45 protein-coding genes and 1 pseudogene (2 of these 46 only partly in view) are annotated in these 57671 nt (G+C 42.6%); 9 read left to right on the top strand and 37 right to left on the bottom strand.

Annotation, left to right across the window (positions count from 1 at the left end):
* The 5 genes from FHG64_RS12445 to murI form a co-directional block, all read left to right on the top strand.
* Positions 1-325, top strand: the final stretch of a protein-coding gene (locus FHG64_RS12445) for an isoprenyl transferase (protein WP_139066709.1). It extends 413 nt beyond the left edge of the window; 325 of the gene's 738 nt are visible here — the last part of the coding sequence; the start codon falls outside the window, past its left edge; its stop codon occupies positions 323-325.
* Positions 326-335: 10 nt separating this feature from the next.
* On the top strand, positions 336-2975 hold the full coding sequence (gene bamA, locus FHG64_RS12440) for an outer membrane protein assembly factor BamA (RefSeq protein ID WP_139066708.1): 2640 nt from the start codon (positions 336-338) through the stop codon (positions 2973-2975).
* Between the two features lie 30 nt (positions 2976-3005).
* Positions 3006-3818, top strand: a complete 813-nt coding sequence (locus FHG64_RS12435; RefSeq protein WP_139066707.1) for an OmpH family outer membrane protein — start codon at positions 3006-3008, stop codon at positions 3816-3818.
* A gap of 35 nt (positions 3819-3853) precedes the next feature.
* A complete protein-coding gene (locus tag FHG64_RS12430; protein WP_139066706.1) occupies positions 3854-4363 on the top strand; it encodes an OmpH family outer membrane protein in 510 nt (169 codons plus the stop codon).
* Between the two features lie 69 nt (positions 4364-4432).
* Positions 4433-5224 carry a glutamate racemase gene (murI, locus tag FHG64_RS12425; RefSeq protein ID WP_139066705.1) on the top strand — a complete coding sequence of 264 codons (792 nt, stop codon included), beginning with the start codon at positions 4433-4435 and terminating at the stop codon, positions 5222-5224.
* On the opposite strand, the gene FHG64_RS12420 is transcribed toward murI, so the two are convergent.
* Complete coding sequence (locus tag FHG64_RS12420) at positions 5209-6222, bottom strand: PorP/SprF family type IX secretion system membrane protein (RefSeq protein WP_139066704.1); 1014 nt, start codon at positions 6220-6222, stop codon at positions 5209-5211. The genes murI and FHG64_RS12420 overlap by 16 nt on opposite strands.
* Before the next feature lie 145 nt (positions 6223-6367).
* Here FHG64_RS12420 and FHG64_RS12415 point away from each other — a divergent pair, with 145 nt between their 5' ends.
* Positions 6368-7276, top strand: a complete 909-nt coding sequence (locus FHG64_RS12415) for a NifU family protein (protein ID WP_139066703.1) — start codon at positions 6368-6370, stop codon at positions 7274-7276.
* A 138-nt stretch (positions 7277-7414) separates the two neighbouring features.
* On the opposite strand, the gene FHG64_RS12410 is transcribed toward FHG64_RS12415, so the two are convergent.
* Positions 7415-9685 (bottom strand): inorganic phosphate transporter, encoded by a 2271-nt coding sequence (locus FHG64_RS12410; protein ID WP_139066702.1) that lies wholly within the window; start codon positions 9683-9685, stop codon positions 7415-7417.
* Between the two features lie 169 nt (positions 9686-9854).
* Here FHG64_RS12410 and FHG64_RS12405 point away from each other — a divergent pair, with 169 nt between their 5' ends.
* Both FHG64_RS12405 and FHG64_RS12400 read left to right on the top strand, forming a co-directional pair.
* Positions 9855-10058, top strand: coding sequence for a dodecin family protein (locus tag FHG64_RS12405; protein WP_139066701.1), 204 nt, complete (start codon positions 9855-9857; stop codon positions 10056-10058).
* A 167-nt stretch (positions 10059-10225) separates the two neighbouring features.
* The gene (locus FHG64_RS12400) at positions 10226-11089 is read left to right on the top strand and encodes a mechanosensitive ion channel family protein (RefSeq protein ID WP_139066700.1); all 864 of its coding nucleotides are present in this window, start codon (positions 10226-10228) and stop codon (positions 11087-11089) included.
* On the opposite strand, the gene tsaB is transcribed toward FHG64_RS12400, so the two are convergent.
* The 34 genes and pseudogenes from tsaB to FHG64_RS12230 form a co-directional block, all read right to left on the bottom strand.
* The gene (tsaB, locus tag FHG64_RS12395) at positions 11086-11757 is read right to left on the bottom strand and encodes a tRNA (adenosine(37)-N6)-threonylcarbamoyltransferase complex dimerization subunit type 1 TsaB (RefSeq protein ID WP_139066699.1); all 672 of its coding nucleotides are present in this window, start codon (positions 11755-11757) and stop codon (positions 11086-11088) included. The genes FHG64_RS12400 and tsaB overlap by 4 nt on opposite strands.
* A gap of 12 nt (positions 11758-11769) precedes the next feature.
* A complete protein-coding gene (locus FHG64_RS12390) occupies positions 11770-13038 on the bottom strand; it encodes an efflux RND transporter periplasmic adaptor subunit (protein ID WP_139066698.1) in 1269 nt (422 codons plus the stop codon).
* A gap of 3 nt (positions 13039-13041) precedes the next feature.
* Positions 13042-14373 (bottom strand): TolC family protein, encoded by a 1332-nt coding sequence (locus FHG64_RS12385; RefSeq protein ID WP_139066697.1) that lies wholly within the window; start codon positions 14371-14373, stop codon positions 13042-13044.
* A gap of 68 nt (positions 14374-14441) precedes the next feature.
* Positions 14442-15554, bottom strand: coding sequence for an efflux RND transporter periplasmic adaptor subunit (locus FHG64_RS12380; RefSeq protein ID WP_139066696.1), 1113 nt, complete (start codon positions 15552-15554; stop codon positions 14442-14444).
* A 32-nt stretch (positions 15555-15586) separates the two neighbouring features.
* On the bottom strand, positions 15587-16849 hold the full coding sequence (locus tag FHG64_RS12375) for an ABC transporter permease (protein ID WP_139066695.1): 1263 nt from the start codon (positions 16847-16849) through the stop codon (positions 15587-15589).
* Position 16850: 1 nt separating this feature from the next.
* On the bottom strand, positions 16851-18095 hold the full coding sequence (locus FHG64_RS12370) for an ABC transporter permease (RefSeq protein WP_139066694.1): 1245 nt from the start codon (positions 18093-18095) through the stop codon (positions 16851-16853).
* Entirely contained in the window at positions 18088-18789 is a 702-nt protein-coding gene (locus FHG64_RS12365) for an ABC transporter ATP-binding protein (protein ID WP_139066693.1), read from the bottom strand. Before FHG64_RS12365 ends, FHG64_RS12370 begins: the two co-directional genes overlap by 8 nt.
* Before the next feature lie 115 nt (positions 18790-18904).
* Positions 18905-19132, bottom strand: coding sequence for a hypothetical protein (locus tag FHG64_RS12360; RefSeq protein WP_139066692.1), 228 nt, complete (start codon positions 19130-19132; stop codon positions 18905-18907).
* Positions 19133-19192: 60 nt separating this feature from the next.
* The gene (locus FHG64_RS12355; RefSeq protein ID WP_139066691.1) at positions 19193-19726 is read right to left on the bottom strand and encodes a DUF420 domain-containing protein; all 534 of its coding nucleotides are present in this window, start codon (positions 19724-19726) and stop codon (positions 19193-19195) included.
* A gap of 1 nt (position 19727) precedes the next feature.
* A complete protein-coding gene (locus FHG64_RS12350; protein WP_139066690.1) occupies positions 19728-20453 on the bottom strand; it encodes an SCO family protein in 726 nt (241 codons plus the stop codon).
* Positions 20453-21100 (bottom strand): hypothetical protein, encoded by a 648-nt coding sequence (locus FHG64_RS12345; protein ID WP_139066689.1) that lies wholly within the window; start codon positions 21098-21100, stop codon positions 20453-20455. The genes FHG64_RS12350 and FHG64_RS12345 overlap by 1 nt, the downstream gene beginning before the upstream one ends.
* Positions 21101-21182: 82 nt before the next feature.
* The gene (locus FHG64_RS12340) at positions 21183-21542 is read right to left on the bottom strand and encodes a cytochrome C oxidase subunit IV family protein (protein ID WP_139066688.1); all 360 of its coding nucleotides are present in this window, start codon (positions 21540-21542) and stop codon (positions 21183-21185) included.
* A gap of 17 nt (positions 21543-21559) precedes the next feature.
* Positions 21560-22540: a cytochrome c oxidase subunit 3 gene (locus tag FHG64_RS12335; RefSeq protein ID WP_139066687.1), complete on the bottom strand. Its 981-nt coding sequence runs from the start codon at positions 22538-22540 to the stop codon at positions 21560-21562.
* A gap of 46 nt (positions 22541-22586) precedes the next feature.
* Positions 22587-23168, bottom strand: coding sequence for a cytochrome c oxidase subunit 3 (locus FHG64_RS12330; protein ID WP_139066686.1), 582 nt, complete (start codon positions 23166-23168; stop codon positions 22587-22589).
* Complete coding sequence (gene cyoE / locus FHG64_RS12325) at positions 23159-24070, bottom strand: heme o synthase (RefSeq protein ID WP_168191355.1); 912 nt, start codon at positions 24068-24070, stop codon at positions 23159-23161. Before cyoE ends, FHG64_RS12330 begins: the two co-directional genes overlap by 10 nt.
* Positions 24071-24251: 181 nt before the next feature.
* Positions 24252-26369: a gliding motility protein RemB gene (locus tag FHG64_RS12320; RefSeq protein WP_139066684.1), complete on the bottom strand. Its 2118-nt coding sequence runs from the start codon at positions 26367-26369 to the stop codon at positions 24252-24254.
* A gap of 136 nt (positions 26370-26505) precedes the next feature.
* Positions 26506-27228 carry an energy transducer TonB gene (locus FHG64_RS12315; protein ID WP_139066683.1) on the bottom strand — a complete coding sequence of 241 codons (723 nt, stop codon included), beginning with the start codon at positions 27226-27228 and terminating at the stop codon, positions 26506-26508.
* A gap of 44 nt (positions 27229-27272) precedes the next feature.
* A complete protein-coding gene (locus FHG64_RS12310; protein ID WP_246054089.1) occupies positions 27273-27674 on the bottom strand; it encodes a VanZ family protein in 402 nt (133 codons plus the stop codon).
* Positions 27664-28044, bottom strand: a complete 381-nt coding sequence (gcvH, locus tag FHG64_RS12305; RefSeq protein WP_139066682.1) for a glycine cleavage system protein GcvH — start codon at positions 28042-28044, stop codon at positions 27664-27666. Before gcvH ends, FHG64_RS12310 begins: the two co-directional genes overlap by 11 nt.
* A gap of 63 nt (positions 28045-28107) precedes the next feature.
* Positions 28108-35231 (bottom strand): annotated as a pseudogene (gene sov / locus FHG64_RS12300) (T9SS outer membrane translocon Sov/SprA).
* A 38-nt stretch (positions 35232-35269) separates the two neighbouring features.
* Positions 35270-35854: a Holliday junction branch migration protein RuvA gene (ruvA, locus tag FHG64_RS12295; RefSeq protein WP_139066681.1), complete on the bottom strand. Its 585-nt coding sequence runs from the start codon at positions 35852-35854 to the stop codon at positions 35270-35272.
* 82 nt (positions 35855-35936) lie between these two features.
* Complete coding sequence (locus FHG64_RS12290) at positions 35937-38222, bottom strand: NADP-dependent malic enzyme (protein ID WP_139066680.1); 2286 nt, start codon at positions 38220-38222, stop codon at positions 35937-35939.
* 144 nt (positions 38223-38366) lie between these two features.
* Positions 38367-39263 carry a tRNA epoxyqueuosine(34) reductase QueG gene (queG, locus tag FHG64_RS12285; RefSeq protein ID WP_139067964.1) on the bottom strand — a complete coding sequence of 299 codons (897 nt, stop codon included), beginning with the start codon at positions 39261-39263 and terminating at the stop codon, positions 38367-38369.
* A gap of 191 nt (positions 39264-39454) precedes the next feature.
* Positions 39455-39829: a nickel-binding protein gene (locus FHG64_RS12280; protein WP_139066679.1), complete on the bottom strand. Its 375-nt coding sequence runs from the start codon at positions 39827-39829 to the stop codon at positions 39455-39457.
* 175 nt (positions 39830-40004) lie between these two features.
* Positions 40005-41348 (bottom strand): cytochrome P450, encoded by a 1344-nt coding sequence (locus tag FHG64_RS12275; RefSeq protein ID WP_139066678.1) that lies wholly within the window; start codon positions 41346-41348, stop codon positions 40005-40007.
* Positions 41349-41405: 57 nt separating this feature from the next.
* Entirely contained in the window at positions 41406-42428 is a 1023-nt protein-coding gene (gene ruvB / locus FHG64_RS12270) for a Holliday junction branch migration DNA helicase RuvB (RefSeq protein ID WP_139066677.1), read from the bottom strand.
* A 270-nt stretch (positions 42429-42698) separates the two neighbouring features.
* Positions 42699-44525 (bottom strand): cytochrome c oxidase subunit I, encoded by a 1827-nt coding sequence (locus FHG64_RS12265; protein ID WP_139066676.1) that lies wholly within the window; start codon positions 44523-44525, stop codon positions 42699-42701.
* A 23-nt stretch (positions 44526-44548) separates the two neighbouring features.
* Entirely contained in the window at positions 44549-45673 is a 1125-nt protein-coding gene (locus tag FHG64_RS12260; RefSeq protein WP_139066675.1) for a cytochrome c oxidase subunit II, read from the bottom strand.
* 30 nt (positions 45674-45703) lie between these two features.
* Entirely contained in the window at positions 45704-47110 is a 1407-nt protein-coding gene (locus tag FHG64_RS12255) for a quinol:cytochrome C oxidoreductase (RefSeq protein ID WP_139066674.1), read from the bottom strand.
* A gap of 21 nt (positions 47111-47131) precedes the next feature.
* Positions 47132-47848, bottom strand: coding sequence for a c-type cytochrome (locus FHG64_RS12250; RefSeq protein ID WP_139066673.1), 717 nt, complete (start codon positions 47846-47848; stop codon positions 47132-47134).
* A 5-nt stretch (positions 47849-47853) separates the two neighbouring features.
* Positions 47854-48381: a DUF3341 domain-containing protein gene (locus FHG64_RS12245; RefSeq protein WP_139066672.1), complete on the bottom strand. Its 528-nt coding sequence runs from the start codon at positions 48379-48381 to the stop codon at positions 47854-47856.
* A complete protein-coding gene (gene nrfD / locus FHG64_RS12240; RefSeq protein WP_139066671.1) occupies positions 48381-50171 on the bottom strand; it encodes an NrfD/PsrC family molybdoenzyme membrane anchor subunit in 1791 nt (596 codons plus the stop codon). Before nrfD ends, FHG64_RS12245 begins: the two co-directional genes overlap by 1 nt.
* Before the next feature lie 32 nt (positions 50172-50203).
* A complete protein-coding gene (locus FHG64_RS12235) occupies positions 50204-53284 on the bottom strand; it encodes a TAT-variant-translocated molybdopterin oxidoreductase (RefSeq protein ID WP_139066670.1) in 3081 nt (1026 codons plus the stop codon).
* Between the two features lie 26 nt (positions 53285-53310).
* Positions 53311-54672, bottom strand: a complete 1362-nt coding sequence (locus FHG64_RS12230) for a c-type cytochrome (RefSeq protein WP_139066669.1) — start codon at positions 54670-54672, stop codon at positions 53311-53313.
* A gap of 208 nt (positions 54673-54880) precedes the next feature.
* Here FHG64_RS12230 and FHG64_RS12225 point away from each other — a divergent pair, with 208 nt between their 5' ends.
* Positions 54881-55273 carry an SPOR domain-containing protein gene (locus tag FHG64_RS12225; protein ID WP_139066668.1) on the top strand — a complete coding sequence of 131 codons (393 nt, stop codon included), beginning with the start codon at positions 54881-54883 and terminating at the stop codon, positions 55271-55273.
* Positions 55274-55341: 68 nt separating this feature from the next.
* Here FHG64_RS12225 and infB read toward each other — a convergent pair whose 3' ends face one another.
* On the bottom strand, positions 55342-57671 hold the 3' portion of the coding sequence (infB, locus tag FHG64_RS12220) for a translation initiation factor IF-2 (RefSeq protein ID WP_139066667.1). It continues 475 nt past the right edge of the window; only the last 2330 of its 2805 coding nucleotides appear in the window; the start codon falls outside the window, past its right edge — the gene reads right to left on this strand; it ends in the stop codon at positions 55342-55344.

The raw sequence follows: 57671 nt of genomic DNA, 5'->3' as shown, positions 1-57671 counted from the left end.
CTACGGCTCCCGTGAGGAAATCATGCACATGGTGAGAGATGTGAGTGAATTGGTGAAAAATGATGAATTAAAGCCTGAGGCTATTGATGAATCAATTATTAATAAGCATCTTTACACCAAAAATCTACCCGATGTAGATCTTTTGATACGCACCAGTGGTGAGCAGCGTATCAGTAATTTTCTATTGTGGCAAATAGCTTACGCTGAATTATATTTTACCAATATTTTATGGCCAGATTTTCGAAGGGAAGATCTTTACGAAGCCATTTTTAATTATCAAACCAGAGAACGAAGATTTGGAAAAACCAGTGAACAGATTAGTTAGTGCACAAATAATGACAAAAAGAATAATCTTCCTTTTGGCTTTTTGCTTAATATCCAACATATCTACCCAGGCACAGGACCTGCCTTTAGGACAGGGGAAAAAATATACAATTGGCAGTATTACCGTTACGGGAGCTGAAAGTTATAACGAACAAACTATCATCGCTTACTCCGGGCTATCTAAAGGAGAAGAGATCTTTATACCGGGTGACAGGCTTAGTAAGGTGCTTAAAAAACTTTGGGACTCCAACCTGTTTAGCGATATTAATTTTTACATCACCAATGTAGAAGGCGACGTGGCACATCTTGAGTTGGAGATCACAGAAGTTCCTGAACTTGCCGAGGTAAGGATACAGGGAATTTCCAAAAAGAGACAAACAGAAGAACTTATAAAGGAAAATAATCTAACGCCCGGGGTTAAGGTCACAGAGAACCTTACCACCACTACCAAGAATTATATCGAGAACAAATACAAAAAAGATGGCTACCTCAATGCAAAGGTAGTTGTAAGCACCAGCCCTGCAGTGGACACTACCGGCGCCAACAAAGTTAATATGGTGGTGAATGTAGACAGGGGAGATAAGGTTAAGATATCTAACATAGAATTCAATGGGAACGAACAACTTAGTAATGCCCGCCTGAGACGTGCATTAAAAAATACAAAACAAAAGAATTTCTTTAGGTTCTGGAAACGTTCCAAGTTCATTGCTTCAGATTATGAGGAAGATAAAACCAACCTTATAAATAAATATAAAGAAAAGGGCTTCAGGGACGCCCGTATTCTTAGTGATACTCTCATAAGGAAGGATAATGACAATATAGCAATAAGGATCAACCTTGAAGAAGGGAACAGGTATTACATAGGTGACATTGAATTCATTGGTAATACTGTTTATACAGATGAGCAATTAGGGCGTGCCCTTGGGATCTCCAAAGGAGATATTTATAACGGGGTGTTACTAAAAGAAAGGATTGCAGATCCCAGTGATCCCGATGCTGCCGATCTTGCTAACCTCTACAAGAACAATGGGTACCTTTTCTCCCAGATCAACCCGGTAGAAACCCGTGTTTACAACGATACCATAGATTTTGAAATAAGGATCATGGAAGGCAAGGAAGCCTATTTCAATAACATAAGCGTGGTAGGTAATGATAAGACCAAGGACCACGTTATTTACAGGGAGCTTAGAACAAAACCCGGGCAAAAATACAGCCAGCAAAACGTTATTAGAACTCTAAGGGAGGTTGGACAACTTGGATTCTTTGATGCTGAACAAATTTCTCCCGATTTCCAGAACGTTGATCCAAACAGCGGTACCCTGGATATGCAATATTCTGTTGTGGAAGCCGGTGCCAGCCAAATAGAGCTGCAGGGTGGATACGGTGGAGGTGGTTTCATTGGTACCCTTGGACTGTCGTTCAACAACTTCTCACTTTCAGGAATATTTGATAAGGAAGCATATAAACCATTACCTATGGGTGACGGCCAAACCTTATCCCTAAGAGCACAGGCAAGTATTTTCTACCAGACCTACAGCTTGAATTTTGTAGAGCCGTGGTTTGGAGGACAACGCCCGGTGAGTCTTTCCACTTCATTTTCTTATACAAGACAATTCTTCTTTGACCAACGAAGAAGGAGAGCCGATAAATCAAGGAGTTTTGATATTCTTGGTGTGAATGTGGGCCTTGCAAAAAGACTAAGATGGCCAGATGATTACTTCACCCTTTCACAGGCAGTAGGATTCCAGCGATATGACCTTAATAACTACAACACGGGACTTTTCACCTTTGGGGACGGTTTTTCCAATAACCTTACATACACCCTTGGGATCACAAGAAACAGTGAAGGGATCAACCCTATCTTCCCAACTACCGGTTCCAATTTTAGCCTTACTGCGAAATTCACCCCTCCTTATTCCCTTTGGAATGGGGTAGATTATGCAAACCTGGATCAACAAAGGGAATTCCAGCTGGAAGATGCCGACGGGAATCTTCTTAACGCAGATGGTTTGCGTCTAAGACCAGGCGATGAACCTGTAGGGGATAGGGGAAAAATAGACCAGGAAAAATTCAAATGGCTGGAATTTTATAAGATAAAATTCAAAGGATCGTGGTTTAATACCCTATACAACTTTGGAGGCAACAGCAACCTGGTTCTAAGAACCCATGCAGAATTTGGATTCCTTGGAGCATACAACAATGACAGGGGGATCCCTCCATTTGAAAGATTCTTCCTTGGGGGTGACGGCCTTGGGGCCTTCAGCCTTGATGGTAGGGAAGTGATCGCTTTAAGGGGTTATCCAAACCAGCAGGTTGTTCCTATGGACAGGAGTACTATAAGCCAGGCCAGTAACAATGACGGGGCCACTCTTTATAACAAATATTCACTGGAGTTAAGATTTCCTATTACATTGAAACCTATGGCATCCATATATGCACTTACATTTTTGGAGGCAGGTGCGACGTATGACAATTTCAGGGATTATAACCCGTTCCTTTTGAACAGGTCGGCCGGTGCGGGGATAAGGATCTTTATGCCTCAGTTTGGATTACTTGGTATTGACTTTGGATATGGGTTTGATCCAATTCCGGGATCAAATGCAGGACCAAATGGATGGGAGACACACTTTATAATTGGACAACAATTTTAATTTGGCACGATTATTTCTAACAACACATATATGAGACGCCACATTCTTATTCTTATATTGATTATGGCAGGTTCGGGACAACAGCTTTTGGCTCAAAAACCCAACAGGATCGCATATATAGATATGGAATATATTTTGGCCAATGTTCCTGAATACACCCAGGCTTCAGCCCAGCTTGAAGAAAGGGTGCAGCAATGGAAGCAGGAACTGGAGAAGGATCAACGCAAGGTGGAGGAAATGAAGATCGCCCTGGAACAGGAGAGGCCTTTACTCACCAAAGAATTGATCGAAGAAAGGGAAGCCAATATACGTTATGAAGAAAACAGGATTGCAGAGTACCAGCAAAAAAGGTTTGGTAGTAACGGGGACTTTATCCTTCAGAAAAAAAGATTGATACAGCCGGTACAGGATCAGGTGTTCAACGCGATCCAGGAATTAGGCGAGCAAAGGAACTATGATATTATATTTGACAGGACTTCAAATGTTGGCATAGTTTTTATAGCTGAAAGACATAATATAAGTGACCAGATATTAAGAACCATTACCCGCGCCTCCGGGAGGGAGCAGTTGAGCTCCAGGAAAGAGATCGCAGCGATGGAAAAAGAAGAAGGTCGAACCGTTGAGGAAGATGCAGAGATTGCAGAAAAAAAGCAGGCAGTCACCAATGCTAAGAATGAAAGGGAAACCCTTATCGAACAACGTAAACAGGAAAGGGATTCTATAAGAGCGGTAAGACAGCGTGAATTTGAAGAAAGACGCGCAAAGGTTCTGGAAGAACGCCAGGCAAGAAAGGATTCAATAGATAATGCCAGGAAACAAAGGCAGGAAAACAATAATAATTAAGCAACTTTAACACTAAACACTAAATACACTTTACAATGAAACAAATGAGGACTTTTCTTATAGCAGTAGCTTTTACAATTGGAGCAACAGCTTTCACACAGGCACAATCCAAAATTGCTCACGTAGCTTCACAGGAACTGGTAGAATCTATGCCGGCCTTTAAGGATGCAATGGCGCAATTGGAGAAGTTGCAAAAGACTTATGATACAGAGATTAGGGATATGATGACTGAAGCTCAAAAAACTATGCAGCGTTACGAATCTGAAGCCCCAACAAAGACTGAAGAGGAAAACCAGAAAAGAGCTGCAGAGCTACAGAGCACACAGCAAAGAATTCGTGAGCACGGGCAAAATGCACAACAAGACCTTCAAAAGAAAGAGCTTGACCTTTTAAAGCCTATTTACGAAAAAGCAAGAGTAGCTATCCAGAAGGTAGCAAGAGCTCAGGGATTTGATTATGTACTTGATTCTACAAATGGATCTGGAGTTATTATGGCAGATGGTACAGACCTTATGCCTGCAGTAAAGAAGGAATTGGGAATTTAATTTTCCATACAAATAAATAAATGCATAAACTGCGCTCTTCTTAGGGCGCAGTTTTTATTTTTGTAAGGTATGGAGAATAACGGGCCACTTGGTTTTTTTGATTCGGGAGTTGGAGGAACTTCCATTTGGAAAGAAGTGATACAATTGCTTCCCTATGAAAATAGTATCTACCTGGCCGATAGCAGGAATGCTCCATATGGTGAAAAACCGGTTAAGGAGATCATAGCCCTTTGTAAGAAGAATACAGACAGATTGTTGGAAATGGGTTGTAAGATAATTGTGGTTGCCTGCAATACTGCTACCACCAATGCCATTGACTACCTGCGATCAAATTACCACGTTCCTTTTATAGGGATCGAGCCCGCCATTAAACCCGCAGCCTTGAGCTCCAAAACAAAATTCATAGGTATTCTTGCCACCAAAGGCACACTTTCAAGTGCCCTATTCTCAAAGACATCTGAACTTTATAAAGAGAATATCACTATTGTAGAAGTAGTGGGACAGGGTTTGGTAGACCTTATTGAGCAGGGGGCTCACGAATCTCCAGAAATGGAACTACATTTACGAACGCTTCTTAAGCCTATGCTCATTGCCCAGATAGACTATCTAGTCCTTGGATGTAGTCATTATCCTTACCTTTTGCCGGTGCTTAGAAAGATCTTCCCTCCAGGTGTTACCATAATAGATTCAGGAGAAGCAGTTGCCCGGCAAACAAGGAAAGTTTTGGCTGAGAACAACCTCCTGCATGAGGCTGGTGCTATTGGAAAACATACATTATTCAGCAACAGTGACCCTGCGATATTGAGTCATCTCGTAAATGCAAAGCAGAATGGTTACACAGTATCCTATCTTGAATTTTGATTTACTGCAGGGCACACACAGTCATATCTGGCCCTGTTCTCTCCAAAATTATATCCAAGGGTGATCTGGTGGAATCCCTGCGTGCTTAGCACTACTGAATTTACTTGGTGGGAATAGGTATATGCGAAAAGAAACCTTTTATATTCCATTCCAAGAAATGGAGTGAAATATTGTAACTGCTGGCTCCTTACCTCCTGCCCCGATGTGGTATACTCTGCCCCCTCAAAACTACGCCTGTAGGACAATCCACCAAATAAAAGCCCATTTTCAAGGTCTCTGTAGGCTTTGAAATTTACATCTATAGCCCTTTCTGCAGTTTGCTCCCTCCATTGAAAGAGCAGGGATGGCTCATAGCTCCAACGCTTGCCACGGGGATTAAAAACATAACCGGCAGAAACGAGATATTTTCGCTGATTATTAGGAACGGCATCTGAATAAAAAAGCTCCCTTTTCACCCCCAGAATATTCTTAGCAGTTAGGTGAGCGAAGAAATCAAAATAGTAATAAGAGACTCCTACATCCATATTGCCATAAAAATCAGATAAATTCCCGCTACCCAGGGCAGGATCAAAAACGGTAAAATTACTTTGATCCAGGCTATGCTGGATGATACCACCACTAATCCCGAAGGATAATTGGTTTAAATCCAGCTCGCTTCTTGAAAACAGTAAATGATAGGCAAAGGTGGCGTATACCCCCCGCCGGGAATAATTCCCATTCTGGTCATTAAAGGCGATCCCTCCCACTCCTACACGTTCTCCCATGCGGCCATGAATGCTTAAAGTTTGTAAAGAAGGGGCATTTTTCACGTCAAACCATTGTTGCCTTGCAGTGAGCCTTATTTTATTGAAATTGGAAGCTCCTGCCATAGAAGGGTGCAGGAGGTAAAGATTGTCTGTTAGGTAATCTGAATAGGTAGGAATTACCTCCTGGGCTTTTATCTTGACCGGTGCCAGTAGCAATACCAACATAAGGGAAATAAAATACCAGTTTTTCATTCAATGTATATAAAAAAGAGAGAAAATCTTCCCTGCGAGTGTTCTACTGCAGAAATAAAAAAACCTTATGAAGATTGCCCCAATATCAATTGTAAATATATAGATTACCAGCTTTCTTTTAGTAATTTTGCCTAAAATATTAAATATGAGTACATACACGATCAATATACAACCCACCAATAATGCTGCTATCGTAAAATTTGAAACAAATCAATTCCTTACGAGGCATGAAAGTTTTGAATTTGGCAATATTGAGGAGGCCTCTAAATCGCCACTTGCCCAGCAGTTATTCCATCTTCCTTTTGTGAAAACGGTTTTTATAGCTCAAAATTTCATAGCTATTGAGAAATATAATATAGTGGAATGGGCAGATGTACAGGAAGAGGTAGCAGACCAGCTAAGAGAGTACATGAACAACGGCGGCGAGATCCTGAAGCAGGAAAATCAAACTACGACCAAGAAAGTTCCGGTAACTGTATATGCAGAAAGCACTCCTAACCCTGTAGTGATGAAGTTTGTCGCGAACAAAAAACTTGTTATATCCGGGGTGGAATTCAAGAATATTGATGCGGCCAGGAATGCCCCTCTTGCAAAGCAACTATTCCACTTCCCTTTCGTAAAGGAAGTTTTTATGGATGAGAACTATATCTCCATACACAAATATGATATTGCAGAGTGGGATGAAATTACTCTTGAGCTTCGGGAATTCATAAGAAACTACCTGCAGGAAGGAAATGAAGTACTCTTAAAGGAGCATCCAAAAAAGACGGAGCAAAAACAGGAAGCAGCTCCCGCCCCTGTTAGAGAGCTGGATGATATCTCGAAAGAAGTGGTTAATATTCTTGATGAATATATTAAACCTGCTGTTGCCAGTGATGGAGGTAATATTGTTTTTGATTCTTATAACCCCGACACCAAAACAGTAAAAGTGATCCTACAGGGAGCCTGCAGTGGCTGCCCTTCCTCCACTGCCACTCTTAAGAATGGGATAGAGACTATGATGAGAGATATGTTACACGGGCAGGTGGAGTATGTGGAGGCTGTAAACGGGTAAAAGGATTACGAGGATTTAGGCAAAACATACTTATAGTATAGAAGGAGAGGAAAGAGGACAAGGAAAAATAACCTGTCACAATTTATCTCTTTTCTCTTCTCTACAACTGCATAACTCCTAACTCATAACTCGTAACACTTAATAAGTTATCGTTTGCTTAGCTTCCTGGTTGAATTCCTGGAACAATTGCAGCAGGCTCATTGTGGAAGTAATGAGGTCTTTGGTTTCCAGCAGGAGTCCAAAGTATAACTTGGTATTCTTGGGGCTTGTTTCTGAAGTTCTTATCCTGTTTATTTGTTTCTGGATCAATTCAGAAACATGATCCAGCAGCTGTTGTTTTTCAGCAATCACCTGGTCTATATTGCTAAAGCTATGGGTATCGAAAATATGCTGAATGTCATCAAAAAGCTTTTGCATCTTCTCATCGATCCCCTTTAGATCCCGCACTTGATTGAATTTAAGGTTCTTGTGATTATTGTGCACATGATTGTAGCTGTTCCTGGTAATAAAGCCTATTGACTGCACCATATCCTGCAGGTAATCAAGGATAAGGATATAGAACTTACTTGCTTCTACAGAGTCATCATCAAGGGATTTAATAAAATAAAAGATATTCCCCTTGAGTTCATCGATCTCCTCCTCCAGTTTATCTATGGCCTTACTATTCTTTTTAAGCTTATTGAGGTCATGATAGCCAAGATTGTCTACGGTTTTAGTATACATTTTATTGATACCCCCAATGACACTGGATATATTTTCTGAAGTTTCCACCGTTATCTCATTGATAGTAACCAGGTCGCTGCGATTGTATCTTTTAAGTTTCTTTTCCTCTTTTAGTTGCCTGGAGTGCACAATGGCACTTCTAACTATAAGAATAACCGCTACCAATACAAGGATAGCAATAGCAATGATGCCTCCAAAATAAATAATCGCAGCAAAGAGGGCTGCACCTGCGAAAGCCACAAGGGCGGTAACAAACCATCCTCCAATAACATTCACAACTCCTGCCACCCGGTACACCGCACTATCCCTGTCCCAGGCCCTGTCTGCCAGAGAAGTTCCCATTGCCACCATAAATGTGACATAGGTAGTGGACAAAGGAAGTTTCAAGTTTGTAGCAATAGAGATAAGTATGCTGGCAACCACGAGGTTTACAGAAGCTCGCACCAGGTCAAATGAGGGTGCATCAAGCCTTCCTGCCGGGGCCGCTGGTTCACTCTTTTGGAATTTTTCCCCAAGCCTTTCAGAAAAACTTTTAGGGATGACACTTTCTATGACATTACCAACCACTAAAAAGTAGCGAACCAGGCCCCGGGAGATAAAATTAGGTTCAAACCTTTCAGCACCATCCCGCTGGCGGCTTAGGTTTATTTCTGTATCGGTTACCTTCATTGCCTTCTTGGAGAACCATAGAGTAATTACCATTATTATGCCGGCAAGTAAAAGCAATCCAACAGGTGTGGAAACCTGTCCTGAAAGGTCTCCCATTAAGAATTCATTGGGCATGACCCCGGTTGCCTGGTGAGCTGCCTGCCAAATCTCAAAAGATTGCCACGCAGCAATAGGTACTCCAATAAAATTTACCAGGTCATTCCCGGCAAAAGCCAGGGCCAGGGCAAAGGTTCCAACGAGGATAATGATCTTCAGGATATTAATCCTGAAAAAAGAAATTATTACCTGGGAAAGTATAGTGAATATCAAAAATGAAATGAGGACGATAAACAAGGCGTTATTGCTCACATATTCCAGTAAACCGGCAGGAACGATCGCAATACTTTTAAGCCCCTTCATCAATATGAAATAAAGAATCGCGGTGAAGGAAAGTCCGCCAAAAGCAGCGCCTACATATTTGATCTTTTTCTCATATTGAAATGAGAAAATAAGTCTTGAAAAGTACTGCACAATTGCTCCAATTGTAAATGCTATGACAACAGAGAGAAGGATCCCCGAAATGATCTGGGTAGCCTTTGCAGTATTGATATAATCATATATGCTCGCGTAGTCACCACTGGAATAATGGATCTTAAGAAGGGAAACACATACAGCAGCACCAAGTAATTCAAAAACAATGGAAACTGTAGTGGAAGTTGGTAAACCAATGGAATTAAAGAAATCCAGTAGTAAAATATCTGCGATCATCACAGCCATAAAGATGATCATGATCTCTTCAAAATAGAATTTACCCGGGATGAAAATACCCTCCCTGGCAACCTCCATAAGGCCACTAGAGAATACAGCACCAACCGCCACTCCAAGGCTCGCCACAATTAAAATTGTACGCAGGGGTACGGCTTTGGACCCAATTGCAGAATTAAGGAAGTTTACGGCATCATTGCTTACGCCTACTACAAGATCTGTAATGGCCAGGGCAAAAAGGGCCACGAGCATTACAACATACACATCTTCCATACAGGACAGGTTCTTAACCTACAAAATTGAAGTATTTTAATTTAAAAATTCGCTTTTCAAGGTTATTAAAAGTTTAAGAGATTTCCTTTAACAGCCTTTTAAATTACTGTAGTCCGGTTTTTCGTAACTTATTGCTTTAAAAACATTTACTAACTAAACATTTTAAATTATGGCATTGATCAAGGTTGTTGAAATTATGGCAAACTCCGGTAAGAGCTGGGAAGATGCTGCCCAAAATGCGGTTAAACAGGCTGCAAAAACAATTAAGAACATAAAATCTATTTATGTAAAGGAACAAACCGCTGTAGTAAATGGGGAGAACATCACCGAGTACAGGGTTAATCTCAAAATTTCCTTTGAGGTTGTACATTAAAGGTCCTTATCCCGGTTAGCGCCGGGATTTTTTATTTCCTTTCCAATTCAAATAATTTATTGTCTAATTAAAAGCCAAACAACACTATACATTTTTAACAATTTTTAACATTTGTTTTCCTTTTGGGTATATCAAAATTCATTCACTTTGCAGCAAAGTTTTTATATATGGATTACATTGATGATTATGCGGTTTATCTGGGTGAGTTTGTAGATAAATTGATAGATTACCTTCCCAGTTTTATAGCTGCAATCTTTCTTCTCCTTTTTGGTCTTTGGTTTATTAAGATCTTCACCTCCCAGGTAAGAAAAATAATCCACAAGAGAGGTTACGATAAAACCATCGAAAATTTTGCGATAAGCCTTATAAGCGTAGGCCTGCGAATTCTACTGGTCATCCTGGTGATCACTCAACTTGGATTTGAAACCACTTCACTGGTAGCGGTTATTGGAGCTGCCGGTCTTGCTATTGGCCTGGCCCTGCAAGGCTCCCTTTCAAATTTTGCCGGTGGGGTACTCATACTCATTCTTAAACCCTTTAAGGTTGGAGACTGGATCGAAGCCAAAGGAGTATCTGGGTCTGTAAAGGAAACCTCTTTATTCTATACCAAATTGAATACTTTTGGAAACCAACTGGCTATAATTCCAAATGGCCAGTTAACAAATGATAATATTATAAACTATACGGTAGAAGGAAAAAGAAGGGCTGCAATCACCATTGGCGTTTCTTACGATAGCGATGTTAAACTTGCGAAGGAGATCCTTTTAAACTTGCTTAAAGAGCAGGAGAACATTCTTCCTGAACCTGAACCAATGGTAGTGGTAACCGAACTGGCAGACAGCTCTGTTAACTTTTCTGTTAGATTTTGGGCTGTGAATGACCATTTCTGGACCTGTAGCTGGTATACAATCGAAGAGGCTAAAGTGAGACTTGAAGCCGCAGGTATTACAATTCCATTCCCGCAAAGAGATGTGCATTTTTACGATCACTCAAAGGAAATGAATTCCCAGGAGGCAGGAAAAAAGGCTTAACCTGCGATAAAATCCTTAAGGTAATAAGGGACAAAATAAGCGACATCTTCCAGGTCGCTATTTTTGTACCTCATTGCGGCAATCTTTACCATTTCTTTTGCTGATGGCAGTTTCTCCCTAATGAAATTTGCATTGGGGTGACTGCATATTTTTTCAAATTTTTCCACCCCGCTACCAATAAAATGGACTTTTCCCTTCTCAAGATAAGAAGTGTAAGAATTCTCATCCAGGATCTTAGCAGATACAGGCTCAATTTGATTACCGCCGGCATCATAAACGGCAGTATAGACCTCCATTCTGCGGGCATCCATCATAGGAATGACAAATTCATTATTAGTTTCATCATCCACCTTCACCTGTGATGCCAGGGATGTAAGCGTAGGGACGGCAATTAAAGGCAATTCCAGGGAATAGCAAAGGCCTTTTGCCGCCGAGACCCCAATGCGTAGACCGGTATAGGAACCCGGCCCTTCACTTATTGCAATGGCATCTAGGTCCTTAAAAGTAAGGTTATTCTCCTTTAGAATTTCCTCAATAAATATGTGCAATCTTTCTGCGTGAGAAAAATTCTTACTGTAATCTTCCTTTAAGCCAAGGATCTCTCCCTCGCGGCCAATGGCTACAGAGCAGTTTGTAGATGCGGTTTCTAAACAAAGTATGGTATGCAAGGTATGTTTCTTTTATTCTGAAGGCTTACCACCGTTCCCAACACTTACCTCATCCCCATTTTTCAGGCTTTTGGTAACCGTATTGTATGGCCCTGTTATCACAGTTTCCCCTTCTTCCAGCCCCGTTATGATCTCAATGTTACGATCATCCTGGATGCCGGTTGTTACAACCCGCAATTTAGCAAGATTTCCATCCTTCACAAAGACGGTTTCAAATTTTTGATTGCCTGCAGGAGGAGTTCGTCCCGCCTGTGGGCCGGTAGCAGTATCATTCTTGATCACTATGGCACTAATTGGTACTCCAAGCACGTTGTCCTTCTTCCTTGTAATAATATCTACTGTAGCCGTCATTCCAGGCCTGAACGGAGAATAATTCTCTGGCCTGCCTTCAAGTAGATCGGCATAGGAATTCTCCAGGATTTGCACCTTCACTTTGAAATTTGTAACCTGATCTGCCGTTAAACCTTCTATGGCAGAGTTTGAGATCTCGGTTACCACTCCTTTAAATTCCCTCTTTAGGTAAGCGTCTACTTCAACAATAGTAGAATCGCCAATAGATATTTTTACAATGTCATTCTCATTTACATCCACCACCACTTCCATATTGGATAAATTGGCTACCCTCATAATCTCTGTTCCTGCCATTTGCTGGGTTCCCACTACCCTTTCTCCAAGTTCCACATCAAGCCTGGAAATGGTTCCTCTCATTGGCGAATAAATTGTAGTTCTTGCAAGGTTATCTGTAGCTTCGGTAACAGTAGCGGCTGCACTTTGCATGCTGTAATAGGCTGCATTCTTTTGGGCCTCGGCAGTTTCATATGCTGCCACTATACGATCCCATTCTGCACCAGAGATCACCCCTCTTTCAAAAAGTTGTTTATTACGGTCATAATTTGCTTTTGCTTCCCTCAAAGAAGCCTCAGCCTGGGAATGGGAGGCACGCACATTTTGCAAACCTGCCCGGGAGCGTTGCAAGCTGGATTGGTAAAGATCTGGATTAATACGAACCAAAAGATCGCCTTTCTCCACCAATTGACCTTCCACAATGGGCAATTCAATGATCTCTCCTGAAACTTCAGAAGACAACTTCACCTCTGTAGCCGGCTGGATCTTACCGGTTGCAGCAACCGTTTCCACGATTTGAATTTGTTCCAGTTTCGTGATCTCAACCTCCTTAAGATTTCCTGAATCACCGAACCATCCGGCTTTCTTTCCTCCTATAAGGAGTATTATAAGCAATACAGCAATTACACTTATTATGATGAGTGTCTTTTTCTTCATTTTCTAAAATTTAAGTTCGCCTACAGGGATCCCGAAGTATAGTTCAATAACCTTTAGCTTAAAAATATAATCATATTTGGTACGAACAACTTCAGTTTGCGCGTTTTCATATCGAAATTTGGACTGGCTGAAATCAAAAGCATTGGTTAGGCCAACCCCATATCTTTCTGTTGCATATTCAAATGCCAGTTCCTGTGCCCTTTGCGCTGCCTGGGCTGCTTCATATGCCTTAAGGGCTCCCCGGGCATCAACGATAGCCTGGTAAACATTTGATTCCAGGTCCAGCTCTGCCTGTTCCAGCCTGTACTCTGCCCGTTCCACATTGATCTGGCTTCTTCTTACCTGGTTCCTGGTTGCAAAGCCATTAAGGACCGGGATATTAAGTTGTAACCCGTATGTGGTACCGTCATTTTCATAAAGTTGGGTAACAAAATCCCTTCTAAAAGGATCATTATCGGCATACCGGGTATTGTAATTAAAGAAAGCATTAAGCGTGGGGTAATAAGCACCGCGCGCAAGCTGTACATCCTTTTCAGCAATTCTTTTATTCTCTTCAGCAACCCTTATTTCATAGCGCTCCTCTTTTGCTCTTCTAATGATCTCTGCAGGAGAGTTGAGCAGGATCTCTTCCCCATAAACATCATAATCATATTCAACAATATCAAAATTCTCATAGTCTTTGATAAGAAGGGTTTGAGCCAGGCTTATAAGGGAGATCTCTATATTATTTTCAGCAATGATGATCCTTTGTTGCTCATCGGCATTGGTGGCTTCGATCTCCAGGAGATCTCCTTTTGGCAGGACTCCTGCTTCAACAAGTTCCCGTGTGCGTTCCATTTGCTCCTGCGTCACCTCATTTTGACCCATAAGAACTTCAAGAGCTTGCTTATTGAACAATACCTGTAAATAAGAATTTGCTACAAAAAGGGCAATATCATCTTTCATTAACTCCAGGGAATACTGGGTTGCAAGGGTGGCAAGTTTTGATCGCTGCATTTCCCTTAGATTCCTTAATCCATCAAAAAGGGTTAAGGCAGTAGTCGCACTCCCCGAAAAGGAAGTAAACCTTGTAGTCTCAAACTGGTTGGTGGTTGGGTTAATGGCCAAACCACTACTGTTTTGCAAATTGGAATTTATGTTAAGGGAAGGAATAAAATTCCCTAAAGCATCACGTTCAGCAATCTCGGTAAACTCAACATCCAATTGAGATTGTTTTACAGAGATATTATTTTCCAGGGCGTGCTGCACACATTCCTGGAGTGTCCATTTTTTTTGCTGGGCCTGCATATTGTTAAACGCGAAGAGTGCGAAAACAAACAAGAATAATTTTTTCATAGTTGATGTTGTAAAGAATAGGTCTACCATTTATGGAGGATGTTACAAATAAGATTAAAAAATTGCTTTTATCGCATAGCCTGGGCAGGCTTAATTTGGTTCCACACCTTAATCTTATCCTCTGCTTTTAAACCTTCAAGTACCTGCACATAAATACCATCACTTACCCCTAATTTAAGATCCTGCCTCTTGAACTCCTGGCTTCCTGTTTCTATCTCCACAAACGGCTGTTGAGTCTTTGGGTCATATTGCACCAAAGCTTCCTTCAAAGCCAAAACCTCATCTGCCCGTGCCAGGATAATAGAAGCATTGGCACTGAGCCCTGCCCTAATAAAAGTAGTATCTGCCTTATTGAGAGTTCCTTTTATATCGAATTGAATTGCACCATTCTCGCTTATTCCTTTAGGAGCAATATAGTCCAGTACGGCATCAAAGGTCTTATTCTCAATTGCACCTATGGTAATTTCCAGGGGAAGATTAACCTGGATCTTTCCTACTTCACTTTCATCTACTTTTCCTTCAAAGATCATTTTGTTCACATCTGCCAGGGTTGCAATGGTGGTCCCATCATTGAAGTTATTGCTTTCAATAACCTGGTTTCCTGCCTTTACCGGCACATCAAGCACCATCCCATCTATAGTAGACCTTATCAAGGTATTGGCCGCACTGCCCAGCCCGCTGGTAGTACCTGTGCGTACGATCTCATAATTTTGTTGTGCCGACCTGTAGTTTTGCTGGGCTCTTCTATAAGAAACCTCCACATTGTCAAAATCGTTGGCAGAGACCACTCCTTTTTCGAACAATGGCTTTTGCCTGTCATACAACTTTTGTTCATTGTCAAGATTTATTTTTGCTGAAACAACCGCATCCTTGGCGCTTTGCAAAGTCGAAACATTGGGGATCACCCGAATGCGGGCAATAAGGTCTCCCGCCTTTATTTTATCTCCAGCCTCGATATATATCTCGTCAATGATCCCTGAAATATTTGGCTTAATAAGTACTTCCTCCCTGGGCACAATACTACCTGTAGCTACGGTCTTTTTGATAATAGTTTGGGTCGTGGGATTCTCTGATGTATAAACAACAGGATCCTCCTGGTTCTTTTGATACAGGTAATATAAAGCACCGGCGAAGGTGATTATAATTAATACCAGGATACTAAAGGTGATTGCTTTCTTCATTTTTTGACTGAATTATTGATATAGTTCTCTTATTATTCTGTTCTTAATGCATCTACAGGCTTGATCTTTATGGCATTTTGCGCCGGGATCAAGCCCGCTATTAAACCTGAGATTATGAGAATGCTCAGGGCAATAAATACTACCCCAAGGTCTACACTGGGGTTGGCAAACATCATCTCTGAAGTATCCACCCCCTGTAACTGCAGGTTGATAAGAGCGATGATCCCGGTGGCCAATGCGATGCCCGCCATCCCGGAGATTATGGTAAGGAAAATAGACTCAAGAAGAATTTGCCCTCTAATGGCCCAGGGGGTGGCTCCAAGAGCCCGGCGAACCCCTATCTCATTTGTGCGTTCCTTGACCACAATAAGCATAATATTGCTTATCCCAATGATCCCCGAGAGTAAAACAAGTATTCCAACGAAATAAGCCACCGCTTTAAGAGCGATGAATAGACCATTGATCTTGCTGAATTCCTCGTAGAGATCAAAATTTCCAATTGCCCTCTCATCATCGGGATGTATGGAATGCCTGGCTTTAATAACTTCAAAAACCCCTTTTTTCAATTCGGTTATCGAGTTATCGTCATTGGCGGTAATTGCCATCCAACCTACCGTTTCTCCCATATTAAAAGCCTGTGAAAAGGCAGTGAAAGGAACGTATATCTGCTTCTGTGCCTCCTCAGAATTTCCATTATTGCCCTTTTTCTTGTAAGTGCCAATTACCATGAAGTTCACTCCATTGATCTTTAAATATGTTCCAATAACCTCTTCTCCGGGTTCATACATTTCCTTAACAACCCCTTCACCAATAATGGCAATTTTACGGTTCTCATTAATGTCTGAGTAGCTAATAAACCTTCCGGATGTAATATCCATAGGCTCCTGCTGCATCACCTCTGGATAATCCCCATACACATTGAACGCCCCTGTCTTTAAACCTCTCACGACATTATTGGCACCTCCAAATCCTCCAAGCTGGTTACGCGGGGAAACAAACCTAAGGCCCGGCACCTGTTGTTTCAAGGCTTCTACATCACTTATTTTAAAATTATATCGCCTTCCTTTTGGCAGGCCCTTATATGGCTGTGAAGGTGTTTGCGCCCACATGAACATGCTGTTGGTTGCCATACCGCCAAATCCCTGCTTCACACCGTTTTCCAGGCCCTTTCCTGCCGCAAGCAGGATCACCAGGATAAAGATACCCCACAAAACGCCAAAAGCCGTTAAAATAGTCCTGAACCAGTTTGTGGTCAAAGCTTCAATGATCTCACTCCATGTATCCCTGTTAAACATACTATTCGTCTCTTAAAGCGATTATCGGTTTGATGCGCGCCGCCCGCCACGCAGGAAAGAAACCTGCAATTGCTCCGGCAACTACCAGAATAAAAACTGTAGTTACCGCTACTCCAAAATCTATGGAGGGGTTGGCGATATAATTGGTCTCAATTAGGGGTCCTACAAATTCCAGCAGCGCCAGGCTGGAAATAAGCCCCACGAACCCTGCAATGGTAGTCACGAAAATAGATTCATGCAAGACCATAAGGATAATGGAAAGTGGTTGCGCCCCCAGCGCCTTACGCACTCCTATCTCCTTGGTCCTCTCCTTCACTATGATCAACATAATATTACTCACTCCCACAACTCCCGCAATAATGGTACATATACCCACGCCCCAAAAAAAGTACCTGATCATATCCATTAAATCATAAAATCGCTTTGCATTCTCAAGCGAGTTGTTAATGATCACTGCGCTGTTATCATCGGGGGAAATTGTATGCTGTTCCTTAAGAAAACTCTCAACCTCTGCTGAAAAGACTTCAGAAGCTGCCAGGGCCGCTTCAAAGCTTTCTTGTTTTTGAAGTGTAAAGGACATATTTCTTATTGTATTCCCTCCGCTGAAAACCCTTTGAGCTGTTGTTAGCGGTAAAAATACTCTGGTCTCTTCCCTTTCCCCGCCGGGGTCTGAGAAAACCCCTATTACCTTAAAGTTGATATCAGAGATTTGCACATACTCTCCTACTGCTTCCTTATTCTTAAAGAGATCATTTTTCACCTTATTCCCAAGCACGACCACCTTTTCATAATTTTGATGATCATTGTGATTCAAATACCTGCCTGAGACCATCGAGGCATTTTCCAGGAATTGATAATCTGGGTAAACACCCTCAATCCTGAAGGAACCAGATTCTTTCCCATAGTTTATCAACCCACTCCATAACCTAAAAATGGAAGACTTATATTCCAGCTCATCCTCGTATTTCCTGGCAATATGGTTGTAATCATCATTTTTCATGGTGATCATCCTCCCGGGGTTCATTCCCTTGTGTTCTTTGGAAGTACGGCCGGTCCATATATAAAGGATATTGGCAGCATCACTTTCAAATTCACTGGAGATCCCATTACTCATTCCCTGCCCTATTCCCAGCAGGATCACCAGGATGAAAATACCTGATGCTACAGACAGGCCGGTTAAAAATGTGCGCAGTTTATTCTTACTAATTGTATCGAAGATCTCCTGCCATCTCTCTATATCAAACATGGCTCAATGCTCTTACCTGGTTTACCTTGCTGTCATCTATGATCACCCCGTCCTTAAGATTTACAATGCGTTTTGTCATTTGCGCAATGTCGGGTTCGTGGGTTACGATGAGTATGGTCCTACCCTCATCGTTGATTCCCTGTATTAGTTCCATAACCTCATAGGAAGTCTTTGAATCCAGGGCACCGGTAGGCTCATCGGCAAGAAGGACTTTTGGATTGGATGCCAGGGCACGGGCAATGGCCACCCTTTGTTTTTGTCCGCCTGAAAGTTCGTTGGGATGATGATTTGCCCAATTTGCCAGGCCAACTTTTTCAAGATAACTCATAGCAGTTTCTACCCGCTCCTTTCTCTTTATACCCTGATAATATAAAGGAAGTGCCACATTATCCAGAGCACTTTTGTAAGAAATAAGATTGAAGGACTGGAAGATGAAGCCCAGAAATTTATTTCGATACCTGGCTGCTATCTTTTCATTCAGGTCTTTAATGGGCACCCCATCCAGGTGATACGTACCTTCATCTGCCTCATCCAGCATCCCCAGGATGTTCAACAGCGTAGATTTCCCGGAACCCGAGGATCCCATTATCGAAACCAGCTCCCCTTCTGCCACTTCAAAATTGATCCCTTTTAGAACATGAAGGGAATTTTTGCCCATCGTGTAGGACTTATGTAAATTCTTGATCTCTATCATCGCTCACCAAATTACCCTTCCGCCAGTCTACGGGAAAGAAGTAACCATAAGACCCATAAACAGAGAAAAAGTTACAGGGGAGAACGTTAGAAAATTGTTAAAATTTAACTGAAATTTAAGAAGCAGGAGTTTTCTTACCGCGCAATGCTCTGTAAATAAAGAAGGCAATCCCCCCCATAAGCAGATAAGGGAATACCATTAAATAGAGGATACCATCATTTATACCCTTTGCGGCAGCCTGTGAGCCTTCGCTTTCCAGTACGGCCCGGCACATAGCACATTGGGCATCTGCCAGTGATGGCAGGAGGAGAAAACCAAATATGATAAGAAGTTTCCACTTCATAGATATACTATTTAATTAAGTTCAATTTACAAAAGCCTTCCTGGACATGCAATTTGTTTCTTAATAATAAGGCAACATAAAGACATATACCAGCACCCCTGTAATCGCAACATAAAGCCAAACAGGGAAGGTCCACCTGGCAATGCGCGCATGTTTTTCATATTGCGCCGTAAGACCATGGTACATTGTGAATAGCACCAAAGGAACAATAATGGCCGATAATAATATATGGGTGATCAATATAAAAAAATAGACATATCTTAAAACTCCCTCCCCGCCATAAGCAACGGGATCATTACTTATTTTGGAGATCACATAACTTACAAGAAAGATGGCTGAAAGTGCAAAGGCTGCAATCATAACATTGCGGTGCAGCAAATACTCTTTCACATTCATAAAATAATATCCCATAAGCAGTAATAAAGCTGTAGTTCCATTCAACACTGCGTGGAACAGGGGAAAAGTCCCCGCCTGGGTCCCAAAGAGGTTATACCTTTCGGGCAGGTACATCAATATCAACACTACGAGAGGTACAATTACAGAGAGAGCAATTATTAATGGAACCGCTATACGGTCTTTCTGTGTTATAGCCATTTTACAACAGGTTATTTATATCCTCGATCAAAATATTAATTTGTGGTTCCTCCCCACCTTCAGTAATAGATTTATTGCGTTCTACGTGGCCGCGATAGTAAATTATGGGGTTCCCAAATTTATCGGCACGAGAGCGTATATAGCCTTCTTTGTCTACAAGCGCAAATAGACCGGAATGTGCAAACCCGCCCGGCACTGTTTCGTCTTCATCTGCAAATATTCCAAACCCTGTATTGGCCATTTCATATACCCGCTCCCTGTCTCCTGTGAGGAAATGCCAGTTTGGATTTGTTACCCCGTAATTCTCTGCATACTGTTTTAAGACCTCCGGGGTGTCATGTGCAGGGTCAATAGTAAATGAGGCAATCCCAAAATCTTTTTCACCCTTAAATTCATCCTGTATCTCCACAAGATTCCTGTTCATTACAGGGCATATTGATGGGCAGGTAGTAAAAAAGAACTCTATCACATAAACCTTTCCCAAATAATCCTCATTTGTTATTGTATCCCCTTCCTGGTTTACAAAGGAAAATTCAGGAACCTTTTTCTTTTCCCCGTATTGTTCGATGTAGAGCATTTCATCTGGCCTGGGAGTAGCTTTATTTACATTCAACCGGTCCGATTTCACCACGTCGTTATTGCTCACCCTGTCAACGATTTTGGGAATAAAGATGATCCCAAAAATGAGGATAACCAGTGATATGCCTATGTAAGATGTATTTTTCATTATTTTTCCATTTTTCTGGAATTGTTTGTCTTCAATGCACGCCTGTATTCTGCAAGTATGACTTTCACATCATCATTCATCTTGTTATTAAGTTCAGAAACCGAGCGGGAATCGTATCCATACAACATCCCTTTATCTTCATCATCTGTGCGCCCACGAAGGTTCTGGTCCTTGTCGATGATAAATACATACGGGGTCTGCAGGTTCTCATCCAGCTCAATATCTGTCTCAAAACTTTCAAAAACCTTTCGCACTTCCTGCGGTGTTGAATAAACAAATCTCCAGTAAGAGGCATTCGTTATTCCAGAGAAATCTTCCACGAACTTCTCAGCCTCGCTCCTGGCTTCCTCAGGAAGTATTATTACAAATTGGAAATCGGCAAACTCATAGAACTTATTAAGGATCTTACTGTCAAGATTAAAAGTGTTTCCCTTAAGATCATCTGGCTCTGTTCCAAAAAACGCTACAATGCTTATTTTATCCTGAAAAGTAACTGCGGAATCCCCTGCTGCCTTAAATTGGGAAATGTTGGCGACATCATTGGTGAGAACAGGAAGTTTGGCAAAATTATTTACACCCGAAGCAAAGAACAGGTAAGCCAATATGGGTAATAGGAACAATACTGCAAGAACAAAAAACTTCTTCATAAGTCACCTTTAAAAGGGAGTACAAAAATAAAAAGACGGTTTTAAATAACCGTCTTTTCATGCATTTTTAACTAATAAGGTTCTAGAAGTCCCAGGCTACCTTGTTACTTTTATAAACTTCGTAAACATAATCTCCCTCTATAAGAAGAATGAACATTAAGTAAGCTATAAGAAATACAGATGTCCATACAATGGACCGCCTCAAACCCTTAGATTCACCTTCAAGGTGCATAAAGGCCCAAGCTATATAATAAGCCTTATAGATCGTAAGGATAATGAATATCCAGTTAAGCCATTTCATGCTAAGGAATGTGTAATCTACAAGTAAAGCCGGTTTTAAAATCCCCAGTACTACTTCTACAAGAGTAACAATGGATAGAATTATAAAAACAAACCAAATCCTCTTGGTATTATCGTGATGTTGTGTAGAACTATGTGCCATTTTTAATAAATTCTAAATTATACCAAATAAAAGAAGGTAAATACAAATACCCAAACAAGGTCTACAAAGTGCCAGTATAAACCAACTTTTTCTACCATTTCATAATTACCCCTTCGCTCGTAGGTACCCAGCAGGACGTTAAAGAAAATAATGATATTGATAAGCACCCCGGTTAGAACGTGGAAACCGTGAAACCCTGTAATGAAAAAGAAGAAATCTGCAAATAGCGGCACCCCGTATTCATTCTCTGTAAGGTTTGCACCTCGTACAACCCTTGCAGCTTCTGCATCAAGTTTTCTTTCAGACTCTGCCCTGGTAAGGATGGTTTTTTCACCTTCCTCGTTGATTTGTTGAGTACGTATAAGGATATTTGGATTTGCAAGGAATCCTGCTTTTACATCTTCAACTGTTAGAGCAGGAAGCGCAGGTTCTTCAGTAAACCAAAGTCCATTGGAACGGGTATGTTGCACCCTGTCTCTTGGAGCAGCAGCAGCAAAAGCATCGAGCGACACCCGTTTTCCATCTTCATCCACAAATTGCAGTATATTCCCTCCTACAGTTGCGACCGCACCATATTCCCCATTTATAAAATTCTTCCATTCCCAGGCTTGAGAACCAAGGAAGATCACCCCTCCAATAATAGTAAGGAACATATAAAAAACCACTTTTGACTTTTTCATCTGGTGGCCGGCATCTACTGCGAGAACCATTGTAACCGATGAAAAAATAAGGATGAAGGTCATCAATGCAACATAGTACATTGGCGCATCTACCCCATGAAGAAAAGGAAAGTGATTAAAAACCTCATCGGCTATTGGCCAAGAGTCTATGAATTTGAATCTTGAAAAACCATAAGCAGCAAGAAATCCTGAAAAGGTAAGTGCATCAGAAAGGATGAAGAACCACATCATCATTTTCCCGTAACTGGCTCTTAATGGCTCGTTACCACCGCCCCAGGTTTTGCCTTCGGTGCCTGTTCTAATAACAGTAGCTTCCATATGAAGATATTGAATTTAAGTGAGGGGTCAAAAATACGTAAATTTATTATCTAAAGAAATATAAAAACAAAAACAGGTATACCCACAGTATATCGAGAAAGTGCCAGAAGGTTGCACCCAGCTCTAATCCAAGCATTTGACCGGAAGTGTAGCGTTGTTTAAAATGGTTATAAATTACCACTAAAAGTACGATCAAACCGGCTGCGAGATGGGCAAGGTGGGCTAAAACCACCACATAAATAAAGGAGGTGGTAACCGTGCTTTCACTCCCGGTGAAATAGTAACCCGCCTGTATGATCTCTGCAAAACTCTGGAATTGCAAAACAACGAAGGCGATCCCAAGCGCCAGCGTAGCCAGGAGGTATAAGGTACCATTCTTCCTGTCATCATTAGCAATACTTTTCTTTGCCAGGATGAAAGTTATACTGCTTATAATGATCACCAAAGTGCTCCAGTAAAGGGAAGCCGGCAATTCAAAGCCCGAGATCCAATCTGGGCGGTTCTTACTTACCACATAAGCACTGGTAAGCCCGGCGAACATCATCACCATGCTTATGATCCCAAACCAAAGCATCATTTTCTTTGCCCTGGCCTGCTTTTCAACTCTTGTTCCTTCTGTTAAATCCATTCTCTAAGAAATTTATCTAATACATATATGATTTGAAGAAGCGTGATATAAGACACACTTGCAAACATCAATTTTTTGGCTGCCTTGGAGGTTCTTTTTCTCTTAAGTCTCAAAGCATAATATAACATCCCCATCCCCAACATAAAAATAAGCACCCCAGATAAGGGGGTAAGGAATAACTTACCAGTTACCCCAAAGACCGGGATAAGTGACACCAGGATAGTCCATATTGTGTAAAGGATTATTTGTATTACAGTACCTTTATCTCTTTTACCCGTTGGCAGCATAAAGAATCCCCCTTTTTTATAATCATCAAACAACCACCAGCCTATAGCCCAAAAATGAGGAAATTGCCAGAAGAATTGTATCATGAACAAAGTACCCGGTTCTATGCCAAACTCATCTGTTGCCGCAACCCATCCCAACATAAATGGAATAGCCCCGGGAAAGGCACCCACAAAAACGCTTAAAGGAGTCTTTGTTTTTAACGGGGTATATACACTTACATATAAAAAGATGCTTATAGCCCCAAACATCGCGGTCTTAGGATTTATAATATAAAGTACAATAAGTCCAAGAATCGTGAAGGTGCTGGCGATCACAAAGGCAGTGGGAACTGTCATTCTCCCAGCCGGAAGAGGACGATTTTTGGTGCGGTCCATTAAGGCGTCCAGATCCTTTTCAAGGATTTGATTATAAGCGTTGGAAGCGCCCACCATTAAATAACCACCAATGGCAAGCAATAGGACAGTGACAAAGTCAATGACCTCAGCACCCAGAAAATACCCCGCAACAGATGAAAAGACAACGCTTATCGCCAGTCGCATTTTGGTTATTTCCTTAAAATCTGAGAGCACTGATACAGAAGGAGTATGGACGCGGGTGTTACTCAAAAATACCATTTTAAATTGGTTGCAAAGATACTCCTAAAATCAGTTTTGGCAAGAGAGTGATCCTGTTAATTTTCAGAGTTTTGCCGGCAGGATCCCAGCCCTGAAAATCAGTCTTGAACAAATTAGTAACGATTATTTCCGGAAGACACTGGTACTCTTTTTCTTTTCATCCCAAGTACTTCAGCGAGGATCAATAGTCAAAATACCAGTTAAAGATATCTGTGCGCACCCCAACATTCAGCCATACGGTATTATTGTTAAAGGTCGCGGCTGTATTCTCCAAAGGATCAAAATTCCTGTAGATCACACTTCCAAAGAGCTTCAAATTTGTTACCGGATTAATAATATATCCCGCCTCAACTTCAGTAAAAAATGAAGTAGCGGTATTTCCCTGCCCTATCCTAACCCCTGTCTCTAAAGCACGTTCTCTTTCACTTCGATAGATATCGCCTCCGTAATAAAAATTATCCTTTTCATTATTAAAATCAAAGCCTCGCTCTCCAAGTACCAGCTTTGCACTTCCATAAATCCTTTCTTTTCGGTATCTGGCAATAGCAACAAATTCCCTGAAATTTGCACCCCATAAATGAGCCATGGATTGGTTATTATGGCCATAGTTAAGAACCACTGAATTATGGGAATATGTATAAGGCCTTACCTGATTATACTCTGCCTGCAGGTAAAGATCTGGGATATTAAAAGCATTGAAATATTTTAATCCAAGTTGAAAACCAAGTTTATTCTTCCAGCTCCCCTCCCCTCCAAAAACATCTGAAGAGGAGAACTCATCAATGATCCACTGGCCATATGCATTGAATTGATCACTCAACTTGTATTTACCGGTTAAACCTATAAGCGCATTTCCACCACGCGCACCGGTGGAGAATTCTATCGCCCTGTAAAATATTACCGGATTCAAATAATTCACATCAAATCCCCTCCCGTTATCATCCTGCCATACGACAGATTCAAAGAGGCCTATATTCAATCGTTTGGTTAAGTTCAAACTCAAGTAATGATTTGCCATATACTTGGTGCGGTATGCCCCTTCTCCCGCAACTTCCTCCCTTACATCTCGCAAAGACATCCAGGTATTGGTATACTTTAATTTCCAGAAACTGGTGTTAAGCTTGAGGTATGGATGTGGATTTGGATTATCACTCATAAGCAGCGAGCGATAGCCGTCTCCTATAAAATTATTCCCATGTCCAAGTTGGATATCAAAAAATTCTGAAGGGCTGTAAGAAATATATCCCTCAGCCACCGGGTAATCATATCCCCCATCCATAAATTCCTTGGCAATACCCCGTCCCGGGATAATAGCTACCCCACTTCCCATAAAGGGCGCAATACTTTCAGCATATCGATTGAAATAATCGGCAAAACGGCCCTGACTTTCAAAGACTACTGTATAAAAATGAAGATCCTTGCCCAGTCCTCCCTGGAACACTGCTCCCCTGGTATTGTTGTAAGTAAAATCATAATCACTCTGGAAGTCCCTACCCAGCTGCAGGTCGAGGATCACATCTCCTGTAAACCAATAGTTCTCGCCCTGGAAGGTCACCAGGTGCTCATTCCACAACTTTCTTCCCAGCCAGCTGGAGGTGCTTTTTTCCAGTTCTTCCCGCTCCTGTTTAAAATCGTAATAGGAAGAAACATCCTTATACAAAAATGGTTTGGAGGCAGTATGACTGTTGGTGCCTATACGGTTCATAGCGGCATCAAACCTGCTGTACCTTTCGTGTGAAAGCGGAATGTTTAAATTACTTTGGGACTCCCGGTTACGAAAGGGCCTGGAAACGATCTGGTCATACTCATCCTGAGGTTGCACCAATGGCGCAGCCGTAGGATCTTCAATTGCAGTAACCTGCTCCTCAATTTCCTGTACCGGCGGGACATTGGTGAAATTCAATGGGATTCGCAGTGGCATCCTGAATTGCGCATAGGTAGGCCTGCCGTTATACGTAGGTGGCTCTACTACGGGCAGGGTTTGAAATACCCTCACCAACTCTTCTTTGAGTTCAGCATAAATAGCGTCCACATAAAGCACCTGAAATTTTCCTTCCCGGTCTACTTCAAAGAGCACAAACGCCTCCCCAGTGTAATTCTCTTCTATAACACGGGTTGGCAGTTCAAAGGTCTCGAGTATATGTTTTCTCAGCGTATTCTTAAAGCAATCCCCTTCCCTGGCAAATTCTACCTGAGTACAGTCATTAAAGACCGGGTAGGTTTCCAGGTCTGTGATACTGGTTTGGGCTATACCGGCGAGCGGGAGGAAGAAAAGGAGCAGGCAACCTAAATATTTCATAAAAGAAGCGGGACAATTATGGGTTGTACAGGCGAAAGATACCAATTTTTTCGAATCCCTGCCTGCAAGGGGCATAAAAGAAAACTCCCGGACTGCAGAGCAATCCGGGAGCTATATATTTACATTTAAGACTTATTTAATCCTGAACCTGGAATACGATTGGCAGGGAGTAACTTACACCTACCGGTTTACCACGTTGTTTTCCAGGCTGCATTTTAGGCAACATATTCACAACCCTTGCAGCTTCCTGCTCCAGTCTTGGGTGTGGTGCACGGGAGCGCACATCTGTAATATTACCATTCTTATCGATCTTGAAGACAACGATCACCCTGTTAATACCACTCAATCCAAGTTGGCTACCAAGGTCTGTGTTAAATCTTCTTTGTACGAATTCCTGAACCTTTTCACTCATACATTTCTTACGCTGGTCATTGTTCTGCATATTCTCACATCCTGGAAAGATTGGCACGTTTTCAATAACAGCGAAAGGAACATCGGCGATCTCTTCCTCTACAGGAGCCTCAACAACCTCTCTTACCTCTACGATCTCCTCCTGGGTAGTTTCAGTAGACTCAATGATGTCTTCCTCAACTTCTTCCTCATCCTCAACAACCTCTATGATCTCGGGTGCCGGTGGCGGTGGTGGTGGAGGTGGTGGGGTGTTTTGTATCTCTGTAATCGGGATTTCTTCATCGTCAAGATCTCCCAGATCTAACTGTCCTGTATCTATATCATCCCTGTCATAGGTCTTCCACTCAATAGCCCCGTAAGTAATAAGCAGGACTAGAATAAGACCCAACTGAAGAAAGAGGACACTTCGTCTGGTTAAATCGGCTTTTGGATTTTTCTTGGGTTCCATAATTCGTTAATGATTAATAAAGGTTGCTAATGTAAAATTTTTTTTCATAAAAATGAACTAATCTGATGTTTAACACGATTAAGAAATTTCTGAAAAATTACAAAAACGCAGTACGCGATAAAAACACCAAGGCTATTTGCCAGAATATCGGCCCAGTCGGGTTCCCGATAATCAGTAAGGATCCCTTGTAAAACCTCAATTAACATACCAAAAAGCACTGCAAGAACAGAAATCTTGAGAAATCCACGTCTTTGTATCGCTTCCTCCTTCTTAAAAAGGTAGTAGGAGAACCACAATACAGCAAGGCCAAAATACGCGCCGGTATGCATCATCTTATCTGTAGGGTTAAAGCTTCCTACAGAGATCTTCCCCAGTTGTACCAGGGATAATGTTGTTATAAATATGGTATAAACAACGGCAAGAAAAAAAAGTATTCTAGCCGCCAACAACCTCTTTATAATCCTCTGCACTTAAAAGATCTGAAACTTCACTCTCATCTGTGAACTTAATCTTTACCATCCAACCTTCACCGTAAGGATCTGAATTTACTTTCTCAGGTGCATCTTCAAGGCTTTCATTGAATTCCAGGATCTCTCCGGAAAGCGGAAGAAAAAGATCTGATACTGTCTTTACTGCTTCTACAGTTCCAAAAACCTCTTCCCGGTCCAGGGTTTCCCCCACCGTCTCTACTTCTACATATACAATATCTCCAAGTTCCCCCTGGGCAAAATCTGTAACGCCTACTGTAGCAACATCACCTTCAATTCTCACCCATTCGTGATCCTTGGTGTATTTTAATTCTTGTGGAATATTCATAAGATTGGATTTTATAAGTGTGACAAAGTTAATTTTTTATTGGGTTTGGTCAAACCTCTTTTATTAATTTCCGAAATTATATCGCAGGGTCACCCCAGATCGAATCGTGGTTTGTGGAAACGCCGTGGAAATGGCATATTCGCTAAAGGTATGATCGTAGTAGAATAAGGCTGTGAGGTTCTTTGAAAGAGCATAATCTGCGGTAAAATTGATCGCCCAGAGATCCTGGCCGGCAATGACCTGGCTCGATTCCAGGTCCAGGTAGCGAATGATATTGATATTCCTGCGGTATGCCAAATCTGCCTTAAAATTGAGGTCGCTGCTCAACACCCTTTGCCTACCTGCAATATTGGTGGTTATCTTCATATCCTTTATCCTGTAACCCAGGCCGAGGATATACTCATTTCCTTTTACCTCTGTAAGCAAATTGTTATCAAAACTAAGAGATAATGCCCTGTCTTTCTTAATCTCGGCAAGCACCCTTATAGCATCGTTGGTTTCAAGGTCTACCCTAATTAGCGGACTAAAAACCTCGGTGAGGTTAACATTCGAGAATAAAAGCTTATTCTTGAAATTATTGGCCTGGTTAAATTCATACGGATTTTGAGGATCATAATCCAAATTGCTTTGGAACTGGTTAATCGTATATCCAGCCCTGTAACCGTGATTTAATGAAAACCTTCTAAAGTTTTGTTTGAACCAATCAAGCCGCATAAAACCGGTGTATTTTATATCCCAGTTTGGCAGGGGAATATTGCGAAAAGCTCCTGTTTTGACGGCTCCCGCATCACCACCTGTATAGGCAGCCAGGAAAGCGGGAATAAGAACCTGCTGGCTGGATTTACCATAACCTATTGGATAACCTTCAGCATCTGTGTCATTGGGATCAAAACCGTTATCCACTGCAAGCCTGCGGGCCACTTCCAGCCTGTTCCCCCTGAACCGCTCAAAGGTTTCTGAAAAAGCAGCTTTGTTTGCACCAAAAGCGGTTCCAACCAGTACAGTAGAAATGGTAAAATTCCCAAAGGTATAAGGGTTAAGCGACATGTACTCCATACCTCCCGGTAACACCCGGTAGTTTTCAGCATAAGTTTCAGAATAGATCCTGTTGGCACTAAGGTCTATGGTAAGGTCTGGGATAAAGCTTAACGAAGCCTGCATATCCAGCTGTTTATTGGAAACCGCTGTGTACTGCTGGTTGAATTCCTGGAAAAGGGTAAGCCATCCACGCCGTGCTGCAAGCTGCCGCACATCATCCTGACGGCCAAAGGTGAAACCTGTTGTGGGTTTAAGGGTCCCCATAAACCCAATATCCCGGGTATATCCAGGGAGGAAGATCCCCTGGTTCTCCCTGTAGGTTACCTGTAGCCTCTTAATGGCCGTCGCAAATCCTATTAAGGTATTGTATGTTTTATCTCCCGAACTTAACCTTTGGTCATTGGCCGGCTTGCGAGCCTGGTTTCCATCCAGGGTAGGAACAGCAGCACTCCTTTGCTGTACCGTGGCAGGGGTTGCCCTGCGCGGAGTAAGCTTAAGGTATTGATAGAGGCTATTCATATCCAGGTTGGCATTGATTTGATGTACACTGGAGTTTTGAACAGTATTCCCAAGATCTGGCACCCCCTCCAGGGTCCTGAAAACCTCTGAGCCTCTTTGCCACTGGAAATCCCCTGTATAGGAATAGGTGGCCTTAATAAACCTGAGAATTGGCAGCTTATCAAAAGGCAGTTCATAATTGAGTTGCAGGGTCTGGAAATGCTGGTTAGGGTCTCCTATCTCAAAAAAGTCATCCCAAATACTCACACTATTATCTGCAATATTCCCCTCGCTTATATAATTCCTAATGATCCTGTTATTGGTGGCATTAAAGCTAAACTGCAGGGATTTGGTAAGATTATAATTAACTCTGTAATTCCAGTCAAACATAAAATTACGCTGGTAAAGGGTAGGAATTCCAATATCATTTTCGCTAAGTGTAACCTCCCTGAACTTTTGCTCATTATACTGTCTAAAGATATTTGAATTCAGGGTAATATTCGTAGGAAGGGGGTTCACATTGAAATCGCGCAGAGGCAAGTAATACTCACTGCTATCCAAAACAGCAATATTCTTAAATGGTTCAATGGAAAAAGGTTGAAAACTGTAATCGTATGTTGCACCAACCCTTACATTTTGACTAAGTGCTTCCTCGATCTCAAAATCCCGGTGGTCTACCTGGTTATAGGATGTTGTAACAGCAAAATTCTCTATGTCATACACTTTTGGCTTACTGTCATCTACCCTTTCCTTTCGCAAACCAATAACATTAACACTCTGCCGCTTGGTGTATATTTCAGATTGTTCCCTAACCCTGTCCCGTTCCCCGGGATCTGTAATTGCTGCAAGGCGGTTCTCCAGCTCCAGGTCCAGGAATTCCTGGTCAAACCTTGGAGTGATCAATTCCTCCCCCCTGCTGTAATTGAATGGCACCCTTATCCCCCATCGCTGTGGTAAAAGCTGCCCCACATTGATATTGGTTACCATATCATATTGCTGCATATTTTCACGGCTGCGCTGGTTGGGGCCCTGTTCAAGGGTACCAAAACCAATGGTACTTTTTCTTCCCGTAGCAGCAACATCGGCGAAATCGGCAAAGTTAGCATCCATATTAACTATAGCTGCCCAACCACCTTCATTATCAAGTTCGCTAAGGCGAAGTTCATTGAACCAAACCTCCCCACATATTCCTGCACCGCTGTTTTTTGGAGAACCATTTTTTAATCCCAGCATAAGCAGGCGAATGTTACCAAAACTGGGGTTTCCTTTGATCCCAATACGCAGTTCCCCCACCTGGTAGGGATCCTCCGGGTTTGCCGGTTCCATATTCTCTGTAAAATAATTAACCTCTGTAGGCCTAAGGGAAGGATCACCAAGCACGGCTGTTTTCACCTGCTGCAGTAACTCCAGCGGCAACAACAACCTGTTGGAAGCTGGCCATATTTCCTCTGGGGAGGTAGCACCAAACATTGTAGCGGTAAGAGGGATCTCGATTTGGTAATAGTTATCTGTAAAATCTGTTCCCATTCTTACAAAGGCAACCATTTGCCCATCCTTAAGGGCGATCTCATTTACAAGGGATTCTGCATGCACGAACATCTCCAGGTTTTTATACTGTCGCATATCGACCTGGAAATTCTTATATACGGCACGGGAATCCTGGGGAGCCAGGCCGCAGGTCCTTAGAGAAAGGGACTGCTCGTTCTGCCGTATATTGGTGTTATTATTAAAAAGCTCTTCCCTTATAACCCCGGGAGGCAATACGTAAGGAACCGGCTGCCGGTTCTCGTTCTCCTCGATATTTACAGATGTTACTTCAAAAAGAGTATTCTCATTGTTTATTGGCTGGCGTGGAGCTTCAGGATCAAGGCTCCTGTTGTACCGGCGGTAATCCCCCCGTACCAAATCCATTGTTCCAAAACGTAAAATGGTACGTTCCTCAAAATCCTTCAGGAATAACCTCATAAACCTTATTGACCTAAAATCGGCTATACCTCCCTTGGCATCGGTTGGCTCAAAAATTGGCACCTTGAACTGCACCCACCGCACCGGGATCTGGTTTCCATTGGGAAGCGGCGCTGTAGTTTCTTTAACATCGGTGATATATTGGTTATTATCAATATTCATCCCCGGGAAGATCCTTATATCATACTCAAAATAGCTGTTAATAGTATTCATGGTATTGTCCCTGTTAAGATCTTCAGCAGTTGGCAAGGTTGTGTTCCCGCGATTTGTATCTCCAACTTCTGGCGGGGAATTCCCGTCTACTCCATTGTAGTTCTTGTACCGTTCAACAATGCTACCGGTCCTGTTCAGGAAATATTCGTAGTTATCTCCCGAGGGATCTGGAAGGCTGGCGAAATTCGGGAATTTTGCAGCCTCGGCAGCATCATCCAGCCCGTCATATCCCACATCCTGCCGCTGTCTTGCCTCCCCGTCACTGTCAAAGGCATAGACTAAAGACTGGTCTGCCGGCACCCGGCCAAAAGCTGTTGTTATGGTATTGCGGTCACTACCATCTGCAGGGAGCCCGTTCTCATATTGTTTCCTTCCATCCTTTAAGACATCTTCTGAAATATTCCCGAGGTTAAATGTGATAGTACCTCCTGTATTGCCTGAATTTTCCGGATAGATATATGGATCCATTACCCAAAACTGAATGAACTCCACATTAGATTGTTCAAAATTAGTGGAATTGAGAGCCCTGGAGATCCCTCCAAAATTGCCTGAAGGATTTGGAAGCGTATTTCCTCCTGCTGCCGCAGGATTAAAGTTATAAGGACCTCGTTCCCGGGGGTAATATGCCAGGTCCATGGTATAGATCACCTGTGGCTGGCCCTGGATCACATCTGTATTTGGGAAAATTTCATTCAAAAACACCCGCCGTGACACATAACTTGAAAGATCGGCTTCAGAAACACCATCGGGCCTTCTGCTACTATAAAATACGGGATCTATGGTATACCAGGCAAGTTTAGCCCTTTTATACCCGGTGGCAAGGTCTCCATTCGCCAGTTCTCCCCCAAAGCCCAGAGGCACGCTGGAAAGTTCCCAGCTTAATGGATTAAGGACAGAGATAGTTGTTTGTGAGGCTTCAAAATCATCGATATAAGTAGTTGCTTTCTGGTCAAAATCGCTCACCCTTGGTGCTCCGGGCTGCAAATAGGCAAACTCCCCCCTTATATTAAAATTTGAAGGGACATCTGTATCCACATTGGGTAGTTTGTTGACAAGCCTGGTAAAGAAGGGAACCTCTGTACTAAAAATTGCATTAAGCCCGTAAATGGAATTATTCACCGGCTCATAACTATAATTGGCTTTTTGGGTCAAAGGCCTTTCCCTCATATTGAGATAAGTCCCCCCACCACGAATTTCTCATTGAATTGATGCTCTACATTCACCCCCATAAATCGCTTGGACTGCTGTCCAAAAAGTGCATTATTCTCTGTAGACACCTGGATTGGTATATTGGATGCAAGCAGGGCATCGTCAATGATTTGCACCCGGCCCATCTGGTAATTCACCACATAATCCACTCCTTCCTGCAGTACCCTGCCCCCGGCAGTCACAGTAACCGATCCCTGCGGAAGGTTAAAACCAATAGGAATGCCGTCTACCTGTGAAGACTTGTATCTACCCTTTAGCTGAAACTTATTTTTATCGGCATCTTCCTGCTCTGCCTGGATCTTAGTGGTCCTGTACAGGCTTCTAAAAACATATTTCTGCTGGTTGGCGTTATAGGTTTCAGGGAGGTCATAGATCTCTGGGCCTCCGTTGGGAGTGTTGTCGAGTTTATTAAAGAGGTGCTCTCCAAAAGGTTCGACGGTGGTAAATATAACAAGGCCATTTCGAGGATCAATCGTTATACCCGGCACATAATCAAAAAAGCCGTCGCCACCCTGGACCGGGTCATTGGTGAAATTCAACCGGTCCAGGTTGAACACCCTTAACAGGGTAGTCTCTGCCACATCCTCCGGCAGGGGAACGTTTGCTCCTTCAGCTGGATTGATGTAATTGAGTGGCTGAGGATCTGTGTACAGAATATTTAATCTAAAATCATCCCTCTCCAGCTGGAATGCCCCCAGTGCATAAATATTCTTCATCATAAGGTCCCAAATGGGCTCATTCACATTGGTGATGGTGCTTTTAAGTAATTTCACCACGAGGTTTTGGTTCACCCTAACTCCATCATCTGCCCCGGTAACATTGGCATCAATCCCATCATTGGCAAACTCTCCCACCTGGTAGACACGGCCATTGATCGTGTATTGAAATGCAACTGCAAGAACTTCATCGTTCGATAAACGTTGATTTAAAGATATATACCCCAGGCGGCTGTTAAGGGTATATTCATTCGTCTTTAGCTGCCTGGCGTTCTCCAGCACGGCATAATCTGTACCCTCAGAAACCGTAAGGCCTCCAAAGCCTGCCTGTACTGTGGAAATATCCCTTATGGCGGGAGTAAGAATAGACTCTGCAGCTCCTCTTATTCCGAAGGGGTTAAGGTCGTTGTTATTATTATCTGGAAAGGAACCCGGCGGACGGTTGAAAAATCCCGCGGGCAGGTTATTTAGCCCTATGTTTCCCGGGAGATTGGATTCACCCAAATCCTGGATTCCCACAATATTCCTGGTATCATTAAGGTTCTGTATGTTGTTGGTCCTGTTGGTCACCCACACCTGTATGCGCTGTATTTGAACATTTGAATTGATGAAAGGGTAATTTTCCAGGGCTTCATCATAGATATCCCTGAAGTAGTGGGCCAGAAAGAAATGCCTGTCCTGGTCATAATCTATGGCAAAACGTTCAAATTCCTCAATAGTCGCCCCACCTTCCACATTTACAGTTCTCCTTTCAGATTTCTGCTCACTGAATACCCCTGTGATCCTTGTTTTCCCAAATTGAAGCTCGGTCTTGAATCCAAAAAGGCTTTGCGCCCCTTGTATAAGCGCGCTGTTCAAGGGCATGTTTACATTTCCAACTTCAATGGTCTGGATGATGTCATCCTCTGTGGGAGTGTATTCCAGCCTTAACTGGTTTTGAAAATCAAACGTAGACTCTGTATCATAATTTGCTGCCACCTGCAATCTCGTTCCCACGCGCCCCAGCAAACTTAGCTGTATACGCTGGTCAAAATCAAAAGTCAAATTTCGCCTGTTTCTTGGAGAGAAAGCAGGATTATCCTGTTTTGTATAAAGCAGTCCCAGGTCCATGGCAACACTTCCCTGGGGAACAACTTCTATTTCCTGCCCTCCAAAAAGGCTTTCAAAAAAGCTGGAGTTCACATAGTAACTTGGTAAAAGATCCTGCTGTGAAGCAGGATCGGCATCACGGTTGGCCGCAATGGCATTATTCTTTTCCTTGAAATAATTCCTTATTTCTTCCTGTATGACCAGCTCCTGGTATTCATCTGGAGTGAGGATCAAAGGGACAGAGAGGTTATACCTCCCAAGCCTTTCGGTATAGACATAACGATCCAGAACGGGATCATACTCGTAGGCGGCTACAATACTGGAGGGATTAGGCAGGGAAATGGTACCGGTCGCATAACCGGTAGGAATAGTATCCTGAGCTGTGGCAGGATCCTGGGCATATAGATTTTGAGAAAATGCAGAGAACCAGATTATGCCAAATAAAAAAAACCGATACAATGCCGAGTAATTATGCCTCAATTTGGATGAAAATGAAATTATAAATTCTTCAAAGCCAGCTTGATAATAGTCTCCACTGTAGGGTCTGTGGCCTGCTTCATTATCCTGTCTACAACTTTCTCTGCCGGTTTGCGCGCAAAACCTAAGGTTTCTAAAGCTGATAACGCTTCTTCCTTATTAGTATTGCTTTGAGAGACAAAAACTTCTCCCTCACCAAAAACTTTTAATACTTTGTCTTTTAGGTCCAGGATCACCCGTTGTGCAGTTTTTGCTCCTATTCCTTTTATGCTTTGCACTGTTGCCGCATCGCCAGAAGCTATAGCCTCCATGATCTGTTTTGGCTCCAGGGAGGAAAGCATGGTACGCGCAGTACTCGCCCCAACCCCCGAGACCGAGATCAATAACCTAAAAAGCTCTCTTTCAGATTTCTCTACAAAACCATAAAGAGTATGCGAATCTTCCTTAATCTGCAGGTGTGTGTATAATTTTATGGCTTCAGAGTCATTGCCAACAAGGGCGAATGTATGCAGGGAGATATGAACAAAATATCCTACCCCGTTGCAATCAATTACAACATGAGTAGGATTCTTCTCAACGAGTTGTCCTTTTAAATGATGGATCATTGGGTAAACAGATGGTTAGAGCCCAAATGTACTAAAATTCCCCAGAGCCCCAAGCAATTGTAAGGTTTCAAAGTCCACCGGACTAAAGTCCCACTCTTTTTTCCTTTTCCTGGGCATCAATAACCGCAACTGCAGCCATATTCACCATTTCTTCAACACTTGCCCCGAGCTGGAATATGTGTACCGGTTTTCTCATACCCATCATAATTGGCCCAATGGAATCTGTTTTATTAAGTTCTTTAAGTAATTTATAAGTGCTGTTTGCCGCCTCAAGATTAGGATAGATCAAGGTATTCACTTTCTTGCCTACCAGCCTTGATAAAGGAAATTTCCCCTGCAGCATTTCCTTGTTAAGTGCAAAATCTATTTGGAGTTCCCCATCCACCTTAAGGTCTGGTGCCGCTTTATGAATAAGCCCCACAGCTTCTTTTACCTTTCTTGCGTGTGGGTGACGCGAGGATCCAAAATTGGCATAGGAGATCATCGCGATCACAGGTTCCATTCCAAAAAGCCTAACGGTTCTTGCTGTCATAAGTGCAATCTTCGCCAGGTCCTTGGCTGTTGGATCAATATTAATGGAGGTATCACTTATAAAAAGTGGCCCTCTGGAAGTATTCATAAGGTTAGTGGCAGCCACACGGTCTACTCCTTTGGCCATTCCAATAAGTTCCAGCATTGGTTTTACCACGGTAGGGTATGCCCGGGAATAGCCGGAGAGCAAGGCATCTGCATCTCCCATATTCACCATCATTGCTCCAAAGTAATCCCGCTGCTGCATAAGCTTTTGAGCATCATACTTGGTCACGCCACTTCTAAATCTTGTTTTCCAGTAGGCATCTACATACGTATTGCGGTGTTCCAGCTCCTCATCGCTTTGAGGGTCTATAAGTGTGACTTTGGAAGGGTCAAAGTCTATTTCATTCATTAGTTCCAGCACCACTTCCCTTTTTCCAAGAAGGATAGGGATTCCTATTCCCTCTTCCTGCACGATCTGCGCTGCTTTTAAAACATCCAGATGATCGGCTTCAGCAAAGACAATACTCCTTGGATTGCTTTTGGCTCGATTCATTAACAATCTAGAGATCTTATTATCACTTCCCATCCTCTCCAGTAGTTCCTCCTCGTAACGATCCCAGTCCAATATTGGATTCCTTGCAACACCACTTTCCATAGCTGCCTTTGCTACTGCAGGGGGAACTGTACTAATGAGCCTTGGATCAAAAGGTTTAGGAATAATATAATCTGGACCAAAATGCAATTTTGTTTCCCCATAGGCAATATTCACCTGCTCGGGTACCGGCTCTTTCGCCAGCCTTGCAAGCGCTTTTACCGCAGCCATTTTCATTTCCTCATTTATCTTGGTAGCCCTCACATCAAGCGCCCCGCGAAAGATAAATGGAAATCCCAGCACATTGTTTACCTGGTTAGGATGATCACTTCTGCCCGTTGCCATAATAAGATCCTTTCTTGCAGAAACTGCCAGGTCATAATCAATTTCAGGATCGGGATTGGCCATCGCAAAAACGATAGGTCTTTTAGCCATTGATTTAAGCATAGCCGGGCTTACGATATTCCCTACTGAAAGTCCCAGGAAAACATCGGCACCATCCAAAGCATCTGCCAGGGATTTATACTTCTTTTTGGTTACAAATTTTTGCTGAAGGTCTGAAAGGTCTGTTCGCTCCTCGTGCAAAACCCCGTTTACATCAAACATAATAATATTCTTCACCTTCACTCCCAGCAGAAGATACAGGTTTGCACAGGCTATAGCTGCAGATCCTGCTCCAGATATGACGATCTTTACATTATGGATCTTCTTTTTGGCAATTTCAAGGGCATTTAACAAAGCCGCGGCCGAGATGATCGCGGTACCATGCTGGTCATCATGCATCACAGGGATATCCAGCTCTTCCTTAAGTCTTCTCTCTATCTCAAAGGCTTCAGGGGCTTTAATATCTTCCAGGTTGATACCCCCAAAAGTGGGGGCTATATTTTTTACCGTACTTATGAATTCCTCCACATTTTTTGTGTCAACCTCGATATCGAAGACATCGATCCCGGCAAAGATCTTGAACAGTAAACCCTTACCTTCCATAACGGGTTTTGAGGCCTCTGGCCCAATATCACCCAGACCCAGTACAGCCGTCCCGTTTGAGATCACTGCCACCAGGTTACCTTTTGCAGTGTATTTATAGACATTCTCCTTATCCCTGTGAATTTCAAGACAGGGTACTGCAACCCCGGGGGAATACGCTAAAGAGAGATCTCTTTGTGTGGCATATTTTTTTGTTGGTACAACCTCGATCTTACCCGGCTTTGGTTTGGCGTGGTAGACCAGCGCCTCCCGTCTTTTACTATCCTTACTCATTTCTATTCTGTTTGCTGTAGCGCAAAGGTAGCAAGCCTGAGGCTGAAAAGGCAATAATTTTTTTAACTATTCGACTATCGGCACAATTATTTAGTAGCTGAGGAAGAAGAAGAGTTTTTTCTGAAGAGCTAAAGAAGGGCAGTACTATTTCTTCAGAAAATCTATATTCCTTTTGAGTCCGGAATATTTAGTTCTTTTCACGGCCGATTTCCTGAAGATCTCATTAAATGTTTCCTGGGTGATCTCCTCCCAATCCTTTTTATCCATTTCAAGCAATTGGGGGTGGGGGTTGAAAAGTGGTTCATTATGCGGTTTGGAGAACCGGTTCCAGGGACATACATCCTGGCAAATATCGCAGCCAAACATCCAGTCGTCAAACTGGCCTTTCACACTTGAAGGTAACTCTTCTTTTAGTTCAATAGTGAAATAGGAGATGCATTTACTCCCATCTACCTTGTAAGGCTCCACAATGGCCTGAGTGGGGCAGGCGTCGATACAGGCTGTGCAGCTGCCGCAGTGGTCTGTCACCGGGGTATCGTATTCAAGTTCCAGGTCTATGATAAGCTCTGCAATAAAATAAAAGGATCCCACCTGCCGGGTGAGGAGATTTGAATTTTTACCAATCCAACCCAGGCCACTTTTCGCCGCCCAGGCCTTATCCAGTACAGGGGCAGAGTCTACAAAGGCCCTGCCGTCCACTTCCCCTATCTCTTCACTTATAAATTTCAGTAGATCCTTCAGCTTGTCTTTAATGATAAAATGATAATCTCTCCCGTAGGCGTATTTACTTATTTTATAAGTTCCCTCCTGTTGCGTTTTTTCAGGATAATAATTTAATAGCAGGGAGATCACACTCTTAGAGCCTTCCACAAGTTTAGTAGGGTCGAGCCTTTTATCGAAATGGTTTTCCATATAATGCATTTCGCCATGCATACCTTTTTCAAGATAGTTTTCAAGACGGGGAGCCTCCACTTCAAGAAATTCAGCTTTGGAAATACCGCAAGACATAAAACCAAGCCGCTTTGCCTCAGTTTTTATCATTGCTGTTCGTACTTCTTTCTGCGCTTTCGTAGTGATCAAATTACAGGCTTATTAGAAATAATTCTGAGCACAAAATTACGGAATTAAAAACCTCATTGGAAAACTGCGCTATCAGGATTTACTTTTCAGTTGAAATAAAAAAATCCCCGAAGAATAAAGGGGATTTCATTTATAGCGCATTAAAGATTTTATCAGCGATTTTTCGCTGTTTCCGGACCTATCATGGTCTCAACTTTTTGAAGATCTGATATCTTTAGACCTGCCCTGCTGGCATGTTCGGCCATAGCCTCCCGGGTCTCATATTTAAATACGCATATCATTTTGTTCCCGGTTACATAACTATGTACCCATTCCACCTGTGGCCCAATTTCTTCCACAAGTTCCTGTGCTCCTTTGGCAATGCTATGAAGCTTTTCCTCACTGATATCTGTCATTTCCCGCTCAAGGAGATAAAGATCTCCTGCGGTGTCAGAATAACTCCCCGTCTTTTTTTCCTGGCCCACTGCCTGATTTATAGATAATAAAATCACGGCCACGAGCATCAATATTTTTTTAAGTGTGTCCATAATAAAAGGTTTTACTGCCTGGATCTGTTTTTATGATTCCGGCATTTGTTCACTTTTTAATATAATAAATGTGACAATAAAAATCAAATTAAAACCTGAAAATCAATTGGTTATGCCCGGTACAAGTTTATACAACTGGTACTTAATAAAAGACCCGTCCCAGCCTCCTGAATTTTTATTGAGGGTAAAATTCCAGGACCGCATTCTTAGGTTTTAAAGTGATCAATGGAGTAATTTCAATGGGATCCTCCTTATGTTTTATGCGGTATCTGGAAACCAGTTGAGCCACCGCGAGGATCATTTCGTACATAGCAAAATTATTCCCTATGCACATCCTGGGGCCGGCACCAAAAGGATAGTAGCAGGAAGAATATTTTTTGGGATCCTCAAATCTATCTGGCCTGAACTCTTCCGGCTCATTCCAAAAATCCTTATGCCGGTGGATCTCGTACATGGAAAAGAGCAAACTGGAACCTTTCGGGATCATCATGCCGTCAAAGACATCATCCTCATTATTTACCCTGTCTATAAAATAAGCAGGGGGATATAGCCTCATAGCTTCCTCCAGGACCATTTTAGTGTAACTGCAGGCTTGTATAAACTCAATGATTGTATTGGTGTCTCTCTCAGCTTTTTTCACTTCTTCCAGGATCTTCTCCTGGGCTTCAGGATGCCTGGAAAGAAGCTGGGCAGTGAAGGTTAGGGCATTCGAGGTGGTCTCATGACCGGCTGTAAAGAGGATAAGGATCTCGTCAATAAGTTGTTCATTTTCCATACTGCTCCCATCATCGTACCTGGCCTCCAGAAGCATATCCAGGAGGTCATCCTGTCTCTCGCCAGAGGTCCTTCTTTCATCAATGAGCATTCGTAAGATATCCCTGGCCTCATTTGTAAGATCGATGTGTTCCTTTATCTTTCCGCTAAAAGTGAACCACCACCCCAGATACGGCTGTCTTAGCTCCTTAACCAGCATTCTTTGAGCAGCTTCCGTAATATACTGCAGTCGGTTTATTTCTTTTTGTCCTACCGCACTGCTGAAAAGGGATTTTACAACAGTTTGAAAAGCCAGGTCATTGAATATCGGGAAAATATCTATGGATTTTCCGGTTTCGATCTTATTAAGTTCTGTAGAAATAGCACTTTTAATACTTTCCAGTAATAGTACAAGTTTCTTCTTATGAAATGCAGGTTGAATAAGTTTACGCTGTTTTTTCCAATGTTCACCTTCAGATGTTAACAGGCCCTGCCCAAGATATTTTGCCATATCGCGGGTTTGAATAGTGGTCTTGGAAAAATTCTTCTGGTTTTTCTGAAGGGCATATTGGGCAAAAGCTGCATTTCTGGAAAAGATCACAGAGCTGCCCGGTCCAATTTTTAATCTGAAGGTATCCCCTAATTTTTCGAATTTCTTGCGGTGGAAGATCAATGGATTCTCAAGTATGCGAAGGGAATTCTTATAAAATTCCCAGGCGGGAACAACAGGCACTTTTCTTACCTTCAAATTGTCATCTTCACTCATCTTATGCATGTTTTTATCTGAAGCCGGGAGAGGACAAAATACCTTCTTCCAGAATTATTAGAACAGTCCTCCCTGGATGTTCCCTTTGATCCTGCCCAGGTGCCTGTATGCAAGTTCTGTCACCTCCCGTCCACGCGGGGTGCGGTAAATAAAGCCCTGTTGAATAAGGAAAGGCTCATACACTTCTTCAATAGTCTCCGCATTCTCACTCACTGCAGTTGCAAGGGTAGTAATGCCTACCGGACCACCTTTGAATTTATCTATGATCGTGGTGAGGATCTTATTATCCATCTCATCCAACCCGTGTGCATCCACATTAAGCGCTTTAAGGCCATATTTCGCAATCTCCATATCAATGCTCCCGTTACCTTTTATCTGGGCAAAATCACGAACTCTTCTCAATAGGGCATTTGCAATACGTGGAGTCCCCCTGCTCCTACCTGCGATCTCGATGGCAGCTTCCTGTGTGATTGGCACCCTAAGGATCTCTGCACTTCGTTCAAGAATGGTGGATAAAAGCTCTGTAGTATAATATTGAAGCCTGCTGGAGATCCCAAACCTCGCCCGCATAGGAGCGGTAAGTAATCCTGAACGGGTGGTGGCGCCAATAAGTGTAAACGGATTTAAATTTATTTGCACGGTTCGCGCATTGGGGCCCGATTCGATCATAATATCGATCTTGTAATCCTCCATAGCTGAGTATAGGTATTCTTCCACCACCGGACTTAAGCGGTGGATCTCATCTATAAAAAGGACATCCCTTTCCTCGAGGTTAGTAAGGAGCCCGGCGAGGTCGCCGGGTTTATCGATTACAGGGCCGGAGGTGATCTTGATCCCCACTTCCAGTTCATTAGCCAGGATATGTGCCAGGGTAGTTTTACCAAGGCCGGGAGGGCCGTGGAATAATGTGTGATCCAGCGCCTCTCCCCTGCGGTTGGCCGCTTCAACAAAAACCTTCAGGTTTTCAAGAACCTGGTCCTGTCCTGCAAAATCATCAAAGGAAAGGGGCCTTAAAGCTCTTTCTATATCAAGTTCTTCAGGTGAAAAATTCTCTCCCGTTGGGTCCAGGTTATCATTCATATACAAATTAATCTTAATAGCAGGACGATTGAGTATACGGCCTTCAGCAAAGATAAAGAAAAGCATGTAACCCCACAGGAAACCAACCGGCTCTCTTCAAATTTTCAGTAGGTGGCACTTCAGGCATAGAAACCCGGCAGTTCCTGGTTGAAATTCCAGTCATGCCTGTCCCCGGCTATACGCCCGGTCCTTACCTTAATCCCGGCAACAGGTTAAATGGAAAAAGCCTCTTCCGGTGAGAAGAGGCTTTTATTATATAGGTTTGTGATTCTAATGATTGAGTTCTTCCTCACCCTTTTGCAAAGGAACATTTTGAGGAACAAAATCCTGTCCCGGGATAACATATTCCCCATTCTCATTGGTTTTACTATAGTCATAAGACCAGCGGTAAACGTGTGGGATTGGACCCGGCCAGTTTCCGTGAATGTGTTCCACCGGGGTGGTCCATTCCAGGGTGTTGGAATTCCAGGGGTTCTGTGTTGCTTTCTTTCCAAAGAAAATAGAAGCGAAGAAGTTATAAAGGAATACCAATTGTATGGCAGCAGTAATAATAGCAAATATGGTTATGATCACATTCACATCTGCAAGATCATCGAAGTATGGAAAATGGGTATTGTCATAATAACGTCTTGGTAAACCTGCCATTCCAATAAAGTGCATTGGGAAGAATACCCCGTAGGCACCTATAGACGTTACCCAAAAGTGAACATATCCCATATTCTTGTTCATCATTCTTCCAAACATCTTTGGGAACCAGTGGTAAACTCCGGCCAAAAGACCGTAAAGGGCAGATATTCCCATAACAAGGTGGAAGTGAGCAATAACGAAATAAGTATCGTGAACATTAATATCCAGGGTGCTGTCTCCAAGGATGATCCCTGTTAAACCTCCTGTGATGAATGTTGACACGAAACCAATAGAAAAAAGCATTGCAGGGTTAAGCTGCAGGTTACCCTTCCATAACGTAGTGATCCAGTTAAAGGCTTTTACGGCCGAAGGGATCGCGATCAATAATGTCGTAAATGTAAAAACAGATCCTAGGAATGGATTCATCCCAGATACGAACATATGGTGCCCCCATACGATAGTAGAAAGAAATGCGATCGCAAGAATAGAAGCTACCATCGCCCTGTATCCAAAGATAGGCTTACGTGCGTTGGTTGCCATAATTTCTGATACAAGCCCCATCGCAGGAAGAATAACAATATAAACTTCCGGGTGTCCTAGGAACCAAAACAGGTGTTCAAACAATACCGGGGAACCTCCCTGGTGTGCAAGTACTTCTCCTTTTAAGTAAATATCACTTAGGAAGAACGAAGTTCCAAAACTCCTGTCCATTATAAGCATAAGTGCTGCTGAAAGCAATACAGGGAAAGATACCACCCCGATGATAGCTGTTACAAAGAATGCCCATATGGTAAGCGGAAGTCTTGTCATAGACATTCCGGGAGTCCTTAAGTTTATTACAGTAACTATGTAGTTAAGAGATCCAAGAAGTGAGGAAGCGATAAAGATAGCCATAGAAACAAGCCAAAGAGTCATCCCTAAACCTGAACCACCAATTGCCTGTGGAAGGGCACTAAGCGGCGGATAAATAGTCCATCCTGCCGATGCCGGTCCCGCTTCTACAAACAGGGAACTCAACATAATTACGCTTGAAAGGAAAAACAACCAGTAGGATACCATGTTTAGGAATCCTGATGCCATATCCCTTGCCCCAATTTGAAGCGGAATAAGCAGGTTACTAAAAGTACCACTCAACCCGGCAGTTAATACAAAGAATACCATAATGGTCCCGTGGATTGTAACAAGTGCAAGGTAAACTTCCGGAGACATTACTCCTCCCGGTGCCCATTTCCCTAACAGCGCTTCAAAAAGCCAGAAGGATTCTCCAGGCCAGGCAAGTTGCATCCTGAAAAGTACAGACATTGCGATACCAACAACACCCATTAACAAACCGGTGATAAGATATTGCTTGGCAATCATCTTATGGTCTGTACTAAAAATATATTTTGTTATAAAAGTTTCTTTATGATGATGATGCCCATGATCGTCATGTGCGTGATCTATTGGCGTGTGTCCTACTGCTGCTGACATATCTTTAAATCTTTATCTTATATTTAGTTTTTAACCTGAGCTACATCCCCTTCGTTCACAACTTCTCCCTGTGCAGGTTCATCTTGTTTTTGCATTTGGTCTATAGTCTCGCTGAATCGTGGCTGTTGAGCAATCCACGAATTAAATTCTTCCTCGGTTTCAACTACGATCTTCATTTGCATATTATAATGAGCTACACCACAAATCTTGTTACACAGTAAGTAATATTCAAATTGCTCATAATCTACAAGGTCTTCCCCTGCTGCAGACCTTTCATTTCTCATTTGCTGAATTTTGGCAATTTTATCTCTCATATACTCAGTTTCCCTTATCTCTGCAGATGTTACAGTAGGAGTAAAAGAGAACTGGGTAGTCATTCCAGGTACCACGTTCATTTGCGCACGGAAGTGAGGAAAGTAAGCAGAGTGTAATACATCCTGGGACCTGAACTTGAAGATCACAGGTCTGTCTACAGGCAGGTGAAGCTCTGCGGTAACCACATCATCATAGGCATATGGGTCACTCACATCAACACCTATAGTGTTTGCTCCTTCAATGAATCGAACATTGGCCTTGCCAAGAGTATTATCATCCCCGGCGTAACGTGCTTCCCAGCCAAATTGTTTGGCATAGATCTCAATTACCAGGGCTTCAGAATTTTCGTCATCGATATTCATAATACTTGACCAGGTAAACAATCCATAGATGATCAAACCTGCAAGAACAATAACAGGAATAATGGTCCAGATGAATTCCAGTTTATCATTATCTGCAAAGAAAAGCGCCTTCTGTCCTTTTCTCCCTTTATATTTAAAAGCAAACCAGTGTAATAATCCCTGGGTGATAACCTGTACGAACATGATCACCGCCAGGGAGATCCATAAAAGTGTATCGTATTCAATTCCATGCTCTGAAGAAGCTGCCGGCAAAGCACGGTCGCTAAACATCCAGAAACAGTAAAGCATAAATATGTAAAAAGCAATTCCAAAGGCCAGCATTAAATTCCCGTGCGTCCTGTTATCCTTGTCATTGGCTACCTGCGAGGTATCAATAGAATTAGTATCCCTGGACAACTGGAAGATCTTGGTCAACTGCCAGATAGTTATCGCAAAGAGGGCTACTACTATTATGATTAAAAATACTGTCATTGTATAATATCTATTTTAAACAATCTTTTTTTAGTAATGAAAATGTTCACTTTCCTTAATGAAAGGATTTCTACGTGCCAATAACGGTGCTTTGGTTAAGGATGTAAAAACTACAAAAATAAACAATCCACCAAAGAAAAGTAAGGAACTTATCTCAGATAATCCAATGAACCAGGATTCTCCTACCGTAGCAGGCATAACCATTACGTAAATATCTATATAATGCCCCAGAAGGATCACTAACCCGGTCATTACCACGAACCAGTTAACTCTTTTAAAATCACTGTTCATAAGGAGTAGTACGGGGAAGAGGAAGTTCAATACTACCATTCCAAAGAACAGAATACCATAATCCTCTATCCTGGATACAAAATAAGTTACTTCCTCAGGAATATTCGAATACCATATAAGCATGAACTGTGAGAACCACAGGTAAGTCCAGAAAATACTTATACCAAACATGAATTTTGCAAGGTCATGAATGTGACTGTCGTTCACGAATGGCAGGAAGCCTCTTGATTTAAGGTATATTGAAACCAAAGCTATCATTGTAATTCCTGAAACGAACATGCTGGCAAAAACATACCATCCAAACAAGGTACTAAACCAGTGTGGGTCAAGGCTCATAATCCAATCCCAGGACATCATAGATTCTGTTACTATAAAGAATACCAGAAATCCTGCAGCCAGCTTGAAGTTCTTTTTGAAATAATACAGGTCATTTGGCTCAGCTTCATCCAGCCTGTTTGAATTCTTAACAAGGAAATGTCTGAAAATTGCCCATCCTGCGATATAAATAGCAGCCCTTATAAGGAAAAATGGCACATTTAGGTAACCAGATTTATTTCTTATGATAGCATCGTTTTCAACAACTTCCGGATCCATCCAAATGAACAGGTGGTTGAGGTGCAATCCTGAAAGAACCAATAATACGAAAATGATCACACCACCAGGAAGTAGGTAAGAAGTTATCCCTTCCATAACCCTGAATAATACAGGTGACCATCCAGATTGTGAAGCCCATTGAATTGCATAGAATACAAGCACCCCAAGCGGGATCATAAAGAAGAAAAATGCCGCTACATATAATGCTGCCCACGGTTTGTTCTGCAATTGATGAAGTATGTGCTCGTAATGCTCATTTTCGTGGTCATCTACATTGGTACCCAGTTGGGTTTGGTTATCATCTGTACGCCCGGTTTGGACCTCGTGCTCAGAAGGAACAAATTCCAAACCTTGGTCTGGATCCTCAGAAAGGTCACTTTTTATTTGCCCGGGAGCAGCATGGCTCTCACCGTGTCCATCGTGAGAGGCTACCATTTCCTTTACCTCCTCTATTGTAGAAGGGGCAACTATAAACCCAATGGCCAACCCAATGAGACCTACAGCCATTAGGATGATAGAGAATAATTTTAATTTACTGGATAGCGTGTACATATTTAATATATCTAAATGCTGTTATTCTTCGTTTTGATTTTCCTGCCCGTCATTATCTGTACCCGGGGAACCCTGGTTACCATCTGAAAGTTGATCTCTCTCTTCATTCACAGCCGGAATAAGATTTTTCATTTGGGCCTCTTCTTCCTGAGTGGCCTCCTCTTCAAAAGCCCTTTCTTCACCACCCTGAAGATTATTCTTAAGGTTCATAACATAATGGTCTATAAGCCATCTCTCGTCTATAGAGGTTTGAGAAGCATAGGATCCCATTGCGTTAAGGCCGTAATACATTACGTGGTAAACACTACCTTCAGTAATATTCCTTCCTTCATCATCAAATCTTGGAATACCCAGGATCTTCTCCCGTTGTACCATAATCCCCTGTCCATCACCCTGGTCTCCATGGCATACAGCACAATAGATCGTATACAATTGCCTTCCTTTTGCAAGGTTATCTTCAGTATAAGGAAGAGGATTTGTTAACTCTGACTTCGCAGCCTGATATCCATCCTGGCTATTTTCATAATCGTATGGCTTCCATCCTCTTGGAACAGAACCCTCTGCGGGTAACATAGCAGACTGCCCATTTAAAAATATCTCATATTCCCCGTAAGGCTCATAAGGTATGGGTTCATACATATCTGGAAAATACTGGTAGTTAGGGCTGGATTCATTAAAGCATGACACAGCGCTTAAAGCCAGTACGAATAATAACGATTTCTTAAATAAACTTTTCATTGGGTTTATTTGTTATCAATTAATTTAATTTCAGATGCTCCCGTCTGGTAAAGGAAATCTGTTAGATCTTTTGTGTTGTGGTTGGCTACCTCTATCTCCATAAGGAAATGGTCATCTGTAGTCCTCACGTCCGGGTTTTCAGCAGCTTTAAATGGCCAAAGTTTACTTCTTAAAAAGAAGGTGATCACCATAAGGTGAGCTGCAAAAAATACCGTTAATTCAAACATAATAGGAACAAAGGCAGGCATATTTTGCAGGAAGGAGAAACTAGGTTTACCTCCAATATCCATAGGCCAGTCCTCGATCATCATATAGTTCATCATCACTACGGCAACCGTAAAACCAACCACCCCATACATAAAGGATGTGATAGCCAGCCGCGTAGGGGCCAGTCCCATTGCTTTATCAAGCCCGTGCACAGGAAACGGGGTATAGATCTCCCCTATATGGTAACGAGCTTCACGCACCTGCTTTACAGCCTGTAAAAGCAAGTCGTCATCTGTATAAATAGCGTGTATAACTTTAGATGCCATTAGTTTTTATTTTTAAGTTGGTTTGCCTTCGTAGTCCATTCTTCATATTTACCTTCTATGGAGAAGTCTTCTATAATGGTATCAAGCAATTCAAAATCTGCACGGGTAAGCCTGCTTACCTGTCCATAGGTATAGATACCTAACTGGTGTAAACGTTGCTCCAGCAATGGCCCAACTCCTTCAAGTTTTTGAAGATCATCTGCAGTTTGAGTTGCAGGATCATAAACTCCAATACGAGCAAGCATCTCATCTATCCTGTCACGATTCACTTCCAGGTTAATAAGGCCTTCAGCATTAACAGTAGGCTCATGCCCATTCTCATCTGCCGGGTCATCCTTTTCAACCAAACCATCTTCAGTGTTGGAAGCAGGTTCCCTCACTATTGGATCATAATGATCTACGTGATCCCCATGCTCTGCCCTAAGTCTTTTATATTTTTCTCCAGATGATTTCAAAATAGTCTTAACCTCTGCCTGCGCAATCACCGGGAAGCTTCGTGCATAAAGCAGGAACAACACAAAGAAGAATCCTATGGTTCCTATAAAGATCCCAATATCTACAAATGTAGGAGAGAACATAGTCCAGGAAGAAGGAAGGTAATCCCTGTGTAAAGAGGTTACAATGATCACAAATCTTTCGAACCACATCCCGATATTTACTACAATAGAGATGAAGAAAGAGAACATAATACTGGTACGTAGTTTTTTGAACCACATGAACTGTGGTGAAAATACGTTACAGGTCATCATTGCCCAGTATGCCCACCAGTAAGGACCTGTAGCCCTGTTAAGGAATGCGTACTGCTCATATTCCACACCTGAATACCAGGCAACAAACAATTCAGTAATATAAGCTACCCCAACTATGGAACCGGTGATCATAATAACTATGTTCATCAATTCGATATGTTGTATGGTAATATAATCTTCAAGATTGGACACTTTTCTCATAATGATCAAAAGCGTGTTCACCATCGCAAAACCAGAGAATACCGCTCCCGCAACGAAATAAGGAGGGAAAATAGTGGTATGCCATCCCGGGATAACCGAGGTAGCAAAGTCAAAGGATACAATGGTGTGTACAGAAAGTACAAGAGGAGTTGCCAAACCTGCAAGAACAAGTGAAACTTCCTCAAAACGCTGCCAGTCCTTGGCCCTTCCACTCCATCCAAAACTCAGGATGCCATATATTCTCTTCTGGAAAGGTTTTACTGCCCTGTCGCGAATCATTGCAAAATCTGGCAATAGACCGGTCCACCAGAATACAAGTGATACCGAAAGATAGGTAGAGATCGCAAATACGTCCCAAAGTAACGGGGAGTTAAAGTTTACCCACAGGGAACCAAATTGGTTTGGAATTGGCAATACCCAATAAGCCAGCCAGGGGCGACCCATGTGGATAATTGGAAAAAGACCTGCCTGCATTACAGAGAAAATTGTCATCGCCTCTGCAGAGCGGTTAATTGCCATCCTCCATTTTTGACGGAAGAGGAGCAGTACCGCAGAGATAAGTGTTCCTGCGTGACCAATACCTACCCACCAAACGAAGTTAGTAATATCCCAGGCCCAACCTACGGTCCTGTTCAATCCCCAAACTCCAATTCCTGTAGAAACAGTATATATTATACAACCTAAACCCCAAAGAAAAGCGATAAGCGCGATCGAAAAAACGATCCACCAGGATTTATTGGCCTTCCCTTCAACCGGTGCAACCACATCCATGGTAACATCGTGATAGGATTTATCGCCGGTAACAAGAGGCTTTCGTATAGGTGCTTCGTAATGAGACATATCCTTATATAATTGATTCTTTAGTTAATTGATTAAGCTTCAGATGTATTTCTAATCTTGGTTTGATACATCACATTTGGTTTTGTTCCCACATACTCCAGCACATGGTACATCCTTTCGTTGTCCTTTTGCTCATAAACCACACTGGTCTCATCATTCACATCTCCAAACACGATCGCACCTTTATCACAGGCAAGCGAACAGGCCGTTTCAAATTCATCACCCTGTACGGCACGTCCATCACGTTTCGCATCAAGTATGGTCTTTTGAGTTTTCTGGATACAGAAAGAACATTTTTCCATCACCCCACGGGAACGAACAGTAACATCCGGGTTCAATACCATACGACCAAGATCATTGTTCATGTGGTAATCAAACTCATCATTCTTGTTATATCTAAACCAGTTGAACCTTCTTACTTTGTAAGGACAGTTGTTTGCACAGTAACGGGTACCCACACAACGGTTATAAACCATTTGGTTTTGACCCTGGCGACCGTGCATTGTAGCAGCTACAGGACAAACAGTCTCACAAGGAGCGTGGTTACAGTGCTGACAGAACATTGGCTGGAATACAACCTGTGGGTTCTCTGCAGCGTTTTCAAGCTCACCAAACTGACTTAGGGAATCTCCCAGGCCTGCCATATTCTCTTTCTTATCGATATCCTCAGCAAAAGTATCTTCTGAAGAGTAGTACCTGTCTATTCTCATCCAGTGCATATCCCTGAATTTCCTCACTTCTTTTTTACCAACTACAGGAACATTATTCTCTGCATGACAGGCGATTACACACGCACCACAACCGGTACACGCATTAAGGTCAATAGACATCTTGAAGTGATGGCCCTGGGTACGGTCAAAACCTTGCCACAGGTCAACGTCTGGCGAAGTAACCGGGGTTTCAATGTGGTTAAGAGAAACTTCCGGCACCTTGTTCCATTCGTGAACATCTTTGGTATTGAAGATCTCAAGGGTTGTTTCCTTGATTATATCTCCTCTTCCCATCAGGGTAGTATGAAGCTGTAAACAGGCAAACTCGTGAATACCTCCTACTTTTTCAATACCAACATTCTGGAATGAGCTAAAATTCTTATATAATGGGTAAGCGTTCACACCTACCTGCATTTCCTCCTGGACACCTTCTTTTTTACCATAACCCAAAGCAAGGGCTATAGTTCCTCTTGCCTGTCCCGGTTGTATATAAACAGGAACCTTTTCAAGGACAGTATCGCCTACAGTAAGCCTAATATAGCTACCATTAAGACCACCATCTGATGCATGGGTATTTTCGATACCCAGCTCCTCAGCATCTGCCTTGGACATTTTCACATAGTTATCCCAGGATGCCCGTGTAATAGGGTCCGGGAATTCCTGCAACCAGGGGTTGTTGGCCTGTTGGCCGTCTCCCATACCTACAGAGGTATAAAGCTCCAGTTCAAAACCAGATCCCGCTTCTCCCCTAAGGTTTCCTGCAGCAGTATTATCGTTTATTCTTTGTGGCACAGCAGCCCCTGAAGCGGCAAGCGCCTGGGTTCCTGCCGGCTGATTAGCCTCAAAAACTCCATCATGAAGGGCATCTGACCAGGAGAAATCCCCCAGAGAACCTTCCCAGGTCTCTCTCATATAATCGTAATAGGAAGCCGGATTATTAGTCCATCTTAAAAGGCATTCCTGGAACTGTCGCGTATCAAATAACGGCCTAATGGTAGGCTGCATTAATGAGAATTTGCGCGAAGTTAATTGTATGTCACCCCAGCTCTCAAGGTAGTGAGGCGTTGCGGCAACATAATTACATAGAAGCGCAGTCTCATCTTCCTTCATTGAGAAAGCAATGGACATTTCAACATTCTTAAGGCCTTCAATAAATTCATCAGCATTTGGAAGGCTGTAGGCAGGATTTACTCCGGCGATTAAAATAGCCCCAATCCTACCGGCATTCATATCTTCAACCAGGCGTTGAACTTCAGCAGCATTTCCCTGTCTTGTTGTTCTTGGATTATTGGTATCCATTACGCGGCTACCAAGAGCCTCGTTGATAGACAATACCAGTGACTGTGCATTCTCATCTGGAATACCACTTACGACCACAGCTCTGCTACCAGAACGTCTTAATTGTGTGGCAGCTTTAACTACAGCATCATCTATTCTTGCCGGCAGGTTACTTGTAGAAGAACCACCTGCAATATAACCGTGCAATGCCGCAAGTACTTCTCTTTGTTGAGAAAGGGTTACAGGCACGCGCTTATCTGCACTGGCCCCTGTAAGGGACATTGTAGATTCAAATTGTACATGACGGGACATCCTGCCATTTTGAGGCACACGTCCACGCGCATAAGAAGCATCATAACCACCTCCGGCCCAATCTCCAAGGAAATCGGCACCTACAGAAACGATGGTCTCAGCCTGTGAAAAATCATAATTTGGCAATGCCCTGCGGCCATATCTGGCCTGGAAAGCATTGAGTGCAGCATCTTCAGAAACAGTATCATATACCACATGTCTCACATTCCCATACTGCTGGGAAAATTCATTTATCAATTTATTTGTAGAAGGGCTGGCAAATGTTTGTGTAAGTACGGCGATCTCTCCAGATACATTATTCAAACCATCGCCCACCTCACGGTCAAACTGCTCCCAGGAAACAACCTCTTTATTCGCAAGAGGCCTTTTTAACCTTTTGCTGTCATATAATGAAAGTACAGATGCCTGCACCCGTGCATTTGCACCAGTACCGGCAAGAGTATTATGCTCGATCTTGATAGGGCGGCCCTCACGGGTCCTCACCAATACCCCTGAAAAATCAAAACCGTCAGCAATAGTAGTGGCGTAGAAATTTGCCACCCCCGGCACGATCCTTTCTGGCTGCACCACATAAGGAATAGATCTTATAACAGGACCTTCACAGGCTGCAAGTGAAGCAGCAGCAGTACTAAATCCAACGTACTTTAAAAAGTCACGACGGGAAGTTGTAGAACCTTCCAGCGATTCCTTATCTCCAAGAAATTCATCTGTAGGTATTTCTTCTGCAAATTCTTTCTGCTGGAGCGCCTCAACAACAGAGCTTTTATCCTTAAGCTCTTCAACACTTTGCCAGTATTTCTTGTTTGATGACATATATATGATATTACTTCTTTAATTAATTAATAGTGGCACTTCATACACTCAATACCACCCATTTGGGCAACAGTAAGTTCTTCAACACCGTATTTTTGGGATAACTCACTATGAATTTTTTCATAATATTCATTACCCTCCATTTTAACATTGGTCTCCCTGTGACAGTTAACACACCAGCCCATAGTGAGGGGTGCATCCTGGTACATAATTTCCATTTCCTGCACAGGACCGTGACAGGTTTGACAAGCTATACCACCAACCTCAACGTGTTGAGAGTGGTTAAAGTAAGCAAAGTCTGGCAGGTTATGGATACGCACCCACTTAACCGGCTCCTGTTCGCCTGTGTAAGCCTGGGCAGCAGGATCCCAACCAACAGCAGCATAAAGCTTCTGGATTTCCTTATCATAGAAATCCTTGCTGTATTCCTCTGTTGCTGTTTCTTCCGCAACCTCGCCTATAGATTTATGACAGTTCATACATACATTTAGCGAAGGAATTCCTGAAGTTTTTGAAACTCTTGCTGAAGAGTGACAGAATTTACACTCTATCTGGTTATCACCGGCATGTATCTTATGAGAGAAATGGATTGGCTGCACCGGTTGATAACCCTGGTCAATTCCCACCTGCATGAAATACCCGTACATCGCGTAACCCGCAACAAGTAATAATATAACTGAGGTGACAAGCACTAAAAATTGATTTTGAACAAATGACCTCCAAATTGGAGTTCTTTTTTGCCCTACCGGCAACTCTACCCCACTTGCTGTCGCAAACCTTCGCAGGGTTTTATTCACCAGGTAAAGAATAACCAGAAGCATTAATAGAACGAATGCAAGGATCCCCAGAACGATATCTGTAGAAACCCCACCTGCTCCACCACCGGCACCGGCAGCATCTGCACCCGGCTGTTTAGCCTCAGGCACCTTCTTCTCCTCGCTGGTATAAGCCAGGATATTATCAATATCTGCATCGCTTAATTGCGGGAAAGGAGGCATTGCCACCTGGTTGTACTCATTGTAAATAGCCACAGCCTCATCATCACCGGAGGCAATTAAAGCCTGGCTGTTCCTTATCCATTCTTTTAACCACTGTTGATCCCTTTTTGCAGTAATACCCCTTAACGGAGGCCCAATGGAATTGGCATCCAGTTTATGACAGGCAGCACAAAGGGAGTTAAACAGACTCTTACCTGCAGCAGCATCACCACTACCGGTAGCAGCCTCTACATTACCTTCCTGAGGACCGGCTACATTCTCCTGAGGATCTGCCTGATCCCCCGGAATATCGGCATCTTGAGCTAAAACGAGAGTATTAAATGAGAAGAACAACGAAACACTTAGAACAAGCATTCGAACGGCTGAATGGCGGAATATCACCTTTTTCATATTGTAAGTTGAATTAGCATCTTTTTTTGGCACGATAATAGGACTAAAAATAAACACACCGCGCCCCTAAAATTCAGCGACAAAAGTAACACTTAAAGTCGATTTTGAAAATGTTAGCTTCATGTTAAGCAATAATTTATATTTGTTCTAAATAATAAATTCAACCCTATTTGAGTTATAGTTTTTACTTTTACCAAAACTTTTATAAATGAGAATATTAAAGACCAGGATTAGTTTTTTTACACTTGTTTTAGCTGCTGCTTTCCAATATACAACACAAGCCCAAACAGCAAACGTGAATGTACAACAAAACGAATTGATCCCTGAATTACTGGAAGAAAAGACACGATTGACCAAAGACGGCAAACTGGGAGAGCGTTACCAGATACAATTATACTATGGCGACAACCAAACTGCCAGTGATGTCATAAGAAAATTTCGAACCCAATATAACACGTGGCCTTCCCAGATCATTTATGAAACCCCCAATTATAAAGTATGGGTAGGAAACTTTAGGAACAGGCTGGAGGCAGACAGAGCACTCCTGAAGATCAAACAGGACTATCCTGCCGCCTTCATTCCCAAACCACAACGGGGATAGGCTTTAAAGCATATAAAAAAAGAGGCTGCACGATCGTGCAGCCTCTTTTTTTATATATAAGATATTACTTATTTCTTCATCTTCTTTTTCACGGCAACTTCCTGGTAGCCTTCAATTACATCGCCTTCTTTGATGTCGTTGTAATTCTTAATTTGCATACCACAGTCATAACCTTTAGAAACTTCCTTCACGTCATCTTTGAAACGCTTAAGAGAAGTAAGTTCTCCTGTAAATACTACCACGCCATCGCGAATCAATCTTATACCGTTGTTACGGAAGATCTTACCTGAGGTCACCATACAACCTGCAATAGTTCCAATCTTGGAGATCTTGAAGGTCTCACGTATCTCTGCAGTACCAGTGATCTCTTCTTTCATCTCTGGCGACAACATACCTTCCATCGCATCTCTAAGGTCATTGATGGCATCATAGATAATAGAGTATAGCCTTACGTCAATTTCTTCCTTATCTGCAAGCTGTCTTGCATTACCGGCAGGTCTCACGTTAAATCCAATTATTACAGCGTCTGATGCTGAAGCCAGCAACACATCGCTCTCTGTAATTGGACCTACACCTTTATGTATGATATTCACCTGTATCTCCTCTGTAGATAATTTCTGGAAACTATCTGTCAATGCTTCTACAGATCCATCCACATCTCCTTTAAGGATAATGTTGATCTCCTTAAAGTCTCCAAGTGCAATACGTCTTCCAATCTCATCAAGAGTAATGTGACGTTGTGTTCTTACAGATTGTTCTCTTTGCAGCTGTGTACGCCTGGCAGCGATATCCTTTGCTTCGCGTTCATCCAGCATTACCTTGAACTTATCACCCGCTTGTGGGGCACCATCAAGTCCAAGTATGGAAACAGGGGTCGCAGGTCCTGCGACTGCCACGTCTTTTCCTCGCTCATCCTGCATTGCCTTTACCTTACCACTGTGTCTTCCTGCAAGGACGTAATCACCAATTTTAAGGGAACCTTCCTGTACGAGGATAGTGGATACATACCCTCTTCCTTTATCAAGGAATGCCTCTACTACCGTACCTTTTGCAGGTTTGTTAGGGTTGGCCTGCAATTCCAGGATCTCGGCTTCAAGAAGTACTTTTTCAAGCAACTCCTTCACACCTAAACCTGTTTTTGCAGATATATCGTGTGACTGGATCTTTCCTCCCCAGTCTTCAACCAACAGGTTCATTCCTGCCAGTTTTTCTTTGATCTTTTCTGGATTTGCCGTTGGAAGATCAGATTTGTTGATAGCGAAAACTATTGGCACTCCCGCAGCCTGTGCGTGAGAAATAGCTTCTTTTGTTTGCGGCATCACATCATCATCTGCCGCGATCACGATGATCGCGATATCTGTAACCTGGGCACCCCTGGCTCTCATCGCGGTAAACGCCTCGTGACCCGGTGTATCAAGGAATGCGATCTTTTGACCGTTTTCCAGCTCAACCCCGTACGCTCCAATATGCTGCGTGATACCACCACTTTCACCGGCGATCACATTTTCTTTACGAATATAATCCAGTAAGGATGTCTTACCGTGGTCAACGTGTCCCATTACGGTAACAATAGGAGCCCTTGGCTTAAGATCTTCTGGATTCTCCTCCTCAGTATCGGTTACCTCCTCAATATCTGCAGATACAAATTCAACTTCGTAGTCGAATTCTTCAGCAACTATAGAAAGGGTTTCAGCATCTAGACGCTGGTTCATCGTCACCATCATCCCAAGGGACATACAGGCAGAGATAATTTTGGTAACCGGCACATCCATCATCGTTGCAACCTCACTTACGGTAACAAATTCTGTTACCTTAAGGATCTTGCTGTCTGTTTCCTGCTGTGCAAGATCATCTTCAGATCGTTGACGGTGCTGGTCCCTTTTATCCCTACGGTACTTGGCACCTTTTCCTTTACTTCCTTTCCCCTGAAGTTTTTCAAGGGTTTCACGTATTTGTTTTTGTACTTCTTCCTCGCTTGGCTCTTCTTTTGCCATAGCAGGTCGCGCAGGCTTCTTACCTCCTTTACCACCTTTAAAGGCTCCTCCTGCAGCACCCGGCGCAGCAGTTCCTCCTTTTACATCTTTACTTATTCTGCGACGACGCTTTTTGCGCTTATCCTTCTCCTTATCGTCTGCAGCTTTTTTCTCATCCTTCTTCTTAACCGGCTTCTTAAACTGGGAAAGGTCTATTTTCTCTCCTGTAAAGTTAGGCCCGTTAAGTTTGGTATATTTCGTACGAATGGTATCCCCTTCACCCTCTTCCCCGGCAGGCTTTTCACCTTCAGCAGCGGGTTTGGATTCTTCCTGTGCTGCAGGAGCTTCAGGTTTCTCTTCAGGAGCTTCAGTTTCTTTTACTTCTTCTTTCTTTGGCTTTTCTTCAGCGGCCGGCTTCTCCTCTT

The organism is Antarcticibacterium flavum, assembly GCF_006159205.1.
In the GTDB taxonomy this organism is placed as follows: Bacteria; Bacteroidota; Bacteroidia; order Flavobacteriales; family Flavobacteriaceae; genus Gillisia; species Gillisia flava.
Note: the sequence above shows the minus strand (reverse complement) of the source record. Positions and strands in the feature narration are given on the sequence as shown.

Bases quoted from the DNA above. Each gene is read 5' to 3' on its own strand.
- bamA (WP_139066708.1), top strand. From the start codon at position 336: ATGACAAAAAGAATAATCTTCCTTTTGGCTTTTTGCTTAATATCCAAC.
- FHG64_RS12435 (WP_139066707.1), top strand. From the start codon at position 3,006: ATGAGACGCCACATTCTTATTCTTATATTGATTATGGCAGGTTCGGGA.
- FHG64_RS12430 (WP_139066706.1), top strand. From the start codon at position 3,854: ATGAAACAAATGAGGACTTTTCTTATAGCAGTAGCTTTTACAATTGGA.
- murI (WP_139066705.1), top strand. From the start codon at position 4,433: ATGGAGAATAACGGGCCACTTGGTTTTTTTGATTCGGGAGTTGGAGGA.
- FHG64_RS12420 (WP_139066704.1), bottom strand. From the start codon at position 6,222: ATGAAAAACTGGTATTTTATTTCCCTTATGTTGGTATTGCTACTGGCA.
- FHG64_RS12415 (WP_139066703.1), top strand. From the start codon at position 6,368: ATGAGTACATACACGATCAATATACAACCCACCAATAATGCTGCTATC.
- FHG64_RS12410 (WP_139066702.1), bottom strand. From the start codon at position 9,685: ATGGAAGATGTGTATGTTGTAATGCTCGTGGCCCTTTTTGCCCTGGCC.
- FHG64_RS12405 (WP_139066701.1), top strand. From the start codon at position 9,855: ATGGCATTGATCAAGGTTGTTGAAATTATGGCAAACTCCGGTAAGAGC.
- FHG64_RS12400 (WP_139066700.1), top strand. From the start codon at position 10,226: ATGGATTACATTGATGATTATGCGGTTTATCTGGGTGAGTTTGTAGAT.
- FHG64_RS12390 (WP_139066698.1), bottom strand. From the start codon at position 13,038: ATGAAGAAAAAGACACTCATCATAATAAGTGTAATTGCTGTATTGCTT.
- FHG64_RS12385 (WP_139066697.1), bottom strand. From the start codon at position 14,373: ATGAAAAAATTATTCTTGTTTGTTTTCGCACTCTTCGCGTTTAACAAT.
- FHG64_RS12380 (WP_139066696.1), bottom strand. From the start codon at position 15,554: ATGAAGAAAGCAATCACCTTTAGTATCCTGGTATTAATTATAATCACC.
- FHG64_RS12375 (WP_139066695.1), bottom strand. From the start codon at position 16,849: ATGTTTAACAGGGATACATGGAGTGAGATCATTGAAGCTTTGACCACA.
- FHG64_RS12370 (WP_139066694.1), bottom strand. From the start codon at position 18,095: ATGTTTGATATAGAGAGATGGCAGGAGATCTTCGATACAATTAGTAAG.
- FHG64_RS12365 (WP_139066693.1), bottom strand. From the start codon at position 18,789: ATGATAGAGATCAAGAATTTACATAAGTCCTACACGATGGGCAAAAAT.
- FHG64_RS12360 (WP_139066692.1), bottom strand. From the start codon at position 19,132: ATGAAGTGGAAACTTCTTATCATATTTGGTTTTCTCCTCCTGCCATCA.
- FHG64_RS12355 (WP_139066691.1), bottom strand. From the start codon at position 19,726: ATGGCTATAACACAGAAAGACCGTATAGCGGTTCCATTAATAATTGCT.
- FHG64_RS12350 (WP_139066690.1), bottom strand. From the start codon at position 20,453: ATGAAAAATACATCTTACATAGGCATATCACTGGTTATCCTCATTTTT.
- FHG64_RS12345 (WP_139066689.1), bottom strand. From the start codon at position 21,100: ATGAAGAAGTTTTTTGTTCTTGCAGTATTGTTCCTATTACCCATATTG.
- FHG64_RS12340 (WP_139066688.1), bottom strand. From the start codon at position 21,542: ATGGCACATAGTTCTACACAACATCACGATAATACCAAGAGGATTTGG.
- FHG64_RS12335 (WP_139066687.1), bottom strand. From the start codon at position 22,540: ATGGAAGCTACTGTTATTAGAACAGGCACCGAAGGCAAAACCTGGGGC.
- FHG64_RS12330 (WP_139066686.1), bottom strand. From the start codon at position 23,168: ATGGATTTAACAGAAGGAACAAGAGTTGAAAAGCAGGCCAGGGCAAAG.
- cyoE (WP_168191355.1), bottom strand. From the start codon at position 24,070: ATGGTATTTTTGAGTAACACCCGCGTCCATACTCCTTCTGTATCAGTG.
- FHG64_RS12320 (WP_139066684.1), bottom strand. From the start codon at position 26,369: ATGAAATATTTAGGTTGCCTGCTCCTTTTCTTCCTCCCGCTCGCCGGT.
- FHG64_RS12315 (WP_139066683.1), bottom strand. From the start codon at position 27,228: ATGGAACCCAAGAAAAATCCAAAAGCCGATTTAACCAGACGAAGTGTC.
- gcvH (WP_139066682.1), bottom strand. From the start codon at position 28,044: ATGAATATTCCACAAGAATTAAAATACACCAAGGATCACGAATGGGTG.
- ruvA (WP_139066681.1), bottom strand. From the start codon at position 35,854: ATGATCCATCATTTAAAAGGACAACTCGTTGAGAAGAATCCTACTCAT.
- FHG64_RS12290 (WP_139066680.1), bottom strand. From the start codon at position 38,222: ATGAGTAAGGATAGTAAAAGACGGGAGGCGCTGGTCTACCACGCCAAA.
- queG (WP_139067964.1), bottom strand. From the start codon at position 39,263: ATGATAAAAACTGAGGCAAAGCGGCTTGGTTTTATGTCTTGCGGTATT.
- FHG64_RS12280 (WP_139066679.1), bottom strand. From the start codon at position 39,829: ATGGACACACTTAAAAAAATATTGATGCTCGTGGCCGTGATTTTATTA.
- FHG64_RS12275 (WP_139066678.1), bottom strand. From the start codon at position 41,348: ATGAGTGAAGATGACAATTTGAAGGTAAGAAAAGTGCCTGTTGTTCCC.
- ruvB (WP_139066677.1), bottom strand. From the start codon at position 42,428: ATGAATGATAACCTGGACCCAACGGGAGAGAATTTTTCACCTGAAGAA.
- FHG64_RS12265 (WP_139066676.1), bottom strand. From the start codon at position 44,525: ATGTCAGCAGCAGTAGGACACACGCCAATAGATCACGCACATGACGAT.
- FHG64_RS12260 (WP_139066675.1), bottom strand. From the start codon at position 45,673: ATGACAGTATTTTTAATCATAATAGTAGTAGCCCTCTTTGCGATAACT.
- FHG64_RS12255 (WP_139066674.1), bottom strand. From the start codon at position 47,110: ATGTACACGCTATCCAGTAAATTAAAATTATTCTCTATCATCCTAATG.
- FHG64_RS12250 (WP_139066673.1), bottom strand. From the start codon at position 47,848: ATGAAAAGTTTATTTAAGAAATCGTTATTATTCGTACTGGCTTTAAGC.
- FHG64_RS12245 (WP_139066672.1), bottom strand. From the start codon at position 48,381: ATGGCATCTAAAGTTATACACGCTATTTATACAGATGACGACTTGCTT.
- nrfD (WP_139066671.1), bottom strand. From the start codon at position 50,171: ATGTCTCATTACGAAGCACCTATACGAAAGCCTCTTGTTACCGGCGAT.
- FHG64_RS12235 (WP_139066670.1), bottom strand. From the start codon at position 53,284: ATGTCATCAAACAAGAAATACTGGCAAAGTGTTGAAGAGCTTAAGGAT.
- FHG64_RS12230 (WP_139066669.1), bottom strand. From the start codon at position 54,672: ATGAAAAAGGTGATATTCCGCCATTCAGCCGTTCGAATGCTTGTTCTA.
- FHG64_RS12225 (WP_139066668.1), top strand. From the start codon at position 54,881: ATGAGAATATTAAAGACCAGGATTAGTTTTTTTACACTTGTTTTAGCT.